This is a genomic window from Candidatus Nomurabacteria bacterium (genome assembly GCA_023898425.1).
Lineage (GTDB): Bacteria > Patescibacteriota > Patescibacteriia > 2-12-FULL-60-25 > 2-12-FULL-60-25 > HK-STAS-PATE-2.
Genome location: CP060222.1, coordinates 400,201 through 456,502, shown reverse-complemented (window position 1 = coordinate 456,502; position 56,302 = coordinate 400,201). Strand labels below are relative to the sequence as shown.

70 protein-coding genes and 6 tRNA genes (1 of these 76 cut by a window edge) are annotated in these 56,302 nt (G+C 42.5%); 20 read left to right on the top strand and 56 right to left on the bottom strand.

Annotation, left to right across the window (positions count from 1 at the left end; all coding sequences use genetic code 11):
• Positions 1-33: 33 nt before the first annotated feature.
• The 11 genes from H6759_02735 to H6759_02685 form a co-directional block, all read right to left on the bottom strand.
• Complete coding sequence (locus H6759_02735) at positions 34-291, bottom strand: phytanoyl-CoA dioxygenase family protein (GenBank protein ID USN52949.1); 258 nt, start codon at positions 289-291, stop codon at positions 34-36.
• On the bottom strand, positions 258-803 hold the full coding sequence (locus H6759_02730) for a hypothetical protein (GenBank protein USN52948.1): 546 nt from the start codon (positions 801-803) through the stop codon (positions 258-260). Before H6759_02730 ends, H6759_02735 begins: the two co-directional genes overlap by 34 nt.
• Before the next feature lie 134 nt (positions 804-937).
• Positions 938-1,237, bottom strand: coding sequence for a hypothetical protein (locus H6759_02725; protein USN52947.1), 300 nt, complete (start codon positions 1,235-1,237; stop codon positions 938-940).
• Entirely contained in the window at positions 1,221-2,015 is a 795-nt protein-coding gene (gene tyrS / locus H6759_02720) for a tyrosine--tRNA ligase (protein USN52946.1), read from the bottom strand. Before tyrS ends, H6759_02725 begins: the two co-directional genes overlap by 17 nt.
• Positions 2,016-2,017: 2 nt before the next feature.
• The gene (locus H6759_02715; protein USN52945.1) at positions 2,018-2,137 is read right to left on the bottom strand and encodes a helix-turn-helix transcriptional regulator; all 120 of its coding nucleotides are present in this window, start codon (positions 2,135-2,137) and stop codon (positions 2,018-2,020) included.
• A 267-nt stretch (positions 2,138-2,404) separates the two neighbouring features.
• A tRNA-OTHER gene (locus H6759_02710) sits at positions 2,405-2,495 on the bottom strand.
• Between the two features lie 82 nt (positions 2,496-2,577).
• Entirely contained in the window at positions 2,578-2,751 is a 174-nt protein-coding gene (locus H6759_02705) for a peptidoglycan-binding protein (GenBank protein ID USN52944.1), read from the bottom strand.
• Positions 2,752-2,883: 132 nt separating this feature from the next.
• Complete coding sequence (locus tag H6759_02700; GenBank protein USN52943.1) at positions 2,884-3,165, bottom strand: hypothetical protein; 282 nt, start codon at positions 3,163-3,165, stop codon at positions 2,884-2,886.
• Between the two features lie 8 nt (positions 3,166-3,173).
• On the bottom strand, positions 3,174-3,845 hold the full coding sequence (locus H6759_02695) for a hypothetical protein (protein USN52942.1): 672 nt from the start codon (positions 3,843-3,845) through the stop codon (positions 3,174-3,176).
• Between the two features lie 40 nt (positions 3,846-3,885).
• Positions 3,886-4,173, bottom strand: a complete 288-nt coding sequence (locus tag H6759_02690; protein ID USN52941.1) for a hypothetical protein — start codon at positions 4,171-4,173, stop codon at positions 3,886-3,888.
• 2 nt (positions 4,174-4,175) lie between these two features.
• Entirely contained in the window at positions 4,176-5,135 is a 960-nt protein-coding gene (locus tag H6759_02685) for a hypothetical protein (protein USN52940.1), read from the bottom strand.
• 331 nt (positions 5,136-5,466) lie between these two features.
• On the opposite strand from H6759_02685, the gene H6759_02680 reads away from it, so the two are divergent.
• The 4 genes from H6759_02680 (at position 5,467) to H6759_02665 (ending at position 6,635) form a co-directional block, all read left to right on the top strand.
• Positions 5,467-5,631: a hypothetical protein gene (locus H6759_02680; protein ID USN52939.1), complete on the top strand. Its 165-nt coding sequence runs from the start codon at positions 5,467-5,469 to the stop codon at positions 5,629-5,631.
• Positions 5,632-5,749: 118 nt separating this feature from the next.
• A tRNA-Ser gene (locus H6759_02675) sits at positions 5,750-5,840 on the top strand.
• A gap of 92 nt (positions 5,841-5,932) precedes the next feature.
• On the top strand, positions 5,933-6,337 hold the full coding sequence (locus H6759_02670) for a hypothetical protein (protein USN52938.1): 405 nt from the start codon (positions 5,933-5,935) through the stop codon (positions 6,335-6,337).
• Positions 6,338-6,392: 55 nt separating this feature from the next.
• A complete protein-coding gene (locus H6759_02665; protein USN52937.1) occupies positions 6,393-6,635 on the top strand; it encodes a hypothetical protein in 243 nt (80 codons plus the stop codon).
• A 69-nt stretch (positions 6,636-6,704) separates the two neighbouring features.
• Here H6759_02665 and H6759_02660 read toward each other — a convergent pair whose 3' ends face one another.
• The gene (locus H6759_02660; GenBank protein ID USN53035.1) at positions 6,705-7,526 is read right to left on the bottom strand and encodes a hypothetical protein; all 822 of its coding nucleotides are present in this window, start codon (positions 7,524-7,526) and stop codon (positions 6,705-6,707) included.
• Positions 7,504-7,830 (bottom strand): hypothetical protein, encoded by a 327-nt coding sequence (locus tag H6759_02655; GenBank protein USN52936.1) that lies wholly within the window; start codon positions 7,828-7,830, stop codon positions 7,504-7,506. Before H6759_02655 ends, H6759_02660 begins: the two co-directional genes overlap by 23 nt.
• 108 nt (positions 7,831-7,938) lie before the next feature.
• On the opposite strand from H6759_02655, the gene H6759_02650 reads away from it, so the two are divergent.
• A complete protein-coding gene (locus H6759_02650) occupies positions 7,939-8,562 on the top strand; it encodes a class I SAM-dependent methyltransferase (GenBank protein ID USN52935.1) in 624 nt (207 codons plus the stop codon).
• 28 nt (positions 8,563-8,590) lie between these two features.
• On the opposite strand, the gene H6759_02645 is transcribed toward H6759_02650, so the two are convergent.
• From H6759_02645 to H6759_02615, 7 genes are all read right to left on the bottom strand, one after another.
• Positions 8,591-9,583, bottom strand: coding sequence for a M23 family metallopeptidase (locus tag H6759_02645; GenBank protein USN52934.1), 993 nt, complete (start codon positions 9,581-9,583; stop codon positions 8,591-8,593).
• A 32-nt stretch (positions 9,584-9,615) separates the two neighbouring features.
• Complete coding sequence (locus tag H6759_02640) at positions 9,616-10,539, bottom strand: hypothetical protein (protein ID USN52933.1); 924 nt, start codon at positions 10,537-10,539, stop codon at positions 9,616-9,618.
• Positions 10,540-10,646: 107 nt separating this feature from the next.
• Entirely contained in the window at positions 10,647-10,847 is a 201-nt protein-coding gene (locus tag H6759_02635; GenBank protein USN52932.1) for a hypothetical protein, read from the bottom strand.
• A gap of 140 nt (positions 10,848-10,987) precedes the next feature.
• Positions 10,988-11,212 (bottom strand): hypothetical protein, encoded by a 225-nt coding sequence (locus H6759_02630; GenBank protein USN52931.1) that lies wholly within the window; start codon positions 11,210-11,212, stop codon positions 10,988-10,990.
• Between the two features lie 32 nt (positions 11,213-11,244).
• A complete protein-coding gene (locus H6759_02625; protein USN52930.1) occupies positions 11,245-11,988 on the bottom strand; it encodes a hypothetical protein in 744 nt (247 codons plus the stop codon).
• Between the two features lie 68 nt (positions 11,989-12,056).
• A complete protein-coding gene (locus tag H6759_02620; GenBank protein ID USN52929.1) occupies positions 12,057-12,758 on the bottom strand; it encodes a hypothetical protein in 702 nt (233 codons plus the stop codon).
• A gap of 110 nt (positions 12,759-12,868) precedes the next feature.
• Positions 12,869-14,068: a peptidoglycan-binding protein gene (locus H6759_02615; GenBank protein USN52928.1), complete on the bottom strand. Its 1,200-nt coding sequence runs from the start codon at positions 14,066-14,068 to the stop codon at positions 12,869-12,871.
• 43 nt (positions 14,069-14,111) lie between these two features.
• On the opposite strand from H6759_02615, the gene H6759_02610 reads away from it, so the two are divergent.
• Positions 14,112-14,258, top strand: coding sequence for a hypothetical protein (locus tag H6759_02610; protein USN52927.1), 147 nt, complete (start codon positions 14,112-14,114; stop codon positions 14,256-14,258).
• Here H6759_02610 and H6759_02605 read toward each other — a convergent pair.
• Positions 14,238-16,349, bottom strand: a complete 2,112-nt coding sequence (locus H6759_02605) for a hypothetical protein (GenBank protein ID USN52926.1) — start codon at positions 16,347-16,349, stop codon at positions 14,238-14,240. The two genes, H6759_02610 and H6759_02605, sit on opposite strands and share 21 nt — an antisense overlap.
• A 94-nt stretch (positions 16,350-16,443) precedes the next feature.
• Here H6759_02605 and H6759_02600 point away from each other — a divergent pair, with 94 nt between their 5' ends.
• Positions 16,444-16,959 (top strand): hypothetical protein, encoded by a 516-nt coding sequence (locus H6759_02600; GenBank protein USN52925.1) that lies wholly within the window; start codon positions 16,444-16,446, stop codon positions 16,957-16,959.
• A gap of 61 nt (positions 16,960-17,020) precedes the next feature.
• Here the strand turns inward: H6759_02600 and H6759_02595 are convergent, their stop codons facing one another.
• A complete protein-coding gene (locus H6759_02595) occupies positions 17,021-17,440 on the bottom strand; it encodes a hypothetical protein (GenBank protein USN52924.1) in 420 nt (139 codons plus the stop codon).
• A 106-nt stretch (positions 17,441-17,546) separates the two neighbouring features.
• Here H6759_02595 and H6759_02590 point away from each other — a divergent pair, with 106 nt between their 5' ends.
• Entirely contained in the window at positions 17,547-17,969 is a 423-nt protein-coding gene (locus tag H6759_02590; protein ID USN52923.1) for an EamA family transporter, read from the top strand.
• Positions 17,970-17,976: 7 nt separating this feature from the next.
• On the opposite strand, the gene H6759_02585 is transcribed toward H6759_02590, so the two are convergent.
• The 12 genes from H6759_02585 to H6759_02530 all read right to left on the bottom strand — a co-directional run bounded on the left by H6759_02585 (position 17,977) and on the right by H6759_02530 (position 26,910).
• The gene (locus H6759_02585; GenBank protein ID USN52922.1) at positions 17,977-18,558 is read right to left on the bottom strand and encodes a ComF family protein; all 582 of its coding nucleotides are present in this window, start codon (positions 18,556-18,558) and stop codon (positions 17,977-17,979) included.
• 46 nt (positions 18,559-18,604) lie between these two features.
• Positions 18,605-19,216: a hypothetical protein gene (locus tag H6759_02580; protein USN52921.1), complete on the bottom strand. Its 612-nt coding sequence runs from the start codon at positions 19,214-19,216 to the stop codon at positions 18,605-18,607.
• 3 nt (positions 19,217-19,219) lie between these two features.
• Positions 19,220-21,112 (bottom strand): ATP-binding protein, encoded by a 1,893-nt coding sequence (locus tag H6759_02575; protein USN52920.1) that lies wholly within the window; start codon positions 21,110-21,112, stop codon positions 19,220-19,222.
• Position 21,113: 1 nt separating this feature from the next.
• The gene (locus H6759_02570) at positions 21,114-21,803 is read right to left on the bottom strand and encodes a hypothetical protein (protein USN52919.1); all 690 of its coding nucleotides are present in this window, start codon (positions 21,801-21,803) and stop codon (positions 21,114-21,116) included.
• Between the two features lies 1 nt (position 21,804).
• On the bottom strand, positions 21,805-22,248 hold the full coding sequence (locus H6759_02565; GenBank protein ID USN52918.1) for a PrgI family protein: 444 nt from the start codon (positions 22,246-22,248) through the stop codon (positions 21,805-21,807).
• A gap of 15 nt (positions 22,249-22,263) precedes the next feature.
• On the bottom strand, positions 22,264-23,130 hold the full coding sequence (locus tag H6759_02560) for a hypothetical protein (GenBank protein ID USN52917.1): 867 nt from the start codon (positions 23,128-23,130) through the stop codon (positions 22,264-22,266).
• Between the two features lie 155 nt (positions 23,131-23,285).
• Positions 23,286-23,522: a hypothetical protein gene (locus H6759_02555; protein USN52916.1), complete on the bottom strand. Its 237-nt coding sequence runs from the start codon at positions 23,520-23,522 to the stop codon at positions 23,286-23,288.
• 28 nt (positions 23,523-23,550) lie between these two features.
• Entirely contained in the window at positions 23,551-23,832 is a 282-nt protein-coding gene (locus H6759_02550) for a hypothetical protein (protein ID USN52915.1), read from the bottom strand.
• A gap of 47 nt (positions 23,833-23,879) precedes the next feature.
• Positions 23,880-24,404, bottom strand: coding sequence for a hypothetical protein (locus H6759_02545; protein USN52914.1), 525 nt, complete (start codon positions 24,402-24,404; stop codon positions 23,880-23,882).
• Between the two features lie 37 nt (positions 24,405-24,441).
• Positions 24,442-25,236 carry a hypothetical protein gene (locus H6759_02540; protein ID USN52913.1) on the bottom strand — a complete coding sequence of 265 codons (795 nt, stop codon included), beginning with the start codon at positions 25,234-25,236 and terminating at the stop codon, positions 24,442-24,444.
• Positions 25,237-25,346: 110 nt separating this feature from the next.
• Positions 25,347-26,108, bottom strand: coding sequence for a hypothetical protein (locus H6759_02535; protein ID USN52912.1), 762 nt, complete (start codon positions 26,106-26,108; stop codon positions 25,347-25,349).
• Complete coding sequence (locus H6759_02530) at positions 26,089-26,910, bottom strand: hypothetical protein (protein ID USN52911.1); 822 nt, start codon at positions 26,908-26,910, stop codon at positions 26,089-26,091. The genes H6759_02535 and H6759_02530 overlap by 20 nt, the downstream gene beginning before the upstream one ends.
• A gap of 145 nt (positions 26,911-27,055) precedes the next feature.
• On the opposite strand from H6759_02530, the gene H6759_02525 reads away from it, so the two are divergent.
• From H6759_02525 to topA, 7 genes are all read left to right on the top strand, one after another.
• Positions 27,056-28,549 (top strand): LCP family protein, encoded by a 1,494-nt coding sequence (locus H6759_02525; GenBank protein USN52910.1) that lies wholly within the window; start codon positions 27,056-27,058, stop codon positions 28,547-28,549.
• Positions 28,524-30,062: a ribosome biogenesis GTPase Der gene (der, locus tag H6759_02520; protein ID USN52909.1), complete on the top strand. Its 1,539-nt coding sequence runs from the start codon at positions 28,524-28,526 to the stop codon at positions 30,060-30,062. Before H6759_02525 ends, der begins: the two co-directional genes overlap by 26 nt.
• A gap of 275 nt (positions 30,063-30,337) precedes the next feature.
• A complete protein-coding gene (locus H6759_02515) occupies positions 30,338-30,454 on the top strand; it encodes a hypothetical protein (protein USN52908.1) in 117 nt (38 codons plus the stop codon).
• A gap of 39 nt (positions 30,455-30,493) precedes the next feature.
• Positions 30,494-30,919: an aminoacyl-tRNA hydrolase gene (locus H6759_02510; protein ID USN53034.1), complete on the top strand. Its 426-nt coding sequence runs from the start codon at positions 30,494-30,496 to the stop codon at positions 30,917-30,919.
• A complete protein-coding gene (locus tag H6759_02505; protein USN52907.1) occupies positions 30,909-31,166 on the top strand; it encodes a hypothetical protein in 258 nt (85 codons plus the stop codon). The genes H6759_02510 and H6759_02505 overlap by 11 nt, the downstream gene beginning before the upstream one ends.
• Positions 31,099-32,013 (top strand): DNA-protecting protein DprA, encoded by a 915-nt coding sequence (gene dprA / locus H6759_02500; protein USN52906.1) that lies wholly within the window; start codon positions 31,099-31,101, stop codon positions 32,011-32,013. The genes H6759_02505 and dprA overlap by 68 nt, the downstream gene beginning before the upstream one ends.
• A 20-nt stretch (positions 32,014-32,033) precedes the next feature.
• Positions 32,034-34,604 carry a type I DNA topoisomerase gene (topA, locus tag H6759_02495; GenBank protein ID USN53033.1) on the top strand — a complete coding sequence of 857 codons (2,571 nt, stop codon included), beginning with the start codon at positions 32,034-32,036 and terminating at the stop codon, positions 34,602-34,604.
• Positions 34,605-34,616: 12 nt separating this feature from the next.
• Here topA and H6759_02490 read toward each other — a convergent pair whose 3' ends face one another.
• Complete coding sequence (locus H6759_02490; GenBank protein USN52905.1) at positions 34,617-35,531, bottom strand: hypothetical protein; 915 nt, start codon at positions 35,529-35,531, stop codon at positions 34,617-34,619.
• A gap of 64 nt (positions 35,532-35,595) precedes the next feature.
• Here H6759_02490 and H6759_02485 point away from each other — a divergent pair, with 64 nt between their 5' ends.
• On the top strand, positions 35,596-37,107 hold the full coding sequence (locus H6759_02485; protein ID USN52904.1) for a bifunctional (p)ppGpp synthetase/guanosine-3',5'-bis(diphosphate) 3'-pyrophosphohydrolase: 1,512 nt from the start codon (positions 35,596-35,598) through the stop codon (positions 37,105-37,107).
• A 29-nt stretch (positions 37,108-37,136) separates the two neighbouring features.
• On the opposite strand, the gene H6759_02480 is transcribed toward H6759_02485, so the two are convergent.
• The 3 genes from H6759_02480 to H6759_02470 form a co-directional block, all read right to left on the bottom strand.
• Positions 37,137-38,045, bottom strand: coding sequence for a ParB/RepB/Spo0J family partition protein (locus H6759_02480; protein USN52903.1), 909 nt, complete (start codon positions 38,043-38,045; stop codon positions 37,137-37,139).
• On the bottom strand, positions 38,042-38,830 hold the full coding sequence (locus H6759_02475) for a ParA family protein (GenBank protein USN52902.1): 789 nt from the start codon (positions 38,828-38,830) through the stop codon (positions 38,042-38,044). The genes H6759_02480 and H6759_02475 overlap by 4 nt, the downstream gene beginning before the upstream one ends.
• 66 nt (positions 38,831-38,896) lie before the next feature.
• Positions 38,897-40,600 carry a cation:proton antiporter gene (locus H6759_02470; GenBank protein ID USN52901.1) on the bottom strand — a complete coding sequence of 568 codons (1,704 nt, stop codon included), beginning with the start codon at positions 40,598-40,600 and terminating at the stop codon, positions 38,897-38,899.
• 68 nt (positions 40,601-40,668) lie between these two features.
• Here H6759_02470 and H6759_02465 point away from each other — a divergent pair.
• A tRNA-Leu gene (locus H6759_02465) sits at positions 40,669-40,755 on the top strand.
• A gap of 99 nt (positions 40,756-40,854) precedes the next feature.
• Here the strand turns inward: H6759_02465 and H6759_02460 are convergent.
• From H6759_02460 to ruvX, 11 genes are all read right to left on the bottom strand, one after another.
• Positions 40,855-40,929, bottom strand: a tRNA-Met gene (locus H6759_02460).
• A gap of 52 nt (positions 40,930-40,981) precedes the next feature.
• Complete coding sequence (locus tag H6759_02455) at positions 40,982-41,518, bottom strand: hypothetical protein (protein ID USN52900.1); 537 nt, start codon at positions 41,516-41,518, stop codon at positions 40,982-40,984.
• Positions 41,518-41,594, bottom strand: a tRNA-Met gene (locus H6759_02450). Before H6759_02450 ends, H6759_02455 begins: the two co-directional genes overlap by 1 nt.
• A gap of 48 nt (positions 41,595-41,642) precedes the next feature.
• The gene (locus H6759_02445; GenBank protein ID USN52899.1) at positions 41,643-42,572 is read right to left on the bottom strand and encodes a D-alanyl-D-alanine carboxypeptidase; all 930 of its coding nucleotides are present in this window, start codon (positions 42,570-42,572) and stop codon (positions 41,643-41,645) included.
• A 2-nt stretch (positions 42,573-42,574) separates the two neighbouring features.
• Complete coding sequence (locus H6759_02440) at positions 42,575-43,162, bottom strand: SMC-Scp complex subunit ScpB (protein USN52898.1); 588 nt, start codon at positions 43,160-43,162, stop codon at positions 42,575-42,577.
• A gap of 4 nt (positions 43,163-43,166) precedes the next feature.
• Positions 43,167-43,874: a segregation/condensation protein A gene (locus H6759_02435; GenBank protein USN52897.1), complete on the bottom strand. Its 708-nt coding sequence runs from the start codon at positions 43,872-43,874 to the stop codon at positions 43,167-43,169.
• A 3-nt stretch (positions 43,875-43,877) separates the two neighbouring features.
• Positions 43,878-45,275 carry an aspartate--tRNA ligase gene (aspS, locus tag H6759_02430; GenBank protein USN52896.1) on the bottom strand — a complete coding sequence of 466 codons (1,398 nt, stop codon included), beginning with the start codon at positions 45,273-45,275 and terminating at the stop codon, positions 43,878-43,880.
• A 45-nt stretch (positions 45,276-45,320) separates the two neighbouring features.
• Positions 45,321-45,941 (bottom strand): hypothetical protein, encoded by a 621-nt coding sequence (locus tag H6759_02425; protein USN52895.1) that lies wholly within the window; start codon positions 45,939-45,941, stop codon positions 45,321-45,323.
• Between the two features lie 68 nt (positions 45,942-46,009).
• Positions 46,010-46,879 (bottom strand): hypothetical protein, encoded by an 870-nt coding sequence (locus tag H6759_02420; protein ID USN52894.1) that lies wholly within the window; start codon positions 46,877-46,879, stop codon positions 46,010-46,012.
• Between the two features lie 76 nt (positions 46,880-46,955).
• Positions 46,956-47,732, bottom strand: coding sequence for a DNA repair protein RecO (recO, locus tag H6759_02415; GenBank protein USN52893.1), 777 nt, complete (start codon positions 47,730-47,732; stop codon positions 46,956-46,958).
• A gap of 5 nt (positions 47,733-47,737) precedes the next feature.
• Entirely contained in the window at positions 47,738-48,133 is a 396-nt protein-coding gene (ruvX, locus tag H6759_02410) for a Holliday junction resolvase RuvX (GenBank protein USN52892.1), read from the bottom strand.
• 16 nt (positions 48,134-48,149) lie between these two features.
• Here ruvX and H6759_02405 point away from each other — a divergent pair, with 16 nt between their 5' ends.
• Positions 48,150-48,755 (top strand): ribonuclease HII, encoded by a 606-nt coding sequence (locus H6759_02405; GenBank protein USN52891.1) that lies wholly within the window; start codon positions 48,150-48,152, stop codon positions 48,753-48,755.
• A gap of 7 nt (positions 48,756-48,762) precedes the next feature.
• A complete protein-coding gene (gene pgi / locus H6759_02400; protein ID USN52890.1) occupies positions 48,763-50,271 on the top strand; it encodes a glucose-6-phosphate isomerase in 1,509 nt (502 codons plus the stop codon).
• A gap of 50 nt (positions 50,272-50,321) precedes the next feature.
• Here the strand turns inward: pgi and H6759_02395 are convergent, their stop codons facing one another.
• The 4 genes from H6759_02395 to H6759_02380 form a co-directional block, all read right to left on the bottom strand.
• Positions 50,322-50,837 carry a hypothetical protein gene (locus tag H6759_02395; GenBank protein ID USN52889.1) on the bottom strand — a complete coding sequence of 172 codons (516 nt, stop codon included), beginning with the start codon at positions 50,835-50,837 and terminating at the stop codon, positions 50,322-50,324.
• Entirely contained in the window at positions 50,827-51,255 is a 429-nt protein-coding gene (locus H6759_02390; GenBank protein USN52888.1) for a hypothetical protein, read from the bottom strand. The genes H6759_02395 and H6759_02390 overlap by 11 nt, the downstream gene beginning before the upstream one ends.
• Positions 51,256-51,402: 147 nt before the next feature.
• Complete coding sequence (locus H6759_02385; GenBank protein USN52887.1) at positions 51,403-51,918, bottom strand: hypothetical protein; 516 nt, start codon at positions 51,916-51,918, stop codon at positions 51,403-51,405.
• A gap of 98 nt (positions 51,919-52,016) precedes the next feature.
• Positions 52,017-52,580, bottom strand: a complete 564-nt coding sequence (locus H6759_02380) for a hypothetical protein (GenBank protein USN52886.1) — start codon at positions 52,578-52,580, stop codon at positions 52,017-52,019.
• A 305-nt stretch (positions 52,581-52,885) separates the two neighbouring features.
• Between H6759_02380 and H6759_02375 the strand changes: the two genes are divergently transcribed.
• Positions 52,886-53,476, top strand: a complete 591-nt coding sequence (locus H6759_02375) for a hypothetical protein (GenBank protein USN52885.1) — start codon at positions 52,886-52,888, stop codon at positions 53,474-53,476.
• 118 nt (positions 53,477-53,594) lie between these two features.
• Here H6759_02375 and H6759_02370 read toward each other — a convergent pair.
• From H6759_02370 to H6759_02360, 3 genes are all read right to left on the bottom strand, one after another.
• Positions 53,595-53,669: transfer RNA gene (locus tag H6759_02370), tRNA-Glu, on the bottom strand.
• Positions 53,670-55,010, bottom strand: a complete 1,341-nt coding sequence (locus H6759_02365) for a hypothetical protein (GenBank protein ID USN52884.1) — start codon at positions 55,008-55,010, stop codon at positions 53,670-53,672.
• Between the two features lie 42 nt (positions 55,011-55,052).
• On the bottom strand, positions 55,053-56,302 hold the 3' portion of the coding sequence (locus H6759_02360) for a penicillin-binding protein 2 (protein USN52883.1). Its footprint extends 625 nt past the window's final position; 1,250 of the gene's 1,875 nt are visible here — the last part of the coding sequence; its start codon lies off the right edge, out of view — the gene reads right to left on this strand; it ends in the stop codon at positions 55,053-55,055.

The window sequence follows — 56,302 nt, the reverse complement described above, 5'->3', positions numbered from 1 at the left end:
TATCAAGAATTTCATCTACTCCCTCCATTATCGTTATTTGATCTTGGGGGCATAATAATGCGCCTGTGGCTTAAGTGTTCCCAAATCACCAAGGAGGCGTCGTTGTCTTTTGATGCAGGTATTTAGAAGATTATCTGGTGCAACGTGATAATCATATGGACGAAGAAACATTTGATTATATCCATAGATTAAGCTCTTTCTATCTTTGTTAGATATGTTTTTGGTTGCTCCATGCCAAAGCGCATTCGTAAAAATTGCTACATCACCAGCCTTGGCAAGTAATTGACGCATATTCTTCGTTTTTGATATCTATCTTTATCATAAACCGGGAAAGGTATTTTGTGGCTACCAGGTTTATAAATAAAATTTCCTGAAAATTTCAAATCTACATCGGTAAGAAAATACTGGATTTTTATTTGCAAAGGCTTACCTTTGGCGTCGATATAGACGCTTTGCATTGATTGCCCGCCGTCTGTATGGACAAACCCCTCAAAATCATTCTTTGCCGGTCTAATAAGAGCATGCGACATGCAAAGTTGAATACACGGTCCCATTATTTCAAGTATATATGGGAAGCTGTACTCACAATCAATCAAATCCTTGAAAATGGGATGGTCGGCTACTATAAATTTTCTATCAAGCCCAACTTGAAAAGGCTTATCTGAGTCAATAACTTCATATTTCTTGTGCAAAACATCTATCTCTTTTAATAGTTCAGCGACATATTCCTTTGGTAAAATCCCCTGTAAATGCAGGTAACCATTCCTGTCCCAAAAGCTTTTCTGTTTTTTCGTTAACAACATACGTTAGCTTGTTATCTTAATAAAATATCTTTTTCCTTTTGCAAAATGAATTCTTTATTTTTGGCAAACTAAGTTCACTGATAACCTTAATCCCGTCAATTCTTATTGATCCAGAATCAATTGATCTCCTCGCATCACTTTTTACTACTTGCAAGCCCTGTGAATACCAACACGTCGATCAAATCAGAGGTATCATCAGTCAGCTTATAAGACCGCATTTCGTTAGGTAGCTCCTTTTTCTGAAAGATTCCTATAAAGTTATTTTCAGCAGATTTAGCCGCCTTATCACCATGATAAATTTTTGTTATTTCAAATGCCAAACGCATTTTAGAATCTCGCGGATTATCAGTTTTGAGAATTTCGTCAATTTCTTTTAGGTCCAACCAAGTACAATCAGTAAATAACTGCCTCATGTTTTCATCGGGTTGAGACATGAGTGATCCATACATTTATATTTGCATCAAAATCAAGGAATACACCGGTACCCATTGATTTTGACATCATTTTTTCTCCAGTTTTTGGATTTTCAAGCAATGTTGTTATTAACACAAACTTCTCTTTGTTTTTGATTTTCTTTAACAGTGTGCGCCCTGCGAGTGCATTGAATTTTTGGTCTCTGCCGCACATTTCAACATCAACATCTATTGCAACAGAATCATAGCCCTGCATAAGTGGATAAAGCATTTCATGCAAATATAAAGGCTTATTACTTTGCATGCGTACTTGAAACATATCTCGCTCGATCATTCGCTGAACTGTAAAATTTGACGCGAGATTTATAACATCTTCAAAGGATAGTTTGGAAAGCCAGTCATTATTAAAAAGTATCCGTACAGGATTTTCTTTGTTATCAACATCAATGACTGGTCGGACTTGGTCAATCCATGTCTTAACATTTTCTATGACTTGCTCACGCGTAAGTTGCTTTCGTGCCGTTTCGTTTTTGTCCGTTGGATCCCCAATTCGTGCAGTAAAATCTCCAACAAGAAAGATAACTTCGTGCCCTAATCTACGTAGTTTTTCCAAAACCATATAATTTGTAGCATGTCCGATATGGAGCGATGTTCCTGTTGCGTCTGTCCCCGTGTAAATACGGAGTCTTTTGCCGGATTTCAATTCGTTACGTAAACCATCTTTGGTAGGCAGAATCTCAGCGATTGAACGCGTTAGAATTTCCTCGATCTTTTCGTTGTTAGTATCAATATTTTTCATAATTATTTTTGTATTAAATCATCAACTCTGACTTCTAATGCCTTTGCGATTTTAGACAAGGTGTCGATTGTAGGATTTTGATTTACTCCATTTTCTATCTTAACAATCGTATTGAGAGACAAATCAGCGAGCCTTGCGACCTTTTCGAGGGATAGCCATTCTCGGCTCGGATCTTTTTAGATTAATTGCAATGCTCATATTGTATAATATTGTATATAAAGTAAAATATAAAGTTTTAATGTTATATATTTAAATAATAACAAATACATGAATAAATGTAAATTGAAGCGGCAGCAGCAAAACCAAAAATTTCCTATCATTAATACAATCGAACTACGTCCAATACACTCCGCCATAGAAAAACACCGTCAATTGACGGTGTTTTTCTATGGCGGAGAGAGAGGGATTCGAACCCTCGCGGGGCTTTGAGGCCCCCTACAGGATAGCAATCCTGCCCTTCAGCCTCTTGGGTATCTCTCCTTAGGCTAAAAAGCCTCGCTAGAATACCCAACAATTCACGTTTGAGCAAGAAATCGCTATTTATTGATAAAACCTCGGGTTATTATTTAAAATACCCAATAGCAGGCTGAATATTATTTTGTTCTTGATAACGGATAAGAGCATTACGAGTTGCGGCACCAAACTTTTGTGTTTCTTGTCCTGGTGATCCTGGGCCCGTTGTGACAAGTATGAACCCTTGTGAGTTTAAGTATTTTTTGTAGCTCTTGTACGTCATCGCCCGTTGAGAGTGTTTTTAAGTCACGTGTAAAAATATAGGAGGTGGACTTTGTTGGCTGAGGCTTAGTCTCTGGAGCAACGACCTCTACGAAAGATTTGTTATAAGGCTGGAGTGTTAGCTCGATGCGATTTACGTACACATGGACAAACGTTGCCTGAATATCGGGGTGCCATCACCATCAAGATCAATATTTTCAGTATCCCCTATGGCTAGAGTAAGCTCATCGGACAATCCTTTAAACTGTACACGAATATGATTTCTATAGAGATCTGCGTATTTGAGTGTAACGCTTGAGGGGATTAACTTGTTAGTTGTTTTTGAAGGAGCCGTAAACGTTGCGGTTGAATGGATAAAGAACAAAGTGTTTACACCTGTATTTTCAATAAAACCTATATCACGAGCGCTATTCATCGCGATCGTCACTTCTCTCTCTCTCTGCCAATGCTTGGTGGAGGGGTAAATAGACCTAGTCCACCGTAACTCTGTTGTGGAGGAAGGATAATTGGTGAAAATTGAGCAGTGTATGTGTGGTCGCTTGTGACATTGCTGTCGTTTCTTGCGTTAATTAAATTCGCGTCACTCCACGAATCAAATTGAAATCCTAACTGAGGTGTAGCAATAACTTGCGTTGTGGCGTCACCATAGTTAATTGTTTGATGTGATGTACCCGTGATACTACCTCCGACACCAGCAAGATATTGAACCGTATATTGGTAGGTTTTAACCTCACCGATGAGTGAGAGATCATTACCCGCTAACCGTCCGATAGCGAATGTTCCAGGTCCTCCGGTTGCTCCCCAGGCGTAGAGTCTGAAAGTTGTTCCTGTTGTGTTTTGCAACGCAGGTATCGATGAAAGATCGACCGCTGGCATCTGTAGACCGTTATTTTCTATACCTGCATATGTTTCAGGTACTCCAATTGGAATGCCGGCTGTTGCAAAATAGTCATTACTGTATTGCCACTGATACACATTTGGTCCAGTACCACTACGTCGAAGACTAAATTCAATACGATCAAGGTTTGCATACCAACCGGTATTTGAATTGAGTGAAAACTCAATATATTCATCATTGGCGATAGCGTCTGCCATCGTATGCCCCGCATCAAAGCCCGTCGCAGAGTAAGCATCACTAAGAGCTGATGCAACTATCCCCGCCCCTCTCGAGAACTCTGATATTTGGAGGTGTGTGTCGATAGTAGTTGCAATAGAGAGTAATCTCGTTACCGCTTTTGCCTAGTTGCTCAAAAGCTAATACGTTATTAGGGCTCACAAAACCCGTAAAGACAAGATCATCACCTGACAGTCGAGCAAGGGCAAAAGTACCTGCTCCAGTCGTAGCTCCCCAAGCGTAGAGCCTAAAGGTAACATCTTTTGCTTTTTGTAGCTCTGGCACAACGTTTAAGTTGACTGCAGGCATCGTTAGTCCATTTGTTTCTGTTCCAACGTATGATCCTTCTGCGCCAATATCAACTCCAGGGTAGCAAACCCGTCAAGGCTATATTGCCACTGGTATGCATTTGGTCCTGTGCTACTTCGTCTGATGTTGAAGAGTATCTCGCTAAAAGAAGCACGATAATTATCTTTTGCCTCAAGTGTAATTTGTAGATAATCACCCTGATTGATAGCGTCGGTTTTTGTGCCAGCTATCGTATAAGCGTTAGAGGAGAACCCGTCATTGAGAGCAGAGCCACCAATACCTGGCCCTCGGTCTAAAAGAGCGATGTTAAGATCTGTGGATAGGGTCGTTGCCGCTAAAGATGGTTCATCCCCATCGAGACCTTGTGGCTCGAACGAAGCCAGCGCTCCAGACCCTAGCGTACCAACAAAAGCCAAATCATCACCAATCTGTCGTCCGATAGCGAATGTTCCAGGTCCTCCGGTTGCTCCCCAAGCATAGAGCCGAAAGGTGATCGTATGGCCTACAGGGATTTTTTGAAGATCTGCTTCTGTCGTTAAATCAATAGGCGTCATAGAAGCGCCGTTCGTCGCTGTATCTGTATATGATCCTTCTGCGCCAATATCAACTCCAGGGGTAGCAAACCCGTCAAGGCTATATTGCCACTGGTATGCATTTGGTCCTGTGCTACTTCGTCTGATGTTGAAAGTTATTTGATCCAAAGAAAGACTCAGGCCATTTTTCGATTGCAGTGAGACTTCATAATATTCATTGTTTGTTAAAGCATCTGATTTGGTACCTCCGATAACAAAGTTATTGGCAGAAAAAGCATTACTGAGATTTGTTGCGGTAATGCCTGAACCTCGCGTAACAGTAGCCGTTTCTAAATCTACGTCATTAACAGTAGCGTTAACCGCCACTTCATTCCCGGTGTTACCGGACATCTCAAAGCCAGCAATCGTGACAGGTGCAGCATAGGTCATCGATGGGAGAAATACATTGCAAAGTAGGGCAAGCAACAAAATTCTGTATACTTTTTTTCAATAAAGGCATAGATGCCGGAATAATAGCATAATAACACTATGAATGCTATAACGCTGGTTCAATAATATGTTTACCGCTAACCTCAAATCGGAGGTTAGCGGTATGATCACAAGGATGGCATTTTAGCGTCATTTGCCGATAGTCGTGCTCACGAAGCTCGTGTGCTAAGTCAAGAAGAGTTTAGAAGCAAAATATTCAAACGTATTCGAAGCCAAGCTAGATACCACCGGACAAAAGCTAGATTGGCCTGCTCGAAGCAACCAAAGCGAGATGATCGTACAGCAGCTAGCATATTTCTATGAGCTACTTGATGGTGTTATGGCAAATGAAGCGATTGATCCAGCTCAGGTATACAATAGAATGCGTGCAGAACAAGCAAAATGGGGTGAGTATAGACTTCGGTTATCCCTCGCATCAAAATATTCGGTGAAGTAAAACTGAAAGCGCACAAGCGGCATGTTAGGACGCTATTTTGTTATAAGAAGTCAGGGATTAGAGTCAGCTTGTCCTTTTTAGTCGTTTTGCGTATTATGCTCGCACGATCACACCAAATGGAGAGGTGGCAGAGTGGTCGAATGCAACGGACTTGAAATCCGTCGTACGGCTTTAACCGTACCGAGGGTTCGAATCCTCCTTCTCCGCCATACATAAAACCGCCCATTCGGGCGGTTTTATGTAATCATCAAGATTATTTCATCGTTTATTGTAGACTATGGTATTATCTGCTCATTGCACTATGAAACTCAATAAAAAACTCTCTCGTCCGGCAACAAATGCAAGCCTTCTAAAGGCAACGATGTTTGTTATCTTGTTCGCCCTTGGAATGACGCTCTTGGGATACGTGTACCTAGATAGACGACTGAACGCATCAGAAGATTCTATGAGTGTGATGATAAATCAAATTCAGCCAGCGTCAGAAGTCGTAGAACCAGCGATCCAACCTAAGACGTCTAACAACTATCCACAAACACCCGAAGAGCTTTCATGTGATGAGCTTTCAAGTGTACCTCTAGCCTATGCTTTTACCTTCATAGGTTATGAGCCGATAGGTGCTGTGACACTTAATGGGAAGATCGTTAAAAAGACTATTAGGGAGCCCTGGGGCCCAGAAGATGCGACGGTGGATAAGATTTTTTTATGAAGTTACAACACCTACAACAGATAATCAGCAATTGTTTGTTGACCATTACAAACGAATGGCAGAAGAAGGCAACACAATCAATTTAGTTGAAAACCAAAAACTCCTTTTTGGGCTAGGTAGTAATAAGGGTGGCACAGAATTTGTGACAACTGCTGATGTAGAGCCAGAAGATTGGAAGAAGATCATCTCTTATGCTAATACTGGTAAAACTATGCAACTTAGTCTGACCATCTCAACTCATCGGGTTAGTGAAGTTGGTTCAGATTTCATAATCGCTTGCCGTGTCGCAACAGAATAGCTAAACCTAATAAATAGTTTTGTTCGTATCATAAAACCGCCCGAATGGGCGGTTTTATGATACGTGTAATTAAAGCTCTTTCCTAACGCGTAGGACTCTTTCTAGTTTTGCGTCTATATCACTTTCTTTTAATCGTCCGTCTTTTACAGCGTCTTCAATGCCGGTTACGAGCGCTTCAATATCGATTTGGCTATTCTTACTGCCGTGATTATTTACAAAGAGTAAAAGATCATTGCCTGCATCTAAAGCATCGATGGCGTTTTTGATTGGGTCAGCATAGGTCGGGTCGTCTGATTCTTGAAGCATAATCATATCGTCTGTGATGGATAGCCCTTTATAGCCAAATTCCTCTGTAAGGATGCGATGCCACTCTTTAGATAATGTCGCAGGTTTATCATCAACGCTGGTGTAAATAAGATGACTAAACATCACGAGATCAGCGTCTGCCCCCTCTTTAAATGGGATAGCAGAGCCTTTGAGCCACGCTTCTTTTGAAATATCCGTTTGCGGGATAGAAAAGTGTGAGTTTTCCGCTGTTTCGCCATGACCTGGGAAATGTTTGATGGTGCTAAGCGTTTTGCCTTTTGATCCTTCAACGGCCGCCTTGATACGATCACCAGCAATAGTAGGATTGCCACTAAATACCCGTGGGTAGATAAACGAATCTTGGTCACTCGTAATATCTGCCACAATGCCAAAGTTCACGTTGATACCTCCTTGTTGCAAAAGATTACTGCGTTGCGCGAATGCTTCTGTTGTCGAAGCGACGGGTGATTTACCTAATGCCGTAGCGCAAAGATAGTCGTCTTGCTTTAAGCGTTTTACCGTACAACCTTCTTGATCCGATGCAATGAGATACGGAAAGTCATTAGAAGTATTTTTTTTGGATATCCTCCGTTAGAGTACGAAGTTCAGAGATGCTATTTGGAATATTATCCCCCATCAAAATAAGACCAGCGGGTTTATAGGTTTTTACGTAAGTTGAAAGAGTGACTCCGTTTTTACCAGAAACGTGCAATACAAGAAGTTGAGAGATCTTTTCTTTTAAGCTCATCGTGTTGATGACGGATGTAATTGGACCAATATCGGGCGGAGAAATGATAATAGCTGGCGCCTTTACCGTAGTGGTAAACATCCAGCCTGCGGTAACGGCCAGAAAGACAGATAGTACAATCAAAACAACACGGTAATTCATACAGTGATAGTACTCTAATCACTTGATGCTGCTAATAGGAGAACAAATAATAAAGTAGTATCTCTATGGTAATTACTCCCGTTTCTGCTATGCTGTTTACATAAACAAATGAAGTCACTCACCATAGATACCTACAATGCCTTTGCGCATGTATATGATGATGAAACGGCAGGATTCTGGCGTGACTTTCCTACCTCATTTATTGATGAGTTCGCCAGTCGGGTTGATGGTGATGTGCTCAATATTGGCTGTGGTCCTGGCCGTGACGGGCTATTACTTGAAGAAAGAAATCTAAAGGTAACCCATATCGATGCTTCAGAAGCCATGGTCAAGATGGCGAATGAAAATGGGTTAAAAGCGAGTCTTGGTGACATGTTAAATCTTCAGTTTCGTGCAGGGCGTTTTGCAGGCATTTGGTCTTATACAACCATGCTTCACCTTCCAAAATCACAAATCGGCCTTGCCTTCGGCGAGGCCGCTCGCGTATTAAAACCGGGTGGATGGTTTGCCCTTGGGATGCAAGAAGGCGAAGGAGAATCCTACAAAGAAAGTTCAGAAATGCATGCGCCTCGTTGGTTTGCGCTCTACTCACGTGAAGAGCTTACCGCTCTACTAAAAGAGCAAGGCTTTACCGTTCACAGCATTACGAGCATGAAGCCAAAATCTAAAACGTATTTACACATTTTGTGTCAAAAGAGAAAAATCCCTTATAAAAGAGAGATTTTTCTTTAGTTTAACGGTTCTCCTATTTTGTAGCTACTTAAAAGGCGTCATTGAGATCATCAATCTTTTTTGCCCAGTCTGCGCCATACATTGAGGTTGCCATTGCTTCTGAGGTTACCCAGCGAAGTACGCCGTTCTTTTCTACATGGTATACATTTGCCATCGACGTAATTTTTACCATGCGTGAGCCTGGCTTATAGGTAACAAGTCCGCCAATTGGCACTGCTGCGAGTTTATCGGCAGAAATCGTGACAACAGAAGAAAAATCTTTGTACCAAGAAAAGTACACTTTATCGTTTGGAAACGCGTAACGCTTACCATCAGCTCCGCAATAGTACACGGCAGAGTTAGAAGCTGTCTTTATTAATGATCCGGATAGACAGTTATTTGAAAAGATATTTATCAAGTTACGATCCGTGTTAATCCCATCATCGGTTGTCCCCACAGGTAAAGGAGATGTAGGTTCCGACGGTGCCACGAGGTCTACAGAGCCTCCTTTTGCCGCAATGAGGCTCTCATATGGGTTTATAGGCGTTCCATTTGGTTGATGAATCTCAAAATGCAAATGTGATGTAACGCCTTCTGCGTTGCCACTATCCCCCATCCAACCTACAAGTTGACCCTTTGTAACCGTGCTGCCTTTCTTGAGTCCTGGTGCATAGGCATTTTCTGGGCCTCCCTTGCCGTCATTTGTGCCGGGAGTGTCATTGTTTATATGGATATAGTGATAGGTCCAACCTTCTGCGTCTTTTATGACGATTTGATAGCCCCAAGAAGCTTCAGGAATCACGATATAGCTCACTACTCCGTCTACAGCTGCATATAACGGCGTCATTTTTGGTCCGATAAGATCAATGCCAATATGTGAATGCCCTGCTCGAGGCGCGCTATAATCATCTTTAAACGTAACTGCGCTAGCAACTGTTGGAAAGACAATAGCTCTTTTTGTTGCTGTGTCCTCTGCGGCTTTGCTTGATACTGGCAAAATCAATGCTAAGCAAAGCGCTGGTAGAAGAATAGAATATTTCATCTATACAGCCTACCATAAATCGCCTTCTTTGATTACTTACACTGATACAACGAAGGCTTCACCATGACACTCTTGTAGCCTTCAATACCCATCTCACCGCTAGGGTGTCTTGGTGAGACATCAAGACGTTCTACATCAACAAAAGAGGTAAGTTCTTCGCCAATGGCATAGTTTGTATAGAATGTTTCATCAATATCTGTCACTTGCTTTGCCCAATCAGCTCCAAAGAGTGTCTTTGCAGTCTCTTCGTCCACAATACGTCTTAAGACACGACCAGGTTGAACCACATAGACCATAGGATTATTTGGAAACTTCACTAATCGAAGACCAGGACGATAGGTAATAGCTGATCCAAGCGGATATGCGGCCATGTCCTGAGGAGTAACGGTCTTTACTTGAGAATAATTGCAGTACCAAGACATAAAGACGCTCTCATTTGGGAAAGGGTGACGTTTGTTATCTGCTCCAATGTAATAAATAGCTGTGTCTTGTTGTGTAAGTGGATCAGTGTCATCAAAGAGCTTAATGAGATAATGCACTTTTGGAGAAGTGATCACTTCCGTAGATCGAATAGAATCCATAGGAGGAAATAGCTCTTCTTGAGGGAGTAAAGCATCAGGACTGCCAGATGTAACTGGTATGCCTCCACCTCCAAGTGAGACACTAGGCGGGACAACAACAACGGTTGCCATCATAAGTTCGACGGTACCTTGTTCTGTAAATGCAACCTCGATACTGGTTGTCGCATTCTGACCAAGACGATCAGCTGTTAGTGTGTAGGGATTATATCCTCCGGCGGTAGCTTCGATAGAGCTTGAATCTAAGATATATGCCAAGGTATCAACAATACTCGTATAACCATTTACGTCAGAAACTTCAGTGGTATCTTCAAGGCCATTATCAGAGACTTTGTGGACCGTTACACCAGCAAGATCAGCACCAAGGCTATCTACCACGTGAATATCAGTGTCATAGCGGACGGTAACGGTACCGGTATTAGAAACCGTGGAGCTAGCCCGTTGAAAATCTGAGTTATAGAGAAGATTATTGCCCGTGCCTTTGCTTACAAGGTCATAAGTACCGTTATTGAGACTGAAGTCTGAAGTAAGAACCTCGTTACTGTCTGAACTACCAAAAATGCGATACCGTAGTCATTATCTTCAAAGAAGATATTCTCAAAGGTACTATTTGTTACATTGGTTAGTCTTAGCGCTGCATCACCACTATCCGTTATAGATTGATGAATCTCAGGAGGTGATGTCATTCCGGCTTTCAATGTAACGCCAGCCGTAACTAATGCTGTTGGATTATAGTCATATCCACCAGAGCCATTAACAATAAAAAGGTTTGGGATCAGTACCTCTATAGGGGGTCCGCCACATATCGTAAGTGCTGTGCTTGTTGTTAAAAAAAAGAAATATAAGAGCCTCCAAATTTTACAAGTGCGCCGTTAATGTTATTTATCCCATCGCCAACAGAAATAGCATCTCCATCATTTTCAATCGCTCCTACTAAGCAGCCTGGGCTATCATCTGTAAGCACAACACTATTTAGGGGCATGCCCGCTGCGTCAGAGTCATCATAGTCATTGCCGTTATAATGAAAAATTGTTTTTGTCGTCGTAAGCATGCTTGCAGTATCAACAGTTGAGTTGATGATCTTTAAGTCTCTAAGCTGAAGTTGATCGCCCCAGTAATTGCAATCCCAGTTTTTGCCGACTGTGCATCAATAATCGTATTGGGACCGGTGCCGCGTATACTCACATTACTTGGAATATTTGTAAGTGAAAATTGCGGATATGTGCCTTCTGCAATGAGGACAGAGTCGCCGCTTTTTGTAACGTGGTCGATGGTAGAAGTAAATTGCGAAACACAAGTAACATAATCTACGACGCAATCATCATCGATGGTATAGGTGGTTATGCGAGCTCCTCCGTCAACAGCACCAATATACGATGGCGCGCCTGAATCTAAAATAAGACTCATGGGAGCAGGTGTATAGTCATCAGCAGTATCAATGTTTTCTAAACGAAAAAATGGATTTACATTAACGAGATCGGTGGGATACGCTGTCAATGGACCAGCTGCATAGACAAGGTCAATAACATTATAAAAAACATTGTATTGACTTACAAAGTTTACATTATCAAACGTATCCACACCTGAGCCTGAATAAATTCCTGCTTGTAGGATAGATCCTGACCCAGAACAGATATTATGCGAAAGGGTCACTTGATCGGATGGGTTAACGTCAAAATATTTGTCTATTCTGAAGCAGGCATTATATGTAGGAGAATTATCGCCTCTCTGAATTATCGTATTGTGCTCTACAAGGGCGTTTAATTGGTTTTCTGTAAGTATATTTATAGCCGTAGCTCCGCCTGCACCCATGTCATCAGGGAGCATGGTGTCAAAGATATTATGAGTCAATACAAGGCCTCCTAAGTCAAAATAACGCACATCTGTTGTGCCATTTACAGGGATTTGGTTACGTAAAAATAATTATTTGTCGTGGTAACATCAAATCCGCCAAAAAAATCAATAAATAGATGATTTTCGTTATTAGGATCTGTAAAGTTATTACCGTTGATTGTCACGTCATTAGAATTGTAGATAGGATCTGTAGAAGTAGCAGATCCATCATAAGGCACGATACTAATATAAGTGCTATGTACACATCCCAGACTTAAGTCACTTGAGTATCGGCAAGCGAAATCATTATTATCGATAGTGCCAAAATCAGCATTATACATGCGAACATGACTAGGATTTTCATTGTTTGTGATTTCGTAATTCGTTACGTCGAAAAGATGGAATTCTGATCTAAAAGGTAGCTCAAAGGTATTATTTTTCCAATAAACATCACTCACTGATTCTGCACGAAGAATAACGCCGTCAAAATGACAAGCATTAATAGTGGTTTGATTATTACTACGCAATATAAGTGATCCTTCGCCATCGCCTAAAGTGATATTAGGGTCACAAGTTACATAGGTATCTTCTGGCAATGTTATATCACCAAAGTTTTCATCATCATGGAGAAAAAAGTAACCAGCATCAATCAAAATACCGTCAGGACCAGGAGCGTCTGCAGTTACAGCATCATAAAGCGTTGTAAAGTCACAACCAACGGTACAAACGGTGCTTGTCGCTGCATGCGTTGTAGGTACGAGCACAAATAGCCCGAATAGAATGACAAACGATGTCAAAATAGATCGCAATGACGACAGTATATTGGTCTAAAGTATACATTGTAAAATGAGATCATACCAGAGAAAAAAACGCCCTAGCGAAGGGCGTTTAGTTCTTTGTTTATCGCTGCACGTGTGAGTGGGCCAAGGATACCCGTCGTTTGAATATTTTTTGAAGCTTGATAGTTTTTTAATGCCTGTTCTGTTAAAGGGCCAAAGTTGCCTGTAACGCGACCTTCTTCGTAAATAGCTTTGCCTTTATAGGCTAGGAACTCCTGTAAGTAGCGGATATCCGTTGATGCGAGTGATTCGGTAGATAGTTCTTTATTAAACGTAAAGTCTTTTGGAATACTAGCAAACGGCCATGAAGCAGCTGTTATTACCTCATTGTTTTGGCTTGATGTTGGGCTAGAGCAGCTCATGCTTGACGCTGGAGATGCGATATCGACATATCCTTCTATATTCATTTCACCGCTTGGGTAAGCTGGTGTTAAATCAAGGCTTGTTTTATCTGTTGTCGTGTCAATTTCTTCTCCGAAGGTATAATCATTGTAAAACGTGTCAGGTATATCAGAGATGAGGCTTGCCCAATTTGATCCAAATAATTTGAGTGCTGTTGCTTCGTCTTTAATAGGATGCAATACACTCCCCTGTTGGACTACATAAACACGAGGATTTGTTGGAAATTTTACAAGGCGTAGACCTGGTCTATAAGTGATGTTTTTGCCAAGTTGATAGCCAGCGAGCTGCTTAGCATCAATTATTTTTACCTTCGAGAAGTCGCAATACCAAGAGAAGTAAATGCCTGATTGAGGAAATGCATGTCTCTTAAAATCCGCTCCGATATAGTAAACGGTGCTATCTTCTTGTGTATTGATATTGCCATCATTTGGTAGTTTTACTAATGAATGTACCGCAATACTTGTGTAATCGTTATTGGTCATTCCTGTTGATTGTCCGGAGGTATTTTGTGGGTATAAGTAAGGTAAGCCACCATATTGTGTTGTTGGACTTGCGGATGGCGCCTGCATGATAAGTTGAAAAACATCTACGCTATCAAGCAGCACGGATGTTGATGTTGCTTGATAGGTGCTTGTAGCATCGGCAGAGATGGTAAAGTTATTATAACCGCCGTTTGTAAGAGCGATGGAGCTTGTCGTGAGGAGATAAGCAATGCTGTCAACAGCAGCCGTTGAACCTGCAGCGTCAGTGAGTGATGTGACATTGGTAAGACCATTTGCAGATACAAAGTGGACGGCGACATTTTCTAATGGATTTAACAATGAGTCGACCACTTGAACGGTAGAGTTATATCTTACTTGTACGATTCCATCTTCTATGTCAGATGATGTACGTGTAAAGCTCGAATCAAGTAAATCGTTGGTTCCGACGGTATTACTAACAATGTCTTTTGAGTTATTAGAAGAAAGCGTAGCGTTATTTATCAGGTTATTATCTGCGCCATTAATAAAAAGTAATACCTAGATCATTATTATCAATAATAAGATTATTAAAGGTATTCCCCGTTGATTGGTTGACACGGAGACCTGCAACAAACCCACGAGTAACCGTAGTATTGACGGCTGGCGGCGATGTCATACCGGCTTTAAGTGTAATCCCCTGCCCAACGAGGTTTGTTGGATTGTAAGTATAAGTACCATCGCCATTTGCAATAAACATATCTTCGATAAAATGGGTAAATGGGACAACACCACCACAGAGGTTGGTCTGTGCATCAACCAAAGAATCAGCGATAAAATCATGGAACAATACCGTAACGTATGAGCCTCCTACATCCGCCAACCCAGCATTAATATTACTCGTCCCATCTGCTGAGATAATTGTATTATCCGCTAAAATAACTTCGGCATTACATAGGGCATCTGGGATAAAATATACGGCATTTGTCGGGCCACCAAATATCTCAGAGTCATCATAGTCGTTGCCGCCTAAAGACAGCAAAGGAAGTGTTGTTCCGATGGTAGTAACCGTCGTGTCCGTAGAGTTTACAAGACGTATTTGTTCAAAAGTAGAATCATGGACATCTATTAAAGATAAACCACTACGAAAATTTTGACCTCCATCAAAGACGGTACTGGAACCAGCTCCGGTAATGGAGATATTTGATAATGGACCCTGTAGTTGTACGCCTGGATAGTTACCTGCGCTGACATTAACGTTATCACCATTTCGTAAAGAATGTGTGAGTATGGCGCTCGTATTTGAATGACAAACAAGATAATCAACAACACAGTCATCATCAATAGTGTATGCTGATATGCGACTAGCGCTATAGGCACCAATATCTAGCGCACCATTCACGTCTAGATAATTACTCATTGGAGCTAACTCAAAATCGTCATTTATTGATAGGTTTTCAGTCTTAAATAATGGATCAACCTCTACTAAGTTATTAGTATTTAGAGATGTGATTATACCTTCTTGATCATTAATTAGCTGAGGAACATTGAAAAAGCCATTGTGTTCTTCTGTTAAGGTGATCGCTGAACTAGCCAATGAGTAATTAAAAGCTATGCCGGTATAAGCTGTTGCTTCTGGTGTTTTATTGTAGCAAATATTGTATCGGTATGTGATGTCGATATTTTGTATGCCAGCACCCGCTCCGCTATCGAATACACCTAAACAGGTACCATTAATATTAAGCTCAGGATCATCGGTATAAAACGTATTATGTTCAGCCACAATCGTTACATCCGCTTCGTTTACACGAATATTTAAGCCCCATACCCCATTGTTACCACCTGGTGGTTTGTGTGGAAAATAAAAAATATTACCAGCTAAGTAGTAAGTGCCTATTTCAGCAGTAAGCATGACGATAAAGTTATCATCCGTCTGTATGGACTGAAGTGTATTACTTGTATAAGAAATATTTAAACCAGAACCGAACTGTACAAAATCACCGCCAGTAGTATAATTGTGGTTTGTAATGACATTGTTATTAATAACAATGTCATTAGGAACATCTGCAGGATCGGTATAATCAAAAGGACCTCCACCTGCCGTACCAAGGTAGATACAATTTGAACCAAACCAGCATTCAAAAGTATTGTCCTTAATTAGGCCGTCATCAGCATTTTGAATTTGAATGTGTTGGATGCGAGTATTGTCTGTAATAGTAAAGCCTGAAGTAAACGTAAGCGTTATTTGCATCGAAGTACCTGTAGAAAAGGTATTATTTAACCATGAGACGTCTGTTTTTCCGGATGCATCAAAAGAAGTATTTTCAAATAGACAATTCTGAAAGGTGTTATTAGAGCCTACATTAAAAAAATTTGAAGCTGAAGCATCATCGCCAAAGGTGACACCCGGATCGCATTCAATGATTGTATCATCAGGTAAGCTAAAAAAGTTTGACTCAGGCGGAAACAGATAGTTGTATCCAGTAGAGAGCCGGTAAGTGTCTTGACCAGGCGTATCAAAGCTTATTGCATCGTTTAGCGTTGTATAGTCACAGCCAACATCACAAATCGTATACGTAGCAGCATATGATGGCGAAGCAAGAAAGAAAATTCCTGCAATAAGAACGCTCAAAAAACCTCCAATTTTTAATGTCATATGCATATTTTAGCATAATTACTTAAGACTTGATACAAATAGCTTGTGGATAACCAAAATAAATAGACCTTGGTAATAGGAGTATACTCAAGGCATGAACAAAAAAATGTACCTGCTAGCTATCCTTGGCTGTAGCTTAGTCGCCCTTGGTTTTGGGTATGTCACCGGCTATTCATTTGGCTTTGATGCAGGAATCGCGCAAAAGATTCAAACAACAGATGTTTATCCAGGCGAAATACGTAATTTTGAAGACTGTGTTCTTGCTGGAAACGCTGTAATGGAGTCGTATCCAAGGCAATGCCGTGACGAAGCTACCGGCGAGCTTTACATTGAAACAGTCGACGTACCTCCAATAGCCAAACCGCCTATGAAAGAGGTCGTGTCCCCTACCTCAACAATGCCAGTACTCGGAAAATGCGTCATTGGAGGCTGTAGCGGTCAATTATGTGGTGAAGAAAGCGAAATGAAAGATCTCGTAACAACCTGTGAATTTCGCGAAGAATACGCTTGTTATAAATATTCTCAATGCGAAAGACAGCAATCTGGTTCTTGTGGCTGGACACAAACGAAAGAGTTAATGAGCTGTCTTGCTAAACCTCCAGCGCTGTAACAAAGCATTGAGAAATGAAAAAGGACTCGAGAGAGTCCTTTAAGTTAGGTCTGATTGCTAATTACTCGCCGCAAAGCAGCTTGATCAGCTTAGGAGTTGGTCCATGGTACCCATTTGATTGATACAAAGGGTAATCAGCGATGAGGTAGTCCCCGTCTTCGTCTGCATAGGCTGCAGAAGTTAGGATATCCTCATCTTGATCATCATCAAGGTCACCATCCTTGATACAGAACCACCTACCATGGATCTTCGCGTCATTTACGAAGCCTTCAACGGCTCGCACGACCTGGTCTGGCAGACCTTCGGGCAAGCGATCGATTGAGGCTTTGTTGGGTGTGAGATGACGAATGGGTTCTAGCGACCATCGCAATGACAATGGTTCATAGAGTCGATATGGCAGACATCGTGCTTGATCGGCGCTTAGCTTGATATCCAGCGGATGAATCTTGTCTGACTTGAAAATAAGACCTTCTTTACCCATCGTTACCTCCTACGCAAAAGAGCGTTTTTTCAAACTATCAATATTTAGATATAAGGTCAACTCACCTACCATTAATCTTTAGCGTATATGCTATTATCTGTGCCATATGCCAACATGGATTATCTTTGCCATACTCTCTGCATTTTTTGCGAGTCTTGTGGCAATTTTTGGAAAAATCGGCGTTCAGTCTGTTGATTCTACGCTAGCTACAACAGTACGTTCAATCATTATGGCACTCTTTTTGAGTGTTGTTGCGATAAGTTTAGGTAAGGTAAATCTACTAGGCACCATAGATAGACGTGCGCTTCTCTATATTGTGCTATCTGGTATAGCCGGGGCTTTGTCATGGGTTGCCTACTTTTATGCACTCAAGCATGGACCTGCAACAGCAGTAGCTGCACTAGATCGTACAAGCGTTATATTTGTCTTGATATTCTCCGTTCTCTTTTTAAACGAGCACTTTACCTGGCAAACAGGTTTAGGGGCGTTATTTGTTGCGATTGGTGCAATGTTAATGGTGATAAAATAAGCTTCTATCATCCTCTCGCGAATACAAGTGCATACACCTCTTTTGTGCCGTGTTCTTTGAGTAATTGAGCAGCTTCTGAAAGTGTTGACCCGGTCGTAACGACATCATCAATAAGAATAATTTTTTCTGGTAATTTTCCTTCAATGAAAAACGTGTTTTTTACGTTAGTGCTACGTTCTTCATGTGTAAGGTCCGCGTTATGATAACGATGTTCGTGCCTACCTAGATACTCAGATACAGCTGATGGTAATTCAAACGCTTTTTTAAAAGTATTAGCAAGGTTTGATGTGTGACGAATGCCTCGTGATCTTGTTCGAGATTCTGGCGAGACAATAGGCACGAGTACCGCGGATGTATCATATGCCCAAAGCGGTAAAGAATATTTATGTACCCAGTTTTTTAGTAAGTTTGCTTGAATATCTTCAAGGACGGTGGCGGAGCGATATTTATAAGAAGCTGTCAAAATTCGCACCTTTGGATCCGAATAGGCATAGCATGCAATAATTCCATCTAGTCCAGCTGGAATTTCGGGCAGTTGTTGCACTTCTTCGATTTCATTTTGGCATTTGCTACATAACCAATCACCCATTTGCCCGCAAGATTGGCAAATGAATGGGTAAAAAACATCTAGAATCCTATCTTTCAAATGTTGTAAAAACAGCATCATCTACAAGCCAGTTATCACCTTGAGCAACAAGCGTTACTTGAATATTGAGGTAATCTTGGGTAGCGCCGATTGTACGCTGAGCTTGAACATTGATTACGGCTTTCGATTTTCCAAGCATAGGTAATGAGCTTGGTTCAATAGCATTTGTGACAGCTCTCACCTCTTGAGACCAATGAGAGCCAATAGCATGTGTTTTGAGCATCTCTTCACGGAGTGTCTCTAGCCGTTGTTGAAACGTAGGTGTAGCAATCGCTTGAACATCACGGATAGCCTCAAAGCCATCATCCGCACTAAATGTACCAAGGCGCGAAGCATAGCTAGATGCGATTCTTCGTACTTTTTCTTGTGCTTGACGCTCTTTTTCTTCTGCGGAATCTGGATTTGGTGGTGTGCCCGTAGGAGCAACGAATACAGGAACAGAAGTAGAAGGATTAAATGGCTGTGATGGTGTTACCGTGTTCTGAGTTGGTTGCTGGACAGGTGTTGTGGCCGGGCTCCTAAACAAAAAGAACCAAATAACGGCAATAATTCCAATAATGCCAAGGATAATGAGCGCAATTGCGAGAAGTCTTTTATTCATAGGTTAGAGTTCTTGAGATTCTTGAAAGGCTTTCTTTTGTTGCTCGATCTTGAGGAGCTGCTCAGGATTTGTTGTAACAATCTGATCTTCTGTATACGAAGCAACAACTTGAATAGCCGCATGCTTAGCACCGGCAAAGAAGATCCCTTCACCAACGGCTGATTCAAGAAGAAGGTACTTTTCTGATTGCGTAAGCAAGAATGTTTTAGCAACAAGATCAATAGATGCAGGAGATTGTTTTAATAAGAGCTGCATTGAGCTATTAGTAACAATAGCTTGACCATACGGGGAGGTCAAAAAGTCATTTACATCTTGTGTGATTGTAGAAATACCCATGAAATACTTACGACAACGTTTTACTAGTGCAAAGATAAACTTCGCAGAATCTTCGTTTTGCATGAGCCACCAAGCCTCATCAATAATTAAAATGCGCTTCTTTTTTACTGAGCGAACAACATTCCAAATATAGTTAACGATGGTATAAATACCCATTGGACGTAACTCGTCTTCAAGATCACGAACAGAAAAAATAACGAGCTGATTATTCATCTGTACTGTTGTTTGCGAATTGAGAAGACCAGCAAAGGTACCTTCTGAGAATTTGCGTAATTTAACAACAAGTTCAGCCGTTCCTTCCATACCCTCAAGAATGTCTTGAAAGTCCTGAAGCGTTGGTGGCTCTACCGTTGCGAGATCTACACCAGGGACGATGTCTTTCTTTGCATATGTCTCAAGAAGTGCACGATCAAGAATAGAGTCTTCTGCTGTTGTGATTTTACCCAACATCAAGCGCAATAGACCTTTGATGGTAATAACGGCACTACGAATAATATCCTCGGTAGATGCTGACTCCCCTGTTGGACGAGGTAAATCAAACGGATTGATTTTTGATCGTGAAGCAAGTGAAACGTTGATGTAGGTGCCTCCCACCGCGTCAGAAAGATGCTTGTACTCCATTTCAGGATCGATAACAATCACATCAATGCCAAGCATGAGCGAACGAATAACCTCTAGTTTAATTGTATACGACTTACCAGCACCAGATGTCGCAAAAATAACAGCATTGGCATTTTGCAACGAAAAGCGATCAAAAATGATCAACGAATTATCATGACGATTAACGCCATACAAAATACCATTGTCGCTTGTAAGCTCAGCAGATGTAAACGGAAACGACGAGGCAATCGGCGAGGTGCTCATGTTAAATGCAATTTGTAACTCGTCATTACCTACTGGCATCGTAGAGTTAAAGCCTTGCTCTGATTGAAAGTACGAACGCTTGGTATAAATAAGCATTGAACCAAATGTATTTTCGACTTTGGTTGTTACGCGCTCAAGTTCTTCTTTATCTTTTGAGTAAAACGTACAATAGAATGCAAATTGGAAGAAATGCTCGATTCCTTGGGTAAGATCGTCACGTAATTGCTCCACGTCTCTTAATGCCGTTTCAGAAATAGGATCACGAGCCTTGCCTTTTTCATTGTTTTCAGAAATTTCTGCCTCGAGTTTACCTACACGATCTTTGAGCTCTTTTAAGACAACCGGTGCATCAATAGGATAAAAGAACATCGAGATATCGAGCTCAGCAGAAAGATTGATAATTGGTGATGCCCAACCAACCGTGACATAGCGAGGATATGTCACGACAAAGAGTGTACGACAAAAGACATCGCCTAATCGTAAAAAAGATGGGTCAACAACAAATGAAGCTGGGGCAATTAAATCCTTAATACTAGCAACGCCACGGCGATAAATACGCTCTTCTTCGATAGCAATTTTTTCTGCCTCTTGTTCGCGTTTAATATCTGCCTTAGATTTACCTTTCTGAAACCCAACGCCACCCTTGGTTAAGGATGCTGGGTCAAATGATTGTTTTGGTTGAGTTTCAAAGGCCATATTACGTTTCTAGTTGAAGATTACTAACATCCGTCATGCGTTGGGATTCGTACAATTCAGGATTATAGATCGTATAGTAAAGTTCGATAAGACTTTGTGTATCGAGCTGAACAGCATTAAGTGACATTGATGAAAGTCCTGATGAAACCTGACTGACACGCAAGCCAAGATCAAACTTCATTTTCTGAAACTTTTCTTCGGTAAGTTTGCCGGCAATAGTAGGAGATAAAATCTCAGTTAATCTTGCGTAGAATCCTTTTCTAATGTCTTTGGTAACGTCTTTTGCTGGGTCTAGCGGGATAACGACATAAAAACGCTTCTGCATGATATCGCCCAAGGTCACCATTTGTTTTACAAAATCTCTGTAATCACGAATCTGTCTTTTCAAAAGTTCATTTTCTTGTATTTTTTCGTTTTCTTTGAGTCTATCCATGTAATTATCGATATTCATCCGGCGAGACTGAATAACGATTTGGATAGGAAAATTAATACTGTTTAAAAACTGCATGTAGGCTTGCACGATTGCTTGCTGCTCATCAACGGACTTAAGCGAAAAGTTTACGCTAGAAACAAGCAAGACAGCACGAAGGGTACCATCCTTCATGATAACGATGTTTTCACGAATTTCTGCGATATCGAGATAGCGTTGAGAAGCTACACCTGGTTTTTTTGAAGTCATTTTACTTTTCATATTACGTTTGATCGTCAGGATTATAGACGCCTCCTGTATTTACAATCAGCGTTAAATCACGAAGTTTTGTGCTATCTGGCCTAGGTTTTGAGGGAGCTGCGATTTCATTTGTTGCTTTTGGTTGTCCGTCCTTAATATAAGCACGAATCTCTGCATCATTTTTTTCTTTATTCCAGACACGAATTTTTGGTCTCACCGTTGTTTGTAAAACGTTAATAGCAAAAAGATGAAATGGTTGTCCGTTAATTTTTACAAAAGCAAAAGTCGCCGCTAATGGAGCAATAAGTATGACCGTAAAGAGAAAGACCGGAAAACTGAAAATCGTATAAGAGATGAATAGCAAGAATACTGCCGCTAATACGATCATGAATTGACGTACCGTAATAGGACCGAGAATCTTATTCTCGTTATCAATAAATTGAGGGACAATGAACTTATCTGGCACAAAAGAATTATAGCATTAATATTGTATCTTGGCATTGAGCGTAATGATCGCTCCTAATTCTGCTGCGGTTGGTGTATTTGGATCTTGCGCGAGATGTTTCTCCGCGACTTCTGCAACCGTCTTGCCTTCAGAAAAGCTCTCACTCACGAGTTGTAGATAGCGTTTTTGTAAGGGCGAGCTTCTCCAAGCGGCAATGCCGGCTGTATAACGGTCAAAAGATTCAGCACGAAGTGTCTCAAATTTCTGAAAGAGCTTATCCCCTGCTTGCTCTGGGTCACTTGATAATCGACGAAATTCTTGAATATCAAGTGTCTTAAACTCACCAATGAGATCTGATAGCTGCATTGCAGGCGCCGTAATACCTGACATATTAGGCCGGACAGCTGTATTAGAAGGTGTTTGGCGCATTGTTGTATCATTGCCAGTTGTCATAGGGTTCTGAAAGGCAGGCTTCGCTACTTTTTCTTGGTACCAATCAGCATGCGCTTCGCTTTCTTGTATCTTACGTTCTTCGATTTTTTGTTTTTGCGCTATCTCTGTGTCTTGGATACGTTTTTTTTGCGCATTTTCAATGTCGCTATGATGTAACTCATAGCTGGCCTCGATAATATGCAAGATTCTATCAGCCTCTTCTTTGGACAAGCTGATACCGCCAATCTTGCTATCTCGCGTTAAAACATCAAGTGTTTGGATATCATTTCTTACATTTCGTAAACGGGTAGAAATAACATTCTCTAAGCGCTTACTAAGATATTCGTCTAATGAGAGGTCGCCGATTTGTTGTAGACATTCTGAAATTGCCGCCTGTAAAATGGGTTCATATTTTTTTTTGGAGGCGTATCTTATTTGGTTCAGTATTCGCCTCACTATCCGTATTGTCATTAACGTCAAGATTCAATGGAGCTTTCCATTCAAAAGCTTCTTGTGTTCGTGACGTCCTAAACCACTCAGAATAATCTTGTTCGCTAATAACACGTGAACTTGCCAAAAAGCATCAAGTTCATTTAAATAATCCTTTGCTTGTTTTTCAGTAAACCCTAAACCTCCTTCGGTTTGTTTTCTTTTTGCAAAAATTCAAGGGCTGTATCATCATTTCTCACACCAGTAATCAATGAAACAAGTAGATCACGTAATCGTCGCACAAGCTCATCCTGTAAAACACTGATTTGAGCATTTGCGGCAATACGTTTAACGGCAGCACTATACGTAACGGGTAAAACAGAAATGCGTCGTCTCAAGCTCATTTCTTTTTGATTTGCGCCGAGCTCTTGCAAAGCTGTTTCTACATCCCAATCAATGATGTCAGATACAGGTAAAACGATCTTTAATAGTATTTTTTTTTAACACCTCATTAATATCACGTCCATTTAAAAGAGGTATAAGCTTTTGAACAAAATTATCTTTGTCTAAATGAGTCAGGAACAACTCCCAAATCACATCAATAATTCTTGACCAAGCATCATAATCATAGCCTAGATCTTCACGTACTGAGTCTTCAAGCTCTTCTGCGGTAGTACTAAGCAAGTACCCACTCACGGATTGCGGAAGTAGGTTAAACCTTGCTTGCCATTCAATTCTATCCATAGGTTAAGCTCTTGATTTTGTATTAGGAATTTGCGTAAGATTCTTTCTTAGTTCTCCTGCAAACCTTTTTTAGAAAGATCTCTGATAAGCGCTTCATATCCATCAACAATAGCATTTTGTGATGCTGTGCGTTTAGACGCTTCGACCTTAAGCACATCATTTGCAATATCACGTGTCATTTCGATAATACTCATTGCTCTTATTTTTGAATCATTATCAAAGCGTTCAATATCGGTAATAATATCTGTACCATTATTTTTCATAAACTCACCCACCACGAGTTCTTGTTGTGACCTTTTAACTCCTTTTGTAGCCGCTTGCGCAACAACCTTTATAACGTCTTGCGCTTGTCTAGCCGCATCATTTACTAATTGTTTTTTTGCAGTATCGGTACTTGACTCAACTAACTTGATCGCAGCATCTCTAGCAGCAGCTAAACGCTGTTCTTCAGCATCAAGCGCTGAACCTTCTAAATTTACGATTGCTGCATCAAGTGCTTTTTCATATCGCTTATTAGCTGCTTGTATCAACCTTCTATTACGCGCATCTTGTGCGCCGATGCTTGATTTCAATACGGATGTTGCTTGCAATGCTGTAGGCGCTACGTAGTCAGTAGATAGTTTTTTCTAGAGGAGATTGATCCGTATCTGTAAATCCAGCATTATTTAATGCCTCAACCAACGGTGCACCAGCCATCACTGCATCAACAATACCCTTTACATTTGGAGGTGTACTAGACCCGGAATCGCGCTTACTAGCATCTAATGCCGCCTGTTGCTCGGTGCCACGAACTCGACTGCCTATAACCATTTTAGGCGAGGTATTATCAACGTTGTCAATTGCGAATGCTTGAACAGTTCTATCGCTAAAGTTTTTGACATGGTGTATTTTCTTAAGTTGTGCTGATGATTTTTCAGGAGATGCTTTAGCAAAACGTTCATGTGCATCCATTGCCTCTCTCACAGCAGGATTTGCACGTGACATTTCTCTTAGCTTCAAGTCCCAAGCCGCTTTATCTACTTCTCTAAAACCTATAGCTTTACCGTTACTATCTTTTACATCTTCCCATCCATTTTGAAGCATGAGTTCAGTCAAAAACTCACCACTCATCCCCGTATCTAAAGGAATATCCTTGTAAAGATCAGGAGAATCAATCATGCGTTTGATAGCTTCTTCTTTATCTTTTCCTTCTTTGGCTAAATGTGGGTTTAGTTTCAATAGCTCTTCTAACTGTCGTACTTCAGTACTATTTTGATTTTCAAATTTACCTGTTTTCTTATTAAGTTTACCTCTAGCAATGGCTAAACGAGCGTTAAGTGCTTCGCCTTGTCTTTTGTTTAATTCATTTCTTACCATGACTTCACTACCAGCCCTTGCTTCAGTATCTGCTTGTTCAGCAGACAACCCTCGCTTTATGCCATCCGCTTTTAGTTGTTCGCGATATTTATGTTTAGTTGCTTTAAATTCATCTTCAATAAAATTTTTATCACCGTATTGTTCTTGATAGTAGTTTTCTACTGCTTTTGTAGAAAGTGTTGAGGAATATTAACACCGACTTTAGATAAAGTTTTTGTTACAATCCCATCCTTGTTTGCTCTAGCAGAAGAAGCAATACCGAGAAGACTTTGACGTTCTTCTAACGATTTAGCTCTCGAAGAAAGATTTCTATTAAAAGCCGCTTCTTCTTGTTGGTCTCTCTCTGCCTCATCACGACGATAATTTACACCTTTAACAAGTCCTCCTCTTAGCTTTTTATACGTATCACCACGTAAAGCCGCAGGAGTCAGCGCCAAAGCTCTTGTACCAACTAATGAAGCTTTTCTAGTAAGGTCAAAACGACGATCTACGACACCATAACCACTTTTCGCAATGCCTTCGCCTAAGCTAATTGGCGCTGTAGCTAGGCTTTTACCCCAGCTAAGCGCTTTGCTCTTTGTTAATGCAGCGATAGCACCTGCACCAACGATAGCAGCACTAGCAACAGCAGCATCAAGAGCTGCCAGCATTAAAGCGATACCAACAACAAAAGAGGCAATATGCTCTGTATCAGCTATCTGGCTAATAAATCCGAATGATGAAGCTGTAACAGTTCCAGCCGTATCCTCACCAGTGCTTGGCAATACAAGATTTAAATTAGCCGCCAAACTACCTCTTTCTCGAGCATTGGTTGTAGCAGCAGATGAAGAGTGCTGCGTTATGGCTAATGTAAGCCATAAGAAAAAAAGCCATGACGGGACCCCCCTGTGAGCATACCCATTAATTTCCCCAATATTCATCACCGACTCCTTTTAGGGATGATTTAAATTTACCAGGTAGTGCAGTTACAAAGAACGCTAATGGCGCTAGAATAAGGGCAATCCAAATTGCAACTATTCTATAGATAAGATACGCCGTAAGAATAATCACTACACCTAATGTGATCGACATGAAGAAAATCGCTAACATGTATGCGATCATGAGACTTGATATTTCGACGCCACTGTTAGGGCGTAGATTCATCATTTTATCCAAGCCTAATGCATAGATAAAATTACCGGCAGCAGATTGTGCAAAGGCGTTTACAAACGTAAGCATCACCACCTGCGAAAAATCAATCATCAATTGAATGATTGTTTTAGAGAAGTTGATGAGAACAGCTTGCAGTAATAGTCCAGGTAAAATTTTTGAATAGTGATACTCATCTCTTCCTATTACGGTGGCAAATGCCGTTAGCAATAAGACAATGATAAAGAACATGTTCGTGACATCGCGAACAATTACCCAGCCTTGCTCAACAGGTAGCGCCGTAGAAAACCCATTATACTGTGCAAAGGCAATAAGAACACTCAATACCAGTAAAATCAATCTCCCAAGAAATTCGGCGATCATTCCGAGCACGAACGAAACACCACTACAAACAAAGCTAATTATGCCAGCATCACTACAAACACCTGTCGGAGCTGTTTGAGTTTGTGCAGAAACTCCATGAGTCGTGCCAAAGACACCGATAATGGCGATAACAGCTACAATAACGGTTGCAAAAAACTTTTTGCTACGTTGAGTTTGAAGGGACGCGCGTAGACGTTCGAAGGTGAACATAATTTCGTTCTCTATAATACCACATTATATAAGGTCAAAGCCATGGGGATAAACGAAGCGCACTTCAAATATTTTAAAGGTTTGACGCATTGTGTGGATAGCCGTATTCTGATACACTCCGATTGTTCTTAACGGTATTTTACGCATGATGTCAGTGAATTTTTTAAATACGGATCAAGAGAAGCTTGCCCGACGTAAAACCGTCATTTTTGCAGCACTCTTTACGTTTATCGTTGGTGGCATAGCCTTTGCTGGTGCTGCAGCCTCTTATCGTTCCGTACAACACGGCACTAGCGTTTTTGCAGAGTTTATTCGTTTACCTGGTATTCGTGATGCACGTAAATTTGTCTTTGGTGACGAATTACCCGCTATCGCCGGCATCGCATTATCTGGCGAGGATAAAAATCCTGATATCTTAACCGTATTGTTACTCGGTATCGGTGGCGCAGGTCATGATGGAGCGAACCTGACAGATACCATTATCATTGCTTCTATCAATACAAAAGACCACCGAGTAAACATGCTTTCGATTCCTCGTGATACGGCATTTCCAAATGGTCGTGGTGGTTATGAAAAAATAAATGCTGTTCACGCATGGGAAGAACGCGATCATCCAGGAGAAGGTGCAGTAAGAACAGCTAAAATCTTCTCAGATTTTTTTGGTATCAGTATTGATCATGTTGTCCGTGTTGATTTTAACGGTTTTGCAAAACTTGTTGATGCGCTTGGCGGTGTCACTATTGATGTTGAACGCTCCTTTACGGATACTTCCTACCCTGCTGCAGACGATAAGTACCAAACCATCAGCTTTAAGAAAGGCGTACAAACGATGGACGGTGAAACAGCACTTCAATATGCGCGTTCTCGTCATGGCTCAAATGGAGAAGGCTCAGATTTTGCTCGCGCTAAAAGACAGCAACTCGTCATCGTGGCGATTCGTGAAAAACTCCTCTCTTTAAATACACTCGCCGACCCCACCAAGCTTGCTAAGCTCTACCAAGTAGTTTCAAACCACCTACAATCAGACATGAGTCCTTGGGAGGCATTCAACCTCGCTCCTATCGCAACCGACATTAATAAGGACGAGATTCAACAACATGTACTCACAGACGCACCAGACGGTGAGCTTGTACCAGCTAATATCAATGGTAGCTTTTTACTCTTTCCGAAGGGTGGTGACTGGACTCGCATCAAGTCACTCGCGCAAAACCCCTTTAATGACGACATCCACACTCCAGTGGCAGACATCCCTAAGGTTGAGGTAAAAAACGGTACCTTTAAGACCGGTATGGCATTTCAGATCGCCAATCGCCTCGGTTTAGAGGGGTATTCAGCAGAGTCCATTGGCAATGCAAGCTCTCGACAATATGAGAGAACTGTGATATTTGACTTAACGAATGGTAGTAAAGTACAAGAGCTCGTCAAATTAAAGGAGTTTTTAAACGCTGATGTATCACTCACAGCGGCTACGACATCACCCCAAAACCCCCAATTGCGTAGTGTTTTTGCACAAGCCAATACGATCGAGACAATTGCCTCCACCGATACCGATTTTCTCGTTATTTTAGGCGAATCATCCTATTCGCTCATGCAACCTACCCAAGCCACCAACTATGTCAGTACAACGACAAACCCTTGATTATCCCAAGGTTGCTCTCATTGGCAGAACCAATGTCGGTAAATCATCCCTCTGGAATCGCCTCACCGAATCAGGTAAAGCGATTGTGAGCGCAGAGTCACACACAACACGTGATCGCAATTATGGCATCGTCTTATGGCAAGGTGCAGCTTTTGAATTGATTGATACAGGTGGTATGGACACGGAGCATGACTCCATTGGTGAAGGCATCCTTCATCAGGCGAGACTTGCCATCAAAGAAGCTGACCTTATTCTTTTTGTCTTTGATTCGAAAACCGGCATTCTTCCGCAAGATTTAGAACTTGCAGAAGAAATTAAACTTTCTAATAAGCCCGTTAAACTTCTTGCGAATAAAGTTGATACGATCCGTGATACAGGCAGCGCCTATTCACGTGATGTTCTTCGTCTTGGCTTGGGTGATCCTCACATGGTGAGTGCCTCAACGAGTCTTGGTATTGGAGATTTACTTGATAATATCTTTTTGACACTCGACAAAGCCGGTAAGCCTCCAGTGATGAAGCATGACATGCTTCCATTGCGTTTGACGTTTGTTGGTCGTCCAAACGTTGGTAAATCATCACTTATCAATAGTATTCTTGGTGAAGAGCGCGTTATCACGTCCCCCATCGCTCATACAACACGCGAGCCACAAGATACGCTCTTAAAATACCAAGATCGTGACATTGTGCTTGTTGATACGGCAGGTATGCGTAAACGCTCTAGCGTTACAAAAGGCATCGAAGAAGAAAGTCTCGAACGTAACCGCGATGCTGTTAAGCGCTCGGATGTTGCCATGCTTGTCTTTGACGCAACGCAAGATCCAACATCATGGGACCGTCATCTTGCAGGGATGCTTGAAGAATCAAATAAAGGCTTGATTCTCGTAGCCAACAAATGGGATTTGGTAGAAAACAAAGAAACAAATACCGCCAAAGAATATGAAGTGCTCATCAGACAGCTCTTTCCGTTCTTAAGCTGGGCACCAATGATTTTTGTAAGTGCAAAAGAAAACTTACGTAGTGCCAAACTCATTGATCTTGCCTTAGAGGTTCAAGATGAGCGCATGCGTCATATCGATTATAACGCGGCAAACAAACTCTTAAAGAAAACGATTCAACGTATGCGTCCTTTGGCGAGCTATGGTCCAAAGTCTCCACGCGTCTTTGATGTCGCACAGACAAAACACGCACCACCAACGTTCATGGTTACAGTGCACGGTGAAAAAGACAACTTGCATCCAAACTGGCTTAAATTCTTTGAAAAACGTATTCGTGAAAAGTTTGGCTTTATCGGTACGCCAATTGTCGTAAAAGTCCAACATCTCCCTGTCTCTAAATCAGAAAAACCAGGTAATATGTTTGGTCCTGGTATGGAAGCAGTGGCTGGTGTCGTTCGTCACAAACCAAAACTCGTGAATCAAACCATGCGTCGCCACAAAAAGGCCGCACGCACTTCTAAAAAACTACGCAGTGATAAGCTGCGTAAACTTATCGTTGGCCTTTCAAAATATTAACGGCAAAGAATATGATGCAAAACCCGCCATAATATTGCGCCGGGAATTGCTTCAAGCCTTTGCTAAAAAATATCTTCCAACTTATTTTGTTGACGACAATGATTTAAAGGTGTAATAAATAAGGAACAAAAACGCCAATGAATTATAAACAATACCAATGCTGAAAGTAACGGCACGTTCAAACGTATTGGCCCATTAAGAAAAGCGTGTTTTAATTTTGTAAATACTCCAGTTTCTTTACTCATAAGAAAATGATATCATGCATAGAAATAACTATGAAACTTATCGTTGGCTTGGGTAATCCTGGCAAAGAATATGACAAAACCCGCCATAATATTGGTTGGGAATTGCTTCAAGCCTTTGCCGAACATCATAACGCTGACGATTTTTAAAAAAATCGCGCTCTTAAAGCTCAATTAACGGGTTTTCGTATTGGCTCAGAGCGTGTTTTTTGTGCTTTTCCGACCACGTTTATGAACTTGTCAGGGCAAGCCGTACAAGCCATCATGTCATTTTATAAGATTTCTCCTGACCAAGTACTTATTTTGCAAGACGAGTTAGATCTTGCTATTGGAAAAGCAAAATTTACCGCACAAGGGAGCGCGGCTGGTCATAACGGTATTTCGTCAATTCAACAGTCACTTGGCACAAAAGAAATTGCTCGTTTTCGTATTGGCGTAAGTCGTCCACCAGCGCATATGAAGACGGAAGATTATGTATTACAGCGTTTTACAAAAGAAGAGGAAGAAATTCTAAACAAACAAGCTGATACATTTTTAGAAGCGCTAGATTCTTGGGTAAAAGACGGCTTGACACAAGCATCGACTTCGTGGAACGGAGTATTAGGTGCAAAATGATTTTTCTACCTACATTCGCGCTGTAGCGCATATTCCTGGCTTAACGGGTCATCGGTTAAGACAATTGCGTGAACAACTTCACGGTATTCGTGATATCGAGCATGTGAGCCAAAGTGAACTTATTGCTGATTTTGGCTGGCCTTTAGCATTGGCAAAACGTTATTGTGAATGGCGTCGTGATGGGATTTTTCTCGAACATCTCCAAAAAAACAACCCGTCTTGGCATACAACAAATTTTACGGGGTGATCCAACATATCCACAAGAATTATTAACTATTGAGAATCCTCCTGAGTGCTTATTTGTGCGTGGCACTATCCCCGCTTTTCCAACGATTGCATTTGTCGGGTCAAGAAGAAATACCACTTATGGAAAACGCGTCATCGAACATTTACTAGACCCAATAGCACATTACGGACTAACACTCTGCTCTGGATTAGCGCTTGGGATTGATGGCTTAGCGCATCAACGAGCTCTTGATATTCAAATGCCAACTATCGCGATCCTAGGCACCGGCGTTGATGATGAAAGTATCTATCCAAAAGAGCATTATCGACTCGCGCAGAACATTTTAGAACAAGGAGGTGCGATCATCAGCGAATACCCTCCTGGGACACCGTCACGCAAAGAACATTTTCCACAACGCAATAGACTTATCGCAGGTATTAGCCTTGCAACCGTTGTCATTGAGGCAGGAGCTGACAGTGGCTCGTTAATTACCGCTCGGTTAGCCATAGAACAGGGGCGAGAGGTTTTGGCTGTTCCTGGGGCAATCTGGAGCGAATCGTCTCATGGGTGTCATCAAATTATTAAAATGGGCGCGCGCCTTTGCGAATCATCCCAAGATATTTTAGACGCTTTATCGCTTGATAGGCCTGCTCTCGCTCAGCAAATGAGAGAGCAATTACCCTTAACACCAGAAGAACAAAGTCTCTATATTCTATTAGACTCACCAATGGACATAGACGCCCTCTGTTTAGCAACCGGTAGACTTTCTCCACAGGTATTAGCAGGGCTTAGTTTGCTTGAATTAAAAGGCTATATTCGCCAAGAGCATGGTCTATGGCATCGGACGCTTGGTTGCTCAAAACGCTAGACTACGTTATAAACATCGACATTATGAAGCTCGTTATTGTTGAGTCTCCGACAAAAGCCAAGACCATCCGTAAATTTCTCGGCAGTGAATATAAGGTAGTTGCCTCCATGGGGCATGTTCGCGATCTCCCTTCTTCATCTGACGAAGTCCCTGCAAAATGGAAGAAAACTGAAGCAGGTCAATTAGGTGTAGACGTCGCTCACAACTTTGAGCCAATTTACGTCATCTCAAAAGACAAAACAAAAGTCGTAAAAGAATTAAAGACATTATTAAAAGACGCTGATGCGCTTTATTTGGCATCTGATGAAGACCGCGAAGGAGAAAGCATTAGCTGGCATCTTTTACAGATCCTCAAACCAACCGTGCCGGTATACCGCATGGTGTTTCATGAAATTACGGCAGGCGCTATCAAAAAAGCTCTCGAGAATCCTCGTGAGCTCGACGAAAGACTTGTCCGCGCTCAAGAAACACGTCGCATTTTAGATCGTCTTGTTGGTTATAGTGTATCCCCTGTCTTATGGAAGAAAATCGCCTATGGTCTTTCTGCTGGACGCGTACAATCGGCAGCTCTTAAAGCGATTGTTGATCGTGAGCGTGAGCGCATGAAATTTAAGTCCGCCCAATATTGGGATGTGACGGCGACGTTAAATAAGCACGAAGTTTTTGATGCTCGTCTTATTGAATATAACGGCAAGACCATCGCGCAATCAAAAGATTTTGATGCGGATTCTGGTCTCTTAAAAAATGACAAAGCGCATTTACTTACCGAAGCAGAAGCAAACACTTTAAAAGATACTGCGCCAAAAGCTAAGTGGACTATTACCGACGTCCAAACAAAAGACGTAAAACGTAAAGCGCCAGCGCCGTTTACGACTTCTACATTGCAACAAGAAGCAAACCGTAAGCTAAAACTTTCTTCACGGGATGCGATGAGAGCTGCTCAGAAGCTCTATGAAAACGGTTTCATCACTTACATGCGTACTGATAGCACAAATCTCTCTACGGATGCGCAGACCGCAATCAAGGGCCTCGTAGCAAGTCGCTATGGCGCAGAGTACGTTAACGAGCACGTTCGCCAAGAAAAAGCTCAAGCAGGTGCTCAAGAAGCTCACGAAGCGATTCGTCCTTCTTTATCATTTACCGTTCCGGGTGAAACTGGTCTAAAAGGCGCTGAGCATGATGTGTATGAACTCATTTGGATGCGAACCATCGCCTCTCAAATGCGTGACGCCGAACAACAACAAATGGCCGTTAAGCTAGAAGCTGATAAAAACATCTATCAAGCAAATGGTACGCGCATTGTCTTTCCTGGATTTTTGCGTGCTTATGTAGAAGGCGCGGATGACATTGAGCAAGCTCTCGTTGAACGTGAACATCCTTTGCCGGATCTTCATGTTGGTGATCAGCCTGCATGTGAATCAGCAAAGGCAGAATCACACGAAACAAAACCACCAGCGCGCTTTACGGAAGCGTCACTTGTTCAGTTTATGGAAAAAGAAGGTATTGGTCGTCCAAGTACCTATGCTTCTGTTATTAGCACACTCACTGATCGTGGTTACGTTCACAAAGCAGCAAATGCGCTTGTACCAACGTTTACCGCTTTTGCTGTGACACAGGTGCTCGAACGTCATCTTTCAGATCTTGTCGATGTGCACTTTACTTCGCAAATGGAAGGTAAGCTTGATCAAATCGCAGAAGGTAAGCTTGATTATCTTCCTTATCTTGAAAATTTCTTTTTAGGCGAGCATGGTTTAAAGACACGTTTAGCTACTGAACTCGAACACATTGATCCTGAGACAGCCAAAACCGTAGATATCCCGCATGCCGAAGGCTATACAGTTCGCGTAGGTAAGTTTGGACCATATGTTGAAAAAACGCTTCCAAATACAGGTGCGCTCGTAAAAGCATCCCTACCACCTAATATGGGTCCAGGGGATGCAACAACTGAATCGTTGGACGAGCTCATCAAAGAATCACAAAAAGGACCGACAACGCTTGGCCAAGATCCTGATTCAGGATTACAAATCTATCTTCGCACCGGTTCCTACGGTCCATACCTTCAACTCGGCGAAGATGCACCCGAAGTAGACAAGAAAGACAAGAAAACAAAAGTCATCAAACCTAAGCGCGTAAGTATCCCAAAGGGTGTTGCTCTTGAAACGCTCGATCGTGAACAAGCGCTTTCCATCCTCTCTTTACCACGGCTTCTCGGAGAACATCCTGAAACGAAAAAAGAAATCCGCGCAGGTCTTGGACGTTTTGGCGCTTATGTTGTCCATGATGGAGATTTCCGTAGTATCAAAGAACCTGATGATGTACTTACGATTGGACTTGATAGAGCCCTCGAGATGTTGGCACAACCAAAATTTGGTCGGGGTAAACGCGCAGCGGCAGGTACCGAAATCGGCAAAGACCCAGCAGACGGCAAAGTCATTACTTTGCATGATGGCAAATATGGTCGCTACGTAAAAAAAGGAACCATTAATGCAACCATTCCAAAAGAGCTTGGTGAAGGTGCTATTACTCTCGAGCAAGCACTAGAGCTTATTGCAAATAAAGCGCCTGCAAAGAAAACACGTTCAAAAAAATAACCCCTAGCGGGGTTATTGTGTTGATTGATATTGTTCTTCAGCGTGTGTCTTTTCTTGTTCTAAATGAGACACCTCTTTATTTAATTGCTCAAATTGCTGCTGTAAGTGCTTTAAGTTCTCCGCTTGTTCTGCTGTAGGTAAAATATTGTGCTTACGATTGTCCTCTATCTGGTTTTGAAGCTCATTAATTTCTAGAGCTACATTTGCTCGTTGTAACTTTGTCTCATAAAACGTTGATTCGAGTTTAAGTGCTGCGACAAATGCCTTCCACTGTTGATCTGAAGGATCTTGCGCTAAAACGGCTTCATAATACGGAACAGCTGTACGAATAGAGTGACCTTCGTAATTTGATTGACTTGCTGTTAGGATTTTTTCTGTTTCTACTCTTTCATCGAGATATACTTGCGCAGCAATGGCAACAAACTGTACCTCTACGGATGGAGGTTTAATTATTTCTGTTTTTTCAGGAGCGGCCGGTTCTGCAGCTGATGGTACATCACTAGTTGGCGCTGGTCTTGGTTCAAATCCAGGCATGACTTCTGCAACGGGAGTAATCGGTTCTTCCATCACTGTTTCGGCTAATGGAGCTTGCGCCTCTTCTACCTGTGACTGAAGAATCTCATTTATGCTGTTTACATAGGCTCTATGAGCTTCTTGCGCTAAACCGTTTGCTTGAGTAGCAATAGCGCCAATAACCCCCTGTTCTGGCAAATTTGCTTCATTTGGGTCAGCGGTAGCAATGGCTTGGATTGTTTGCGTGGTCGCTTGTGTAAGTTGTGTTCCGGCTTGGACTAACGCTGGCGCATTACCATTAGAAATGGCTGCTTCAACACTTTTTTCAATGCCCGAAGAGCTAGATTCGGTATTTGTACCGGTTTCTACAGCTGCTGTAGGAATATTTATTGCTGCTCCTGGAAGGTTCGACATATGGGTGACAGTTTACCCCCTCTTCACAAACTCGCAAAGGTTGATTATAACAGAGGTCTACCCTATGCCAAACACAACCCCCTCAAATACCGCAAAAACCCAACAAACCATTGAGGGGTTATGTGATTTGGTCTGCCAATACGATAAAAAAGCCGACCGCTCTATTATCGAGCATGCCTATACGTTTGCAAAAGAAGCTCACGAAGGACAAAAGCGTGCCTCAGGTGAGCCCTATATCATCCACCCTCTTGCAACCGCTTTTTACTTAGCAGAGATGCATATGCCAGCGCCTATCGTAATGGCTGGCATCTTGCATGACGTTCCAGAAGATACAGAAAAGACGATCGAAGACGTCACAAATGAATTTGGCGAAGACGTTGGCAATATGGTTGGCGGAATCACCAAATTAGGAAAAATTAAATACCGTGGAATTGAGCGCTATATCGAAAACTTACGCAAAATGTTTTTGACTATGGCTGCTGATGTGCGTGTAGTTTTTATTAAGTTTGCCGATCGTCTTCATAATCTTGAAACCCTCGATCACATTCCACCAAAAAAACAATATCGTATTGCTCTTGAGTCACTAGAAATCTTTGCACCTATCGCCAACCGTCTAGGTATGGGTGATATGAAGGGACGTCTAGAAGACGCATCATTTCGCTATGTTTTACCAAAAGAATACGAGTGGGTAAAAAATCTTTCTAAAACAGGACGTGAAGAAAAGAAAGAATATCTAGATCATGTTATAGAAGAAACACGTTCACTCTTAGAAGAATCAGGCGTTGACGTAAATGTCCAAGGTCGCGCAAAACATCTTTACTCGCTATACCGCAAACTCTTACAAAACGATCGAAACATTGCCCGTATTTATGATCTTATCGCTGTACGAGTCATCGTAGATTCGCTCGCTGATTGTTATGCGGCGCTTGGTATCATCCACTCAAAATGGACACCGCTCAAAGGTCGTATCAAAGACTATATCGCTCAACCAAAACCAAACGGTTATCGATCACTTCATACAACCGTATTTTGTGAAGACGGTGAAATTGTAGAGTTTCAAATACGCACCAAAGAGATGCATGCCATGAATGAATACGGTATTGCAGCTCACTGGTCTTACGATGAAAATGGTAAAGTAAGTCTTTGTAAAGATTCAAAAGCTCCAGAATGGGTTACCGAACTTGTAGATATCCAACAAACGCTTGATCAAAAAGCTTTTCTCGAAGGTCTTGAAGAATTAAAAATCGATATCTTTAAAGATAGAATTTTCGTCTTTACCCCACAAGGTGACGTTATTGATTTGCCAGAAGAAAGCACTAGCGTAGACTTTGCCTATGCTATTCACACGGATATTGGTAATACGTGTTCTGGGGCAAAGGTAAATGATCATGTAGCACCGCTCGAACAAAAACTAAAAAATGGTGACATGGTAGACATCATCGTCGATAAATCACGCAAAGGCCCAAATCCCGACTGGATTAAATTTGTTAAAACACGCTACGCAAAATCAAAGATTCGACAGTATTCTAAGAGCCGCATTGGTAATTGGATAAAAGGTATTTTACCGAATAGCTAAAAAAACACTCACCAGATGGTGAGTGTTTTTTATCGTTTTAGCTTATCTAGGAGTGCTTCAAATTCTTCGTCATTGGTAAACGTAAACTTCAGTTCACCTTTGCCCGTTGCCTGTCTCTTGATTGATACTTTTACACCATATGCCTTGCGAAGCGTGTCTTCGGCAGCAGAGGCATTTGCATCAAAGGCGCGGGGATGACGTGTTTTTTGTACCTCTTCTTCTGCTTCGCGTACTGTAACATGCCCGTGAACGATCGTCTGGAAAAGCTTCATTCTCTCAGCATCGGTCGGGAGCGATAGCAGTGTACGAGCATTTGATTGACTAATTTTTTTATCAACGATCGCTTGTTGAATCTCAGCAGGTAATTGAAGCAAGCGCACCGTATTTGCAATTTGTGGACGGCTTTTACCCATCTTTTTACCAACCTCTTCTTGCGTCATCCCAAAATCATCAATCAGCCTCTGATAGGCATGAGCCTCTTCAACGGCATTAAGATCAGAGCGTTGAACGTTTTCGATAATAGCAAGCTCAAGCTTTTGAATCTCCGTTGCTTCTCGTGAAATAGCAGGGATCGTCTGCAACCCAGCAATGGTAGAAGCTCTTAAACGTCTTTCACCGGCAATGAGCTGATATTTACCATCCCCTAGCTCCGTTACAACCACAGGCTGCATGACGCCATGCTCCTTAATACTAGAAATAAGCTCCTCTAACTCTCCATGGTCAAAATGTCTTCGCGGTTGATGCGGATTGCGCTCAATCGAAGCAATAGGAAGCTCTAGTACATAGGTACGAATATCATCCGGGAGATTTGCCGAGGCTGGTGACACGGACTGTGCCGAAGGGGCTACAGGCGCATCTGTACCTGGTTGATGCGATGATTTTTGCGGGATAATTGCCCCGAGGCCTCTACCGAGGCCGGATTGTTTTTGTAAGATCATACTGGGCGTAATGCGAGTGAAGTATTTTCTCTTTCGATAATTTCTTGAGCGAGGCGTTCATAAGCTTTTGCTCCTTTAGAGCTCGCATCAAAATGCACAATGGTACGTCCAAAAGACGGCGCTTCTGCTAGCCGAACATTGCGAGGGATTACCGAACGAAAGATATTGTTTGGAAAATATTTATACAATTCGTGCAAAACATCATCTGAAAGCTTTGTACGAGGATCATACATCGTAATAACAGCGCCTAAGATTTCTAATTCAGGGCGTATATGCTGCTTAACAAGCTGAACCGTCTCTAGTAGCTGTCCAAGACCTTCAAGGGCATAATACTCGGCTTGAACCGGAATTAGGACCTCGTCTCCTGCGACAATGCCATTAAGCGTTAGCAAGCCAAGCGTTGGAGGGCAGTCAATCAAGATGAAATCATAATCATTACGAATCTCAAGCAATGAGTTACGTAATACAAACTCACGTTGTTCCATTTGAACAAGCTCCACATTAAGACCTGCTAGTGCCGTTGTTGCAGGTGCCATATGCAGACCTACATGTGCCGTTGGTTGGACAATCTCCTTCATCTTTACCTCACCTAAAACCGCTTCATAGACACCACGTTCAATATTGCGATGATCAATACCGATACCACTTGTTGCATTTGCTTGTGGGTCTAAATCAACAATTAAAACAAACTTGCCCATCTCTGCTAAATAGGCACCGACACTAATAGCCGTAGTCGTTTTACCGACCCCTCCTTTTTGATTTACGATAGAAATAATACGCGCCATAGTGCTCGGTTGAATCGTGATTATGTTAACTGACGGGTAAGTATGTCGCAAGCGAACAATCTTATATTATGCATTGTTCATCACTTTATTTGAACGTTTTAAACGATCCTCAAGATGTCTCAAATGCTTTTCTTTTTCAAGTCTAAACTTAGACTGACTAAGTCCAAATTTATCAAGCAAAATAGAGGCATAATTACCACCTAAGAAGTGCGGCAATATAACGTAACTCGCTCCTTTACCATATAGGAGCTTTGCCTCGGTAGCTGAATGCGCCATGACAATTGCAATAGCTTTTTGATTTACTTTTCGCAATTTTGATAATAAAAACATTGAAGAATCAACATCAGGTAACGTGGTTACAATGAGTTTAGCGCTCTGAAGATTAAGATCATCGATAAATTCGTTATCTTCTGCATCACCATACCTTGCATTAATCCCCTTCTTTTGTAGGGTCTCAATAGTGTTTGGGTCATAATCAATGACGAGATATTCATCAAATTCAACAATATGCGGCAAGAAATCTTCACCAAGTCTATGACAGCCAAATAAAATCGCTTCATGATGTTCTTCTTCTGATTTTGGTTCTTGGGTAGAGCTTTTTTTGGTTCCACGATCAAGAACGGGCTTTAAGAAGTTAAATATTTTCTCATCAAATGACATCAAATAAGCAGAAATCGAAATAGTAACTAACGCACATACGGTTACTAATGCGACGGCATCTTCGCCAACATGACCCATGGTTTGAGCAAGCAATATAACCACTAAAGAAAACTCACTGACCTGTGCCATGGTAAGACCTGTTTGAAAAGATGGTTTAGCAGCATACCCAAGTCTACGCAAGAAGACAAATAAGATAATTGGATTTCCGAAGAGCACGAAGGCAGACAATGTTATCGCTGGGATGATGAGATGTGAGATTCCTGTAAACGATAGACCTGCGCCAAGCGTGACAAAAAAGAGTACGAGAAAAAAATCTCGAAGGATCTTCATTTTTGCACTAATTTCGTAATGATATGGCGATGTTGCTAGTGATACGCCGGCAACAAGCGCACCAACTTCTACCGAAAAACCCATCAACTTAAAGATCACTGCTACACCCACGCCCCATGCAACTGAGAACAACAATAAAAACTCTTGTGAATTAGCAAAGAGCTTTGTCATTGATGGCAGGATGACGCGAGAGAAAAAGATCAAACCCACCGCAAGTAACAATCCCTTACCGATAACAAGAAGTAATGCAGGACCAATATTTCCTGCTACGCCTCCGCCAATCGCTGCCATTACAACAAGCATAAAAGTAGCAGCGATGTCCTGAACAAGCATTGTTCCAGTGGCTAATCTCCCATAGAGTGAACTAATGTCTTTTTTGTCTTGAAGGATTTTTAAAACGATAATTGTACTACTAAAGGTAAGTGCGAGTGCTATATAAATCGCAGAAACCGGGTCCCAGCCGAAAGATAGCACCAATAAAAACCCAACGCTGGCTGTAAAAAATATCTGTCCAAGACCCGCCACAACAGATGAGGCGCCAACTTCGCGCACTACTTTTGGACTCAGTGAAAGTCCAACGATAAATAAAAGCGCCGTGATACCAAGCTTTGCAAAAAGCTCAAAGGGCCCTTCTGGATGCAAAAAACCCAAGACCATTGGACCGGCAACAATACCCGTTAGGATATGCCCTAAAATAAGAGGCTGTCTGATAGCCTGCATGAGCAGCGAAAAACCCGTTGCAATAAAAAGCACGAGCGCAATTTGAAGGAACATGTCCATAGTTCGTAGGCAGTATACCATGCTTGACCAAGCATGCGTAATTACGTTATCCTCACGTCGCATCGTTTGCCGCGATGGCGGAATTGGTAGACGCACAGGACTCAAAATCCTGCGATCGCAAGGTCATGAGAGTTCGATTCTCTCTCGCGGCACCACGTAAAATCCTCAGCTACTAGCTGAGGATTTTTGCTTTTCGTGTAGATGTCGCATTATGTGAACATAGTAAAAGCGCAGCTTTTAGCTGCGCTTTTACGTGGTTGCGGGGGCCGGATTTGAACCGGCGACCTCCGGGTTATGGGCCCGGCGAGCTGCCGCTGCTCTACCCCGCTACGATTGGTTGTGGCGACACTATACGAAAAAACAGCCCTATTGTCAAACCGTTTAAATAATGACCGAAAGAATCCCCATCAAAAAAATAAGCTGTAATGCAAACCCAACCGAAAAGGGAATATCTTTATGACCAGAAAAATGATTGTGAAAAAGAAAGTGAATACGATGAAACCACTTTAGCCAACGCGGTTTAAAAACCTCATAGAATCCAACGATAAAATCAGGCAAAACACCACCAATAATCCCATACGTCACAGCCTGTCTTGAAATGATCAGATCCGAGCTAAAAAAGTATGCGATAAACAAAAGCAAAACAAAAGAATCGACAACGACATAAGCAACCGAACGATATGCTTTTGTTTTTGCAATGTAATTCTTATAAAGATTTGTGTCGCCGTGCGGAATTAAATCTGTTAAAAAATGTGAAGCCATGCCGAGCGTAAACGCCAATGCTGGATTATTTGGAAGACTCTGCCCAATAAGCGCACCTATGGCGGCGTGTGTGGTAATAAACATACCGTAGGCGACCATACTACCATCACAAAATGTTAAACGCAAAAACAGTCCTTTTGGACTGTTTTTTGACATGGTAGCGGAGGCGAGACTCGAACTCGCGACCTCGGGCTTATGAGTCCCACGCTCTAACCAGCTGAGCTACCCCGCCATGTGGGCCAGATACTAACGATTTTTCAGACTTCTGGCAAGTCCTTCTTTAATACAGTTTCACCGTCTGCTTCGGCCATTCATATGCCCCAAATGTCCAGTATGTCATGGCTTTCACATCCTGAAATCGTGAGAAGTGCGTTTCTGAACCCAAGACAACGGAGATAATGGTTTTTTCACCTTCTTTTGTTGCTTGCGCAAAACAGTATCCCGCCTCAGGTAAGGTGCCCGTTTTTGCAGCGATGATTTTGTAATCGCCTTTATTTAAGTCCGAAGTCAATAAAAGATTCGTTGCTGCCAATTTATAGGGCTTTGGCCCTATAGTGTTTTTTAACTCAACTGACTGCATTGACATAGCCTCTCTTACTTCGGGATAAGACATCGCTTTTTTGAGGGCTAAGGCAATATCAAGTGCTGTAGCTTTATTGCGCGGATCTAATCCAGCCGCGTCATAAAACTCACCGCGACGCATACCAATCTCACGGGCTTTTACACGCATTTGCGCAATAAAGGCATCATATCCTCCGGGAGAGGTCCTCGCTAAAGCATTCGCTGCTTCGTTAGAAGAACCTACGAGCATCGCTTTAATCAGCTCTCTACGTGTAAACGTCTCGCCTTCAAAAAATATCGAACGAGCGTAACCAGCATCAGATTTTTTTAGCGTGATCGTTTCATCCAAGTCAACCTTCATATCCAATAGCGTTACGATAGATACAAGTTTTGATAAACTCGCAATAGGATAAGCAACATCAGAATCTTTTGAAAAAAGAACTTCGCCGCTTGCGAGATCAACGACAACAGCACTCTTTGCTGTTACATCAACACCAATAGACTCTAAACGACGCTTTACCGGAGTATTCGCCGTTACAGAAACATATTTTGCTATAGGCAAACGTGCAGTGACCGTTTCAGGTGCCTGTGTTTGCACAGTAGAAAACGCCAGGGATCCTACGAGAAAAAGAAGAGTTTCGGCCGTCATGTTTAGGGTGTAGATGGTTCAGAAGATTGAAGTGGAACTTGTGTCGCGAGTGGTTCAAGTTCTTTTAGTACGGTCTCAACAGACGTATGATTGCGTAATTGTTCGTAATCAGGCAATTCTGCTGCGCTCGTAAAACCGATATGCTTAAAGAAATCAGCAGTTACCGTATACACAGGCTGACCAAGACGCATTTCGTCCGTTTGATCAATAAGACCTCTCATCGAGAGGATACGCAATATCGTCGAAGACTGAATACCGCGGATCTGCTCAAGCTCTGGTCTTGTCATAGGGCCGCGATAGGCAATGATGGCGAGCGCCTCCATTGAGGCTTTTGATAACTCCCCTTGGGATTCGATGTCTAACAATGATCGCACTGTTTCTGCAGCCTCAGGATGTGTAACAAGCTCAGCCTGTTTATCATCAACAAGCAATACCAATCCCCTTTCTTGTTCTTCGAGATCTTTTTTTAAAATATCCAGCCCTTGAACAATGGCGTCTTCATCCAAAGATAAAACCTGTGCCAGTTTTTTTATACTGATACTTTGTCCAGCGGCATAGAGCGCTGCTTCGAGGAGGGCGTGTACGGTCATAAAATTATACGGTTGGTGCCTTAAGCGTTATCTCAGAAAAGAGCTCACTTTGTTCATACGTAACTTCTTTTTGTTTGATGAGCTCTAATAGCGCAAGAAACGAGACAACCATTTCATAACGGTCATGCGAATCAGCTAAAAAGCGCTGAAAACTCATTCGCATCATCGAATGTATACGTGTTTTTAATGTAGCGATTTTTTCTTCTATCGTCACGACACGTTCGATTGCTGCTTTTGGAAGCTTCACAACAGGCTCAAGACGTTTAAGAGCTTTTAGATAGTACTCCCGTAGAAGATCACCATCAACCTGTTGAGGAGGAAGAAATGCCGGCGCTGGTTTCTTTGCACGAAACTGTCTACCAAAAAGCGTCTTAGATTCGTTCCAGCGTTGCGACAATACAAGTGACGCTTCGGAGAACGCTTTATAGAGTTTTAATTGCGACGCCAAATCAGGGCCTTCTTCTAGCTCCGGGTCATGAAGATCTGGCAACATCATCTTTGATTTGAGATAGAGTAACTTTGCTGCAATCACCAAAAAATCCGCCAACTCTTCGGGAGGGATAACTCCTTGGTTTTGGCGGATATACGTAACAAAGGGTTCCGTTACCTTAACGAGAGAAATCTCGGTAATCGTAAGCTTCTCGCTTTCGACGAGTTGCAAAAGGAGATCTAGTGGACCTTCGAATTGATCAAGGGTAACAGCGTAACTCATGGACTATTTTTTTGAAGGACGAACTTGCACATGGGCTTCGATGAGGCGCTTTTCTTCAATAGTGCTTGGAGCTCCCATGAGAAGATCACGTGCATCGCCTGTTTTTGGAAAGGCGATTACCTCGCGAATATTTGGTTCGTTGGCCAAAATCATTACAAGACGATCAAGTCCTGCCGCTATGCCGCCGTGTGGAGGAGCGCCATATTCAAACGCTTCGAGCATATGACCAAAACGTGATTCAATGGTTTCAGCATCAAGGCCAAGCAAGGTAAAGATCTTATTTTGTAACTCACGTTGGTAGATACGAATAGAACCCCCAAAGACTTCATAGCCATTGAGTACAAGATCATACGCATTTGCTCTTGCTTTTGTTGGCTCAGTATCAAGCAAAGCCATATCTTCTGGATGTGGAGACGTAAATGGGTGATGCACAGCTTGTACACCCCCTTCACCATCATCTTCGAACATCGGAAAATCTACTACCCAACAAAAGGCTAATTCATTTGGATCTTCTTTGTTCACGCGCATGTCCGGCTTATCATTGCCATATTTTGCCATGGCGTCAGCATAAGAAATGCGTGGAAATGGTTTGGTAATGATATTCTTTTCTGGAGAAACAGCGGTGATTAATTCGATCATCATCTTTTCTACCAAGTTCAAGACATCTTCACGGTCAACGAATGAAAGCTCCATATCGAGCTGTGTAAATTCTGGTTGACGATCACCGCGTTGATCCTCGTCACGGAAACAGCGTGCTACTTGAAAATACTTTTCGACACCTGACACCATAAGTAATTGCTTAAACTGCTGTGGTGATTGTGGAAGAACGTAAAAATCTCCTTCATGCAAACGTGAAGGTACTAGATACTCACGAGATCCTTCGGGCGTGCCTTTTGTAAGACATGGTGTTTCAACTTCAATAAAGCCTTCGCCATGCAAATAGCTGCGGAAAAAACGAATGATTTGATCACGTAAGACAAGATTCTTCAACATGCGCTGACTACGCAAATCTAGATAGCGGTATTTCAAACGAACTTCTTCGTTAATACCTGCGGTATTATCAAGTGCAAATGGTGGTGTCTTAGCTTCGTTTAAAATCGTGATAGATTTTGCCAATACCTCAACCGTACCTGTTGGCATATTTGGATTTACCTGATTTGCGCCACGAGCATTAACAATCCCTTTTACCGAGAGACAAAATTCAGAACGTAAATCTTTTAAAATTGCTTGTGAGGCTTCGTCTAATTCTGCTGGTACTAAAACTACCTGAGCGATCGCAGAACGATCACGCAAATCAATAAACGAAATCTTTCCCATGTCTCGGCGTGTATCTACCCAGCCATAGAGCTCAACTTCTTGTCCCACCATGTCGGCAATCGACAAAATCATCGTCCTGTTCATAGGGATGTACCTTAGCGAATGATAGAAATGAAATCAATAAATACCTTACTGGGCAGCAATATCAAAATATAACTGCGACTGCTCTTTGCCCGGGCCAACGGCACGAATTTCGAGCTCTCCTACATAACCATTAGGAATAAGCACCTTTGTCGAGTAGTTTGTGCCCTCTGCCTTCATCACGCCGGCTTTTTCTGGGATGCCAGCTGTCTCTACACCTTTTGGCACTAAGTACAGTAATACTTCATCAGGGTTGCCTGTGATTGTTGCCTTTACTTCGAGTTCTTCTCCACCATTAGGACGATAAAAACCATCTGCGCCTGGATTTTGACCAACTAATTCTGAGGTATCGATAATAGCGGCATTATCAGAGCTTCTAAGCGGTGTTTTTGCGCGACCGCTTCCAATTAAACCTTGAATCTCTTGTTGATACGCACTGTTCGTTAAATTGATCGCCCCGGACTGAATAAGAGCGATATCATAAAGTCTCCAAACAATAGATGCCTTACAATCTTCTCTGGCAGCAACCTGACATTCTCTATAACGTTGAATCTCTTTTGTTGCCACTCGTGTTGCCATTGGAGGGATAACAAGAAATGCAATAAAAATGATAACACCGATACCAATAAAGACTTCCATCCAGTCACGTGACATTTTTTGAGTGGCCATATACAAGAAGAATAACATAAAACGACCATCATCCAAAGCAGGTGCCGTGGATAATGGCCGTCTCAGTATCAGTGCAAGCGTCCTTCTTTACGATTGCGATGGCTCTTAAGTCGGATGTCGAATTGACGAGGTGACTTATAAGCGCGCTTACGATTGCGCTCGCTCTCAGGATAGAAGGCAATGATCATATAGTTTTCTCGATCCAAGACGGCGCAAAAACGCTCTCGTGTCGAGATATTCAATATTCTCACTTCTGTTTTTTGCTCTCTGTGAGCATTTTTACCATGCCCCAACTCACTGTAGGCAATCAGGGCTTTGAGGGATTCTTGAAGCAAGAGTCGCATCTCATGACGAACAGCGCGCTTGTCTGTTGTCTCGAGCTGAGAAAATCGTTTGACGCCATATGGATCATAGAGCGTCTGCTTGCAGAGATCAGGACTTTCAGCCATCCATTCACAGAAATGCCCAACCTTGCGGCTATAGGCAAAAAAATGACGAATGAAATCACCCAAAGCCCGATCGGTAATCGTGAACCTATACAGGCTCTCGTCAACACGATCAACGCTCTTGATCACTTCATTGAACTCTTGGACGGCAAGGTCAGGCATCGCCGCTCGACTCGTCCAATGACGGCGTTCGCGTTCATGTGCACGATCTATACGTGACTGCTCCCACATTCTCCAGTCTTGCTCACTCGTCAAGTCGATGTGCTCTGTCACCTCATTCGGCGCTGCATCATTGGCAGGCTCCTCATGTGTAGCGATCATCCGATGTTTTCTTAAGCAAAGCAGAAAGACGCAGAGCGCTAACGCTTCTCGATGACTTGAATCTCGACCAAGATCTACAGCATCATGAGCCATGCTTGGCCTAAGAAAAGCTGTATATGCTGGCAAGCCAATCGACCGAGGAGCGCGTTGTGCTACTGACGGATTTCGCATGGACACCTCTTTTTGGTTGCGTAACAATATTCAAAAGTCCAAGACAAATCTATTGAACCAGCTACCAAACAAAGCGTCAACTTAAAACCGTCAAAAACTCATGACCACGAAACGTGCCTTGCATTGGAGCCTGATGTAAACAGTCGTGAATCACCACGCAGACTTCATTTAATACCCTTGTTGGCACACGAACAGAGAGAGCTTGTTGATAGGATGCATTCGCACTCCAAGCAAGCATACGGCGAGTATCACCACTAATTTGGTAGGCGGTTGAATACTCTGCTCTTTTTGCTCTAATGCAGCTCGTGCACGCCAGTGAACCTTGTCTCGGCATCATCCAAGCCTCATCGCGTAATGTCGCTCGACAAAGCACGCATTCATCCATTGGTGGCGCGATACCTAATAAATCCAAAAGACGAAGAATTGCCGCCATGAGGGCATATTGTCCGCGTTGATAAGAAGGTTCTTGTTCAATCCCCTCCCAAGTACGCACCACTTCAGAAATGAAAGAATAGATCGCCGAATCAGAAATACCCGGCTGCGTTAATCGATCAACAGCTTCTGCAAATGCCTTAAGCACAACCAGCGAACCAAGTCTTCTTCGACTTTGTAATACAGGTCCAAGAGCACGAGCAACAGCAATATGATCATATGCTTTACCCTTTGCAAGCATTACCTCAGCAAATGAAAGCGGCTCTAGGTGTCCGATTTGCTTCGCGCCAATTTTACGCACACCGCGTGCAATCGCATGAATTTTGCCCGTTGTTTTACCGTAAGCTGTAATCCAAGCATCGTGTTCTCGATAAGGCTCAACGTTTAAGACAAATAATGTCTCACGTAAGTAGGACGGCATATGAGCTAAAAACGATCGAGATAACTTTGTAAGATAACAGAAGCTGCCAAATCATCGCGCTTGCCTTTTTGACCGCGTTCTTTTTGTTGATTGGCCGCTGTCTTTGTAGACCATGTTTCATCTTGCTCATAAACGACCCAGCCTCTTTCTTTCATTCTCATAATAAACCCACGGATCTCAGATGCTTGTGCTGTTTGAATGGATGTATCCGAAAGCAAACGCGGCACGCCAACGACAAAACCTTGCGCCTGTTCTCGCTTAAGTAACTCTGATAATGTAGCAAAAACCGTTTCTTCGTCGGTATTTGCAATCACCTGCCACGGGTTTGCAATACGACTTTCGGTATCACCCAAAGCAACGCCAATACGGGCAGCGCCGTAATCTAATCCAAGCAATCTCATGATAAAACCTTAGCATATGGCACGCATGCAAGACAGTCTCTACCGAGCCCGAGGATTTACAGCGATAGCCGGCACTGATGAAGCGGGCCGAGGCCCTTGGGCAGGACCCGTTTATGCCGCTGCCGTTATCTTGCCGGACAATGTTCGCCTGCCAGGGCTGGATGATTCTAAAAAACTCAGCGAGAAAAAACGCGAAGAACTTTTTCCACTTATTCAGCAGCATGCGATTGCCTGGTGTATTGCCTCTGCAAGCGTTGAAGAAATAGACACCCTTAATATTCGCGAAGCTTCTTTTTTGGCAATGAAACGCTCTATCAAAGGACTGCAGACAATACCAGATCTCGTTCTTTCTGATGGATTTAACATTCCAAACTTTGACTTACCAAATGAAGGTATTGTTAAGGGTGATAGTAAGTTACGTTGTATTGCCGCTGCTTCTATTCTGGCAAAAGTGGCTCGTGACCATTATATGCTAGAGCAAGATACACTCTACCCAGAATATGCTTTTGCTAAACACAAAGGTTATGGCACAAAAATACATCAAGAAGCTCTTGCAAAACATGGAGCATGTCCTATACATCGCAAAACGTTTGCGCCAATAAAAGCTCTTAACGTACAATAGGCTCTATATGACCATGCCACATCAAAATCCAAGCAAAACAAAAGCATGGCAAGAGCTCGTTCATCACGCAGAGCGCTTACAATCAACAACAATACGCACATTGCATGATGAGAAGCCAGAAGTCATTGAGGCATTAAAAACAAAAACACCGTTTGGCATACTAGATTTTCACTATCAACTTATTGATGAGGCAACCCTACATAGTCTTGAAGCATTAACAGACCAATGCCAATTGAACGAAGCAAAAAAACAATTATGGTCAGGTGCTATTGTGAACGAAACTGAGCAACGCCCTGCGCTACATGTCGCCTTGCGAACAGAATCATGTAATCCAAAGGTTGATGGACAACCTATCCAAGATCTTGTGCATGCCGTCAAAACACAAATGTCAGATTTTGTTACAATGATCCATGAAGGTAAAACTGTTGGTAGTACCGGTAAAGTCTTTACCGACATCATTCATTTAGGTATTGGTGGCTCGGATCTTGGTCCACGTTCAATTATTAATGCCTTACGTTTTCAACACAAGCACTATTTACGCTTTCATTCCATCTCAAACGTTGATGCGCACGCTTTTATAGAAGCAACTCGAAACCTTAATCCAGAAACGACACTCGTCATCATTGCATCGAAAACATTTACAACTCAAGAGACATTACTTAATGCGAAGCTCGCGAAAGAATGGCTCACAAAAACCCTTTCAGATATATCCACACATTTTGTTGCGCTTACTTCTGACACTAAGGCAGCGATAGACTTTGGTGTACCAAAGAATCACATTTTCGGCTTGTGGGACTGGGTGGGCGGGAGATTTTCTCTTTGGAGCTCTATAGGCCTACCTATTGCACTCGTTTATGGATTTGAGGTATTTAAACAATTACTAGATGGCGCTCAACAAGCAGATCTTGATTTCTTTGATAACGAAAGTAATGCCGCAACAATACTTGCACTCATGAGTATTTGGAATACACAATTTTTACACAAAGATACTGAGGCTGCGATCGCCTATGACGAACGCTTATCGCTTTTTCCAAATTACCTTCAACAATTGCGCATGGAAAGCAATGGCAAATCCATTGATCGTGACAATAAACCTGTGAACTACCCAACCAATCCCCTTTTAATCACTGGCATTGGCACAGATGCGCAACACGCCTTTTTTCAACAGTTTCACCAAGGTACAACGAAAACAGCTTTTGAGTTTTACGCTGTTTCAAAACCTTCGCATTCGTTTCTCGAACAGCATCAAGTGCTTTTATCAAATGTAGCAGCTCAACGCGAAGCGCTGGCCTATGGTGATGCGCAAACGGAACATGCCTACCAAGAAGTGCCTGGCAACCACCCTTCTTGTCTCTGGATGATGAATGAATTAACACCAAAGTCTTTGGGGTATCTTTATGCTACACAAGAGCACCGTACCTTTGTGCAAGGACATTTATTAAATATAAATAACTTTGATCAATTTGGCGTAGAACTCGGTAAACGACTTGCAAAAAATAACCAAAATAAAAAATAGCCACCGCTCAACTCTTTAGAGATAGAACGATGGCATAAAAGTAGCTGGTGCTACTTCAGAAAAGAAAACTCTTGAGGTCCGTTGTCAAAACAAAGCTCAAGGTCTAATCCATGAAGGATCTTTGTTTCTCGATGAACGACGCTTGCCTTGAGTGCAGCAACGACGTTACGACGCAAACCATTGCCAATATAGAGACGCTTTATGCCTTGTTGGGCATTCACATCCAATACGTATTGAAGTAGCGAGCGAAAGATTGTTTCGTTTTCAGCATCAATACCGTAGAGAACGGCCCAATTTTGACGTTCCAGCAATTCACCCATCAGTTGCCGATGAATGAATTTCATATAAGCAGCTCCAACGACTTGATCGTCACGCTTTGCAAGATACAAGTTACCGCGTCTAGAAAGCGCCTGCAAAAAACTCGTTGGAAAGATCACGGCTTTGAGCAAGGATGCGCCAATACTGTTGGCTACCCTGCTTCGTAGCCGAGCGTCTACACGTAGTCCTTGCTCGTGCTCTCTATCAAGCTGCTGAATGCTAATTGGATGATTACTGTTATGAAGCACGCAAATCCTCCCGGTTCAATTGTGACAGATTGATAATACGGTAATGTGTTTCATCTTTCAAGCTATTTAGCGTAAAGATCTCGAGCTCTCTTTGAAGAGCGAGACTGACACCATCGATAACCGAGCATCCATAGTAACGAATCTCCCCTTTTAAGGGACCAAGAATCGTTTCTTTGAAGCAAGCGAGGCCAACGATGTCATAATCAACGCTTTTGCCTTGTGTGACCTTTACGAGTCGAACGCAGTCCGTGACCTCTTCTACTCTCAAAAAAGGCCGATCAACAGAACGAAGTCGAGGCTTGATTTTTGTAATCAAAGACTTCACTCGTTCTTGATGCTCTACTTCAAAAAGCATGAGCCCAGACAAATTCAGCCTCTCGGCAGAATAACCTTTTGCAATCTTTGTTGATGAAAACATCTCTTCCATCCTTGTAAAAGAACGCGAAACGATGTTGACAGTACATATTTTAATATAAATTGTCAATATTCTAAAGAAAAAACGTGTCCATAACCTTTGGTAGAATTACCTAGATTACAGACACGTTTAAGTAGTTAAGGTTTTTTGCTAGGCAGCTTTGGGCAAGAAGTTCATGAGGTGCTCGACCTCATGAACCGTGGCGGTGGTGAAGAACTCCTTTTCCCCGATCGTGAAAGTGAAGTGGACAATGTCCACCTCACTGATCGAATCAGAGTTGGTTGGCTCGATGAACTCGACCTTGAGCTCACCAAGGCATGCGGCCATCACTGAAGCGATATTTGCTACGTAATGATCGAGGTAGCCTGGGACGTCTTCACTTGCGGCAGCCAGAATGATGCGGCTGTCGATAGGAATCGAGGGGAGGATCGAGTAATCGATACACTCGTCGAACTCGAAAGTGATGACCTGTAGGTCGGGTCCATTGATCTCGAGCTCGAGAGGGTGACCCGACTTTCCGGGGACGATGGACAATGCCATCTCCGTACCTTCGGCCAGTTCTAGACCAATGAGAATGGGGTGTAGCTTTCTGAGCTTCAGCTCCTGTTGCATCAACTCTAGGTCGATCAACTTTGGGGCCTTTTTATCATTCTTCTTACCACTCATACCACCTCCAATGTTTTTGTGATGAGCGAGCATGATATATCAAAAAAATATGATTTTGTCAATATAATATAAAACGAACCCTGACATAGGTCAGGGTTCTAGCGATCGAGTGGAGCTTTTTGCTGCCACAACTTCCACAAAGCTTCTCGCTTACCAAGAATGCCGTAGATATTGTAATGCTCTTTTACAAGAGGCATCTCATCAGGTGGACGCACGACAGTTAAATTTATCGCATCGTCAGAAATACGACCAACAAGATCAGATACTACTCGTGTTGGCATCATTGTTGAGAAATCAGCGCTCTTTTGAATATATTCGCGCTTAAAACACTCAGACAAACTCGGAATGAGAGATAGGCTCTCTCCTTCGAAAGAAAAAACAACTTCGTGCAGCTGCCCCGAAGAGTAGTTCGCTGTTGGATACACCCAAGCAAGGCGCACCCTCGCATGAGCATCTGTATCAAGGACAACAAGGCGTTCAGGCGACTTACGGCATTTGAGCTGAATACAAATCAACTCATAACGCACCAAGCTTGTAATCATATGCCCGCTCTTGGGGGCGATTATTTCTTCAGAAGAGATCCGCTTTGCAGGGATCTCAGATTCTACTCTCACCTGAGCTGTTTGCTCATCGCTGCGAGTTGTTTGAGATTCACGCTCCATGCTGACCCTCCGAGTTTCCGTAGCGTCTATACGCTAAAAAGAACTAACAACAATTTAGACGATGGGGTGTATTTTGCCAATATAAAAAACAATCAGCGCACCTGAACAGCGTGCGGGAGCGCGCTCTTCTGACGACCGCCATCGAGTTGTAATACACGGATCCATTGACAAAACCGTAATAGAATACTATAAGCAATTGTCGTTCTTTTACCACAACAAAGGAATCCTTAATGAGCACACAGACACAAAAGGTTGCCGTGCACTGCCATGGCAGGCATTTGCAAGCAGTAGACTGGCATCAACATATGTGGCTTTCGAGCGACGGACGGTTGGGGCAGATACCGATGGCTCTGTATATCGCTATCAAAGAAGATGCTTCAATGCTCTCCTTTGGCACAGGCGCGTCCGAAATAAACGGCGTCAAAGAAGCGATCTGGACGAGAGACTTTGCCTTGAAAAACCTCATCTCATTGATGTTTGAAAAGTCATTCAAGGGACTGAGCGTCTCCACAATGAGACCACTTTTGGAAGAAGCCTTTCTTGACACTGAAAGTCAAAATACCGCGCAGGAGCTTCGCTGTATTTACGCCGAATACAAACGGCGGTCTATCACAAAGGTCATCACCGTGACGAATCCGTCACATGGGGCAAGATGTAGACGAGATCTAGACATCCATGTCGAAGACGTCGAACTGAGGCGAAACTCCTACGTCGCAACATCCGAAGTCCCGTTCGCAGGAGCGACCGTCGCTGACACCGCCATCCTTGAACCGCCACACCGCGGCGATGACAAATCACCTCCTTTCTATCGCTTAATCCCAAAGCTTTTCGGCATTGCTAGTGACAAGAAACAAGCATGTCATGATCAACTCAAAGCCCTACTAGAATCCTTCTAGTCACTGAATAGGGTTGCGCTCACGACTACCGTCGTGAGCGTTTTTGTATACAAATTACTTTCCGTATCATCTCATTAGCACAATACAAAAACCACCGCGTTTCTGCGGTGGTTTTTGTTGGTAGCTCCAAGGGGAATCGAACCCCTCTTTGCTCCGTGAGAGGGAGCCGTCCTAGCCGATAGACGATGGAGCCTTATTGAACCCACTTACCTTCTTGGCGAACCAAGAGGTCTTTTGCACGAAGTGGTTCTGCCATGAGTTCTTTGATGACCCGTTCCATGCGAACGCCCTTGGTATCAAGACCACCTTGAGAAGCTTTTGCGAGGATAATATCCCCTGGCTTAATGAGGTCTTGAAGAAAGAGTCCAGCTTCTGGTGTGTCCTCAATGTGATGAATGCGATCCGCTGACATACCGCCAGCCAAAGCACCATCCTTCATAGCGGTCGCGAATATACCACAGACAACCAAAACGTCAACGTTCGCACGAGCGGCTTCTTGGCCAATGCGAAAGTGCATTTCTTCTGCTTTATTGCCTAATTCACGATTTTCACCAAGACAAGCAATTTTTCGTTGGCCGGCAATTATTTCGATTTTTGCTAAGTCCTGCAATGCGGCAATAGTCGATGAAGGGGCGGCATTGTATGTATCATCTAATAACGTCGTTGATTTAATCCCAGGGAGAATACGCGTTCTGCCTGCCATAGCAGAAAAGTGCTCAACAAGATGTGATAAACGTTCTTCTGGTAGATCTAATGCCACAATCGTCGCTGCTGCTGCACAAAGGGCATATGCCATAGAGGTTCCAAATACTCCCTCAATAACAAAACGAAAAGGTTTTTGATAGCATTCGATAACAACCTCTAAAGCATGTGGCTCGTTTCCATGCAAAGTAGACCTTGTGAGAATACGTTTAGAAATTAGGCGAATATCAGCCCCATCATTTTCGCCATACGCAAGAACGTGCGCGTCTGTAAGATGGCGCATTGCAAATACACGGCTGTCATCAGCGTTAAGTATTACCGTACCGTTTGAGCGCACTTTTTTTACCAATGTAGATTTTTCTTCTGCAACGGCATCTGCGGATGGGTAAAACTCAACATGCACAGGCGCTAAGCTGCTATCGATAGGCGAAACCCCTGTTACGATAGAAATATCCGGAGGAGCGATCTGCGTTAAAAAAGCTAAGTCACCCGGTTTATCAGCGCCCATTTCTAAAACAAAAATATCCGCAGGCAATTTCCAGACACCAAGCTTAGCAAAAAAAGCTTTCGATACTATGCGTATCCAAGAAAAAACATTCTTTCCAGGATAGTTTGATTCGCCAAAAATCGTGAGCGGTAAACCGAGTTCATTATTAAAGTTTTTTTGTGATGATAGAACGCGTTGTTTATGCTCCGGGTCATACATTGCCGCTACAACCATTTGTCGCGTTGTTGTTTTGCCTACAGAACCAGTAATACCTATGATGGTAGGCTTTGCTTTTTTCGCTGCTGCAGCACCTGAAGCGAGAAAAGATTCAATGTATGTAGGCATAAGTGATACTTATCAGACCATACGCGTTTTAGGTACGCAAGATCAATGTGTTCCGTTTTCTGTGGATGAAGCTGTAGGATCAGCTTCTTTTGTAGCTGTAGTAGATGTAACAACAGGAAGCGGAGGTAGCTCTGGTTTCTTTGTATACGGACGTTCTGGTGGTACCTGCAAATAAGAGAGTAAGAAGCTCGCCATCTCACCAAATACTGGAGCGGCTGAAGATTCGGCATATTGCACCGTACGAGGCTTAACGATTTTTACGTACATAACAAAGCGTGGGTTTTCAACCGGTGCATAACCGGCGAAATTACCGATAGTTCCATCTGTTAGGTAGCCACCATTCTTTGTGTCTGGGATCTGTGCTGTACCTGTTTTACCAGCAACATAATAACCAGGTACACCCGCATGCTTACCATGACCTTTTTCAACAACACCAACAAGCATTCCACCAATTAAACGAGAAGAACGAGATGAGATAACTTGTCGTAGTTCTTGAATAGGGGTTTTAATGACCGTCCCATCAGGATGGATAATCTCTTTTACTAAATGCGGCTGCATCAACAGACCGTTATTTGCCAGAGCACCAAAAGCAGACAACATTTGTATTGGCGTTACAGAAATACCTTGTCCAAAAGAGGCGGTTGCTGCATAAATCTGACCCTTCTTCTCAAGTGGACGCAAATCACCTGAAGCTTCTGCGGCAACTTCTATGCCCGTTCTTTTGCCAAAGCCAAACTTTTCCATATAGTCCTTGAATAAGTCCTTGCCTAATAAGCGCTGTACAAAAATAGTACCTGTGTTTAATGATTCTTCTAAGACTTGAGACATGGTCTGTGTGCCATGTGCTAATTTATCTGAGTTACGAATGGTAAAGTCATCAATCTTTTCTTCGCCGGTATCAACGTATGTTGTATTTGGATTAATCTTTTCTGCATCAATACCAGCAGCGAGTGTAAAGGCTTTAAATGTAGATCCTGGTTCAAATTGCACAAACGTCGCTGGATTATTTAAGACACCAATATCATCAATCATTCGATAATTTGCTGGATCATAATCAGGGGCGCTACACATAGCCCAGATCTCCCCTGTCTTTGGATCCATCACCGTGATACTTGCGCTATCTGCTTGGTAACGTGCGACGGCATCAGCGGCGTGCTGACAGGCTTCATATTGAATGGTTCGATCGAGCGTCAAAACAATATCAGAACCATCAACGGCATAAGACAAATCTGTCGTACCAATACTCAAACGACGACCACGCGCATCTTTCTCAATTGAGAGAGATCCGTAAG

Coding starts and splice junctions, on each gene's coding strand:
- H6759_02735 (USN52949.1), bottom strand. CDS start 291: ATGCGTCAATTACTTGCCAAGGCTGGTGATGTAGCAATTTTTACGAAT.
- H6759_02730 (USN52948.1), bottom strand. CDS start 803: ATGTTGTTAACGAAAAAACAGAAAAGCTTTTGGGACAGGAATGGTTAC.
- H6759_02725 (USN52947.1), bottom strand. CDS start 1,237: ATGTCTCAACCCGATGAAAACATGAGGCAGTTATTTACTGATTGTACT.
- tyrS (USN52946.1), bottom strand. CDS start 2,015: ATGAAAAATATTGATACTAACAACGAAAAGATCGAGGAAATTCTAACG.
- H6759_02705 (USN52944.1), bottom strand. CDS start 2,751: ATGACGTACAAGAGCTACAAAAAATACTTAAACTCACAAGGGTTCATA.
- H6759_02700 (USN52943.1), bottom strand. CDS start 3,165: ATGAATAGCGCTCGTGATATAGGTTTTATTGAAAATACAGGTGTAAAC.
- H6759_02695 (USN52942.1), bottom strand. CDS start 3,845: ATGGCAGACGCTATCGCCAATGATGAATATATTGAGTTTTCACTCAAT.
- H6759_02690 (USN52941.1), bottom strand. CDS start 4,173: ATGCCTGCAGTCAACTTAAACGTTGTGCCAGAGCTACAAAAAGCAAAA.
- H6759_02685 (USN52940.1), bottom strand. CDS start 5,135: ATGACCTATGCTGCACCTGTCACGATTGCTGGCTTTGAGATGTCCGGT.
- H6759_02680 (USN52939.1), top strand. CDS start 5,467: ATGATCGTACAGCAGCTAGCATATTTCTATGAGCTACTTGATGGTGTT.
- H6759_02670 (USN52938.1), top strand. CDS start 5,933: ATGAAACTCAATAAAAAACTCTCTCGTCCGGCAACAAATGCAAGCCTT.
- H6759_02665 (USN52937.1), top strand. CDS start 6,393: ATGGCAGAAGAAGGCAACACAATCAATTTAGTTGAAAACCAAAAACTC.
- H6759_02655 (USN52936.1), bottom strand. CDS start 7,830: ATGAATTACCGTGTTGTTTTGATTGTACTATCTGTCTTTCTGGCCGTT.
- H6759_02650 (USN52935.1), top strand. CDS start 7,939: ATGAAGTCACTCACCATAGATACCTACAATGCCTTTGCGCATGTATAT.
- H6759_02645 (USN52934.1), bottom strand. CDS start 9,583: ATGAAATATTCTATTCTTCTACCAGCGCTTTGCTTAGCATTGATTTTG.
- H6759_02635 (USN52932.1), bottom strand. CDS start 10,847: ATGACATCACCTCCTGAGATTCATCAATCTATAACGGATAGTGGTGAT.
- H6759_02630 (USN52931.1), bottom strand. CDS start 11,212: ATGCTTACGACGACAAAAACAATTTTTCATTATAACGGCAATGACTAT.
- H6759_02625 (USN52930.1), bottom strand. CDS start 11,988: ATGCTCCCTGATGACATGGGTGCAGGCGGAGCTACGGCTATAAATATA.
- H6759_02610 (USN52927.1), top strand. CDS start 14,112: ATGTCAGATGATGTACGTGTAAAGCTCGAATCAAGTAAATCGTTGGTT.
- H6759_02605 (USN52926.1), bottom strand. CDS start 16,349: ATGACATTAAAAATTGGAGGTTTTTTGAGCGTTCTTATTGCAGGAATT.
- H6759_02600 (USN52925.1), top strand. CDS start 16,444: ATGAACAAAAAAATGTACCTGCTAGCTATCCTTGGCTGTAGCTTAGTC.
- H6759_02595 (USN52924.1), bottom strand. CDS start 17,440: ATGGGTAAAGAAGGTCTTATTTTCAAGTCAGACAAGATTCATCCGCTG.
- H6759_02590 (USN52923.1), top strand. CDS start 17,547: ATGCCAACATGGATTATCTTTGCCATACTCTCTGCATTTTTTGCGAGT.
- H6759_02585 (USN52922.1), bottom strand. CDS start 18,558: ATGGGTGATTGGTTATGTAGCAAATGCCAAAATGAAATCGAAGAAGTG.
- H6759_02580 (USN52921.1), bottom strand. CDS start 19,216: ATGAATAAAAGACTTCTCGCAATTGCGCTCATTATCCTTGGCATTATT.
- H6759_02575 (USN52920.1), bottom strand. CDS start 21,112: ATGGCCTTTGAAACTCAACCAAAACAATCATTTGACCCAGCATCCTTA.
- H6759_02570 (USN52919.1), bottom strand. CDS start 21,803: ATGAAAAGTAAAATGACTTCAAAAAAACCAGGTGTAGCTTCTCAACGC.
- H6759_02560 (USN52917.1), bottom strand. CDS start 23,130: ATGACAATACGGATAGTGAGGCGAATACTGAACCAAATAAGATACGCC.
- H6759_02550 (USN52915.1), bottom strand. CDS start 23,832: ATGGATAGAATTGAATGGCAAGCAAGGTTTAACCTACTTCCGCAATCC.
- H6759_02535 (USN52912.1), bottom strand. CDS start 26,108: ATGAATATTGGGGAAATTAATGGGTATGCTCACAGGGGGGTCCCGTCA.
- H6759_02530 (USN52911.1), bottom strand. CDS start 26,910: ATGTTCACCTTCGAACGTCTACGCGCGTCCCTTCAAACTCAACGTAGC.
- H6759_02525 (USN52910.1), top strand. CDS start 27,056: ATGATGTCAGTGAATTTTTTAAATACGGATCAAGAGAAGCTTGCCCGA.
- der (USN52909.1), top strand. CDS start 28,524: ATGTCAGTACAACGACAAACCCTTGATTATCCCAAGGTTGCTCTCATT.
- H6759_02515 (USN52908.1), top strand. CDS start 30,338: ATGAAACTTATCGTTGGCTTGGGTAATCCTGGCAAAGAATATGACAAA.
- dprA (USN52906.1), top strand. CDS start 31,099: ATGGGATTTTTCTCGAACATCTCCAAAAAAACAACCCGTCTTGGCATA.
- H6759_02490 (USN52905.1), bottom strand. CDS start 35,531: ATGTCGAACCTTCCAGGAGCAGCAATAAATATTCCTACAGCAGCTGTA.
- H6759_02485 (USN52904.1), top strand. CDS start 35,596: ATGCCAAACACAACCCCCTCAAATACCGCAAAAACCCAACAAACCATT.
- H6759_02480 (USN52903.1), bottom strand. CDS start 38,045: ATGATCTTACAAAAACAATCCGGCCTCGGTAGAGGCCTCGGGGCAATT.
- H6759_02475 (USN52902.1), bottom strand. CDS start 38,830: ATGGCGCGTATTATTTCTATCGTAAATCAAAAAGGAGGGGTCGGTAAA.
- H6759_02470 (USN52901.1), bottom strand. CDS start 40,600: ATGGACATGTTCCTTCAAATTGCGCTCGTGCTTTTTATTGCAACGGGT.
- H6759_02455 (USN52900.1), bottom strand. CDS start 41,518: ATGTCAAAAAACAGTCCAAAAGGACTGTTTTTGCGTTTAACATTTTGT.
- H6759_02445 (USN52899.1), bottom strand. CDS start 42,572: ATGACGGCCGAAACTCTTCTTTTTCTCGTAGGATCCCTGGCGTTTTCT.
- H6759_02440 (USN52898.1), bottom strand. CDS start 43,162: ATGACCGTACACGCCCTCCTCGAAGCAGCGCTCTATGCCGCTGGACAA.
- H6759_02435 (USN52897.1), bottom strand. CDS start 43,874: ATGAGTTACGCTGTTACCCTTGATCAATTCGAAGGTCCACTAGATCTC.
- aspS (USN52896.1), bottom strand. CDS start 45,275: ATGAACAGGACGATGATTTTGTCGATTGCCGACATGGTGGGACAAGAA.
- H6759_02425 (USN52895.1), bottom strand. CDS start 45,941: ATGGCCACTCAAAAAATGTCACGTGACTGGATGGAAGTCTTTATTGGT.
- H6759_02420 (USN52894.1), bottom strand. CDS start 46,879: ATGCGAAATCCGTCAGTAGCACAACGCGCTCCTCGGTCGATTGGCTTG.
- recO (USN52893.1), bottom strand. CDS start 47,732: ATGCCGTCCTACTTACGTGAGACATTATTTGTCTTAAACGTTGAGCCT.
- ruvX (USN52892.1), bottom strand. CDS start 48,133: ATGAGATTGCTTGGATTAGATTACGGCGCTGCCCGTATTGGCGTTGCT.
- H6759_02405 (USN52891.1), top strand. CDS start 48,150: ATGGCACGCATGCAAGACAGTCTCTACCGAGCCCGAGGATTTACAGCG.
- pgi (USN52890.1), top strand. CDS start 48,763: ATGACCATGCCACATCAAAATCCAAGCAAAACAAAAGCATGGCAAGAG.
- H6759_02390 (USN52888.1), bottom strand. CDS start 51,255: ATGTTTTCATCAACAAAGATTGCAAAAGGTTATTCTGCCGAGAGGCTG.
- H6759_02385 (USN52887.1), bottom strand. CDS start 51,918: ATGAGTGGTAAGAAGAATGATAAAAAGGCCCCAAAGTTGATCGACCTA.
- H6759_02380 (USN52886.1), bottom strand. CDS start 52,580: ATGGAGCGTGAATCTCAAACAACTCGCAGCGATGAGCAAACAGCTCAG.
- H6759_02375 (USN52885.1), top strand. CDS start 52,886: ATGTGGCTTTCGAGCGACGGACGGTTGGGGCAGATACCGATGGCTCTG.
- H6759_02365 (USN52884.1), bottom strand. CDS start 55,010: ATGCCTACATACATTGAATCTTTTCTCGCTTCAGGTGCTGCAGCAGCG.